At 46.5% G+C, this 57,482-nt stretch carries 58 protein-coding genes (1 of these 58 running past the window's edge); 48 read left to right on the forward strand and 10 right to left on the reverse strand.

From position 1 onward, the window contains the following. The first annotated feature begins 244 nt into the window (after positions 1 to 244). The 9 genes from BUC22_RS18025 to BUC22_RS18065 all read left to right on the forward strand — a co-directional run bounded on the left by BUC22_RS18025 (position 245) and on the right by BUC22_RS18065 (position 10,363). A complete protein-coding gene (locus tag BUC22_RS18025; protein ID WP_024379006.1) occupies positions 245 to 817 on the forward strand; it encodes a TetR/AcrR family transcriptional regulator in 573 nt (190 codons plus the stop codon). A 137-nt stretch (positions 818 to 954) separates the two neighbouring features. Beyond that, entirely contained in the window at positions 955 to 2,694 is a 1,740-nt protein-coding gene (locus tag BUC22_RS18030) for an ABC transporter ATP-binding protein (protein WP_073383341.1), read from the forward strand. Continuing rightward, positions 2,687 to 4,396 (forward strand): ABC transporter ATP-binding protein, encoded by a 1,710-nt coding sequence (locus BUC22_RS18035; protein ID WP_073383343.1) that lies wholly within the window; start codon positions 2,687 to 2,689, stop codon positions 4,394 to 4,396. Before BUC22_RS18030 ends, BUC22_RS18035 begins: the two co-directional genes overlap by 8 nt. 2 nt (positions 4,397 to 4,398) lie before the next feature. After that, complete coding sequence (locus BUC22_RS18040; RefSeq protein WP_024379003.1) at positions 4,399 to 5,868, forward strand: ABC transporter ATP-binding protein; 1,470 nt, start codon at positions 4,399 to 4,401, stop codon at positions 5,866 to 5,868. A gap of 5 nt (positions 5,869 to 5,873) precedes the next feature. After that, positions 5,874 to 6,575, forward strand: a complete 702-nt coding sequence (locus BUC22_RS18045; protein WP_073383346.1) for an energy-coupling factor transporter transmembrane component T — start codon at positions 5,874 to 5,876, stop codon at positions 6,573 to 6,575. Positions 6,576 to 6,599: 24 nt separating this feature from the next. Further along, positions 6,600 to 7,208, forward strand: coding sequence for an MptD family putative ECF transporter S component (locus BUC22_RS18050; RefSeq protein WP_024379001.1), 609 nt, complete (start codon positions 6,600 to 6,602; stop codon positions 7,206 to 7,208). Positions 7,209 to 7,466: 258 nt separating this feature from the next. Beyond that, positions 7,467 to 7,877: a sigma-70 RNA polymerase sigma factor region 4 domain-containing protein gene (locus BUC22_RS18055; protein ID WP_024379000.1), complete on the forward strand. Its 411-nt coding sequence runs from the start codon at positions 7,467 to 7,469 to the stop codon at positions 7,875 to 7,877. Between the two features lie 466 nt (positions 7,878 to 8,343). Next, positions 8,344 to 8,490, forward strand: coding sequence for an SHOCT domain-containing protein (locus tag BUC22_RS21595; protein WP_105135276.1), 147 nt, complete (start codon positions 8,344 to 8,346; stop codon positions 8,488 to 8,490). Between the two features lie 61 nt (positions 8,491 to 8,551). Further along, positions 8,552 to 10,363 carry a recombinase family protein gene (locus BUC22_RS18065; protein ID WP_073383349.1) on the forward strand — a complete coding sequence of 604 codons (1,812 nt, stop codon included), beginning with the start codon at positions 8,552 to 8,554 and terminating at the stop codon, positions 10,361 to 10,363. Between the two features lie 271 nt (positions 10,364 to 10,634). On the opposite strand, the gene BUC22_RS18070 is transcribed toward BUC22_RS18065, so the two are convergent. Then, positions 10,635 to 11,027 (reverse strand): helix-turn-helix domain-containing protein, encoded by a 393-nt coding sequence (locus BUC22_RS18070; protein ID WP_013382754.1) that lies wholly within the window; start codon positions 11,025 to 11,027, stop codon positions 10,635 to 10,637. 261 nt (positions 11,028 to 11,288) lie between these two features. Between BUC22_RS18070 and BUC22_RS18075 the strand changes: the two genes are divergently transcribed. The 7 genes from BUC22_RS18075 (at position 11,289) to BUC22_RS18105 (ending at position 18,513) form a co-directional block, all read left to right on the forward strand. Beyond that, positions 11,289 to 11,591, forward strand: coding sequence for a helix-turn-helix domain-containing protein (locus tag BUC22_RS18075; RefSeq protein ID WP_013382753.1), 303 nt, complete (start codon positions 11,289 to 11,291; stop codon positions 11,589 to 11,591). A gap of 166 nt (positions 11,592 to 11,757) precedes the next feature. After that, positions 11,758 to 15,483, forward strand: a complete 3,726-nt coding sequence (locus BUC22_RS18080) for a hypothetical protein (protein WP_013382751.1) — start codon at positions 11,758 to 11,760, stop codon at positions 15,481 to 15,483. Positions 15,484 to 15,497: 14 nt separating this feature from the next. Beyond that, complete coding sequence (locus BUC22_RS18085; protein ID WP_013382750.1) at positions 15,498 to 15,782, forward strand: hypothetical protein; 285 nt, start codon at positions 15,498 to 15,500, stop codon at positions 15,780 to 15,782. Next, positions 15,779 to 16,324, forward strand: a complete 546-nt coding sequence (locus tag BUC22_RS18090; protein WP_013382749.1) for a hypothetical protein — start codon at positions 15,779 to 15,781, stop codon at positions 16,322 to 16,324. The genes BUC22_RS18085 and BUC22_RS18090 overlap by 4 nt, the downstream gene beginning before the upstream one ends. Positions 16,325 to 16,660: 336 nt before the next feature. After that, positions 16,661 to 17,176, forward strand: a complete 516-nt coding sequence (locus BUC22_RS18095; RefSeq protein ID WP_013382747.1) for a hypothetical protein — start codon at positions 16,661 to 16,663, stop codon at positions 17,174 to 17,176. 16 nt (positions 17,177 to 17,192) lie between these two features. Beyond that, positions 17,193 to 17,966, forward strand: coding sequence for a hypothetical protein (locus BUC22_RS18100; protein WP_013382746.1), 774 nt, complete (start codon positions 17,193 to 17,195; stop codon positions 17,964 to 17,966). A 67-nt stretch (positions 17,967 to 18,033) separates the two neighbouring features. Beyond that, positions 18,034 to 18,513, forward strand: coding sequence for a hypothetical protein (locus BUC22_RS18105; RefSeq protein ID WP_041689958.1), 480 nt, complete (start codon positions 18,034 to 18,036; stop codon positions 18,511 to 18,513). Between the two features lie 68 nt (positions 18,514 to 18,581). Here the strand turns inward: BUC22_RS18105 and BUC22_RS18110 are convergent, their stop codons facing one another. After that, on the reverse strand, positions 18,582 to 19,523 hold the full coding sequence (locus tag BUC22_RS18110) for a sugar-binding transcriptional regulator (RefSeq protein WP_013382743.1): 942 nt from the start codon (positions 19,521 to 19,523) through the stop codon (positions 18,582 to 18,584). A gap of 257 nt (positions 19,524 to 19,780) precedes the next feature. Between BUC22_RS18110 and BUC22_RS18115 the strand changes: the two genes are divergently transcribed. The 12 genes from BUC22_RS18115 to BUC22_RS18170 all read left to right on the forward strand — a co-directional run bounded on the left by BUC22_RS18115 (position 19,781) and on the right by BUC22_RS18170 (position 30,707). Continuing rightward, positions 19,781 to 21,322, forward strand: coding sequence for an FGGY-family carbohydrate kinase (locus BUC22_RS18115; protein ID WP_013382742.1), 1,542 nt, complete (start codon positions 19,781 to 19,783; stop codon positions 21,320 to 21,322). A gap of 27 nt (positions 21,323 to 21,349) precedes the next feature. Next, positions 21,350 to 21,997: a ribulose-phosphate 3-epimerase gene (locus BUC22_RS18120; protein ID WP_013382741.1), complete on the forward strand. Its 648-nt coding sequence runs from the start codon at positions 21,350 to 21,352 to the stop codon at positions 21,995 to 21,997. A 15-nt stretch (positions 21,998 to 22,012) separates the two neighbouring features. Continuing rightward, positions 22,013 to 22,852, forward strand: coding sequence for a class II fructose-bisphosphate aldolase (locus BUC22_RS18125; RefSeq protein WP_013382740.1), 840 nt, complete (start codon positions 22,013 to 22,015; stop codon positions 22,850 to 22,852). 22 nt (positions 22,853 to 22,874) lie between these two features. Next, positions 22,875 to 23,396, forward strand: coding sequence for a YjbQ family protein (locus tag BUC22_RS18130; RefSeq protein WP_013382739.1), 522 nt, complete (start codon positions 22,875 to 22,877; stop codon positions 23,394 to 23,396). 2 nt (positions 23,397 to 23,398) lie between these two features. Then, the gene (locus BUC22_RS18135) at positions 23,399 to 24,097 is read left to right on the forward strand and encodes a triose-phosphate isomerase (RefSeq protein WP_013382738.1); all 699 of its coding nucleotides are present in this window, start codon (positions 23,399 to 23,401) and stop codon (positions 24,095 to 24,097) included. A gap of 157 nt (positions 24,098 to 24,254) precedes the next feature. Beyond that, entirely contained in the window at positions 24,255 to 24,740 is a 486-nt protein-coding gene (locus BUC22_RS18140) for a GNAT family N-acetyltransferase (protein WP_013382737.1), read from the forward strand. A 160-nt stretch (positions 24,741 to 24,900) separates the two neighbouring features. Beyond that, entirely contained in the window at positions 24,901 to 26,256 is a 1,356-nt protein-coding gene (locus BUC22_RS18145; RefSeq protein WP_013382736.1) for a sensor histidine kinase, read from the forward strand. Then, a complete protein-coding gene (locus BUC22_RS18150; protein WP_013382735.1) occupies positions 26,247 to 26,777 on the forward strand; it encodes a DUF6933 domain-containing protein in 531 nt (176 codons plus the stop codon). The genes BUC22_RS18145 and BUC22_RS18150 overlap by 10 nt, the downstream gene beginning before the upstream one ends. Positions 26,778 to 26,889: 112 nt before the next feature. After that, positions 26,890 to 27,741 (forward strand): AraC family transcriptional regulator, encoded by an 852-nt coding sequence (locus tag BUC22_RS18155; protein ID WP_013382734.1) that lies wholly within the window; start codon positions 26,890 to 26,892, stop codon positions 27,739 to 27,741. 15 nt (positions 27,742 to 27,756) lie between these two features. Beyond that, the gene (locus BUC22_RS18160) at positions 27,757 to 28,212 is read left to right on the forward strand and encodes a hypothetical protein (RefSeq protein WP_013382733.1); all 456 of its coding nucleotides are present in this window, start codon (positions 27,757 to 27,759) and stop codon (positions 28,210 to 28,212) included. A 19-nt stretch (positions 28,213 to 28,231) separates the two neighbouring features. After that, complete coding sequence (locus tag BUC22_RS18165; protein ID WP_013382732.1) at positions 28,232 to 28,735, forward strand: YbhB/YbcL family Raf kinase inhibitor-like protein; 504 nt, start codon at positions 28,232 to 28,234, stop codon at positions 28,733 to 28,735. Positions 28,736 to 28,889: 154 nt separating this feature from the next. Next, entirely contained in the window at positions 28,890 to 30,707 is a 1,818-nt protein-coding gene (locus tag BUC22_RS18170) for a penicillin-binding transpeptidase domain-containing protein (RefSeq protein WP_013382731.1), read from the forward strand. Positions 30,708 to 30,728: 21 nt separating this feature from the next. Here BUC22_RS18170 and BUC22_RS18175 read toward each other — a convergent pair whose 3' ends face one another. From BUC22_RS18175 to brnQ, 4 genes are all read right to left on the reverse strand, one after another. Then, the gene (locus BUC22_RS18175; RefSeq protein WP_013382730.1) at positions 30,729 to 31,445 is read right to left on the reverse strand and encodes an ABC transporter permease; all 717 of its coding nucleotides are present in this window, start codon (positions 31,443 to 31,445) and stop codon (positions 30,729 to 30,731) included. After that, complete coding sequence (locus tag BUC22_RS18180; protein WP_013382729.1) at positions 31,442 to 32,257, reverse strand: ABC transporter ATP-binding protein; 816 nt, start codon at positions 32,255 to 32,257, stop codon at positions 31,442 to 31,444. The genes BUC22_RS18175 and BUC22_RS18180 overlap by 4 nt, the downstream gene beginning before the upstream one ends. Beyond that, positions 32,254 to 33,054, reverse strand: coding sequence for a MerR family transcriptional regulator (locus tag BUC22_RS18185; RefSeq protein ID WP_013382728.1), 801 nt, complete (start codon positions 33,052 to 33,054; stop codon positions 32,254 to 32,256). Before BUC22_RS18185 ends, BUC22_RS18180 begins: the two co-directional genes overlap by 4 nt. Before the next feature lie 148 nt (positions 33,055 to 33,202). Next, positions 33,203 to 34,531, reverse strand: coding sequence for a branched-chain amino acid transport system II carrier protein (gene brnQ, locus BUC22_RS18190; protein WP_013382727.1), 1,329 nt, complete (start codon positions 34,529 to 34,531; stop codon positions 33,203 to 33,205). A 94-nt stretch (positions 34,532 to 34,625) separates the two neighbouring features. On the opposite strand from brnQ, the gene BUC22_RS18195 reads away from it, so the two are divergent. Then, the gene (locus tag BUC22_RS18195; protein ID WP_013382726.1) at positions 34,626 to 35,099 is read left to right on the forward strand and encodes an LURP-one-related/scramblase family protein; all 474 of its coding nucleotides are present in this window, start codon (positions 34,626 to 34,628) and stop codon (positions 35,097 to 35,099) included. Here BUC22_RS18195 and BUC22_RS18200 read toward each other — a convergent pair whose 3' ends face one another. Continuing rightward, positions 35,100 to 35,450, reverse strand: coding sequence for a MerR family transcriptional regulator (locus tag BUC22_RS18200; protein ID WP_013382725.1), 351 nt, complete (start codon positions 35,448 to 35,450; stop codon positions 35,100 to 35,102). It lies immediately after the preceding gene. A gap of 87 nt (positions 35,451 to 35,537) precedes the next feature. On the opposite strand from BUC22_RS18200, the gene BUC22_RS18205 reads away from it, so the two are divergent. From BUC22_RS18205 to BUC22_RS18270, 14 genes are all read left to right on the forward strand, one after another. Further along, on the forward strand, positions 35,538 to 35,921 hold the full coding sequence (locus tag BUC22_RS18205) for a carboxymuconolactone decarboxylase family protein (RefSeq protein ID WP_013382724.1): 384 nt from the start codon (positions 35,538 to 35,540) through the stop codon (positions 35,919 to 35,921). 81 nt (positions 35,922 to 36,002) lie between these two features. Continuing rightward, positions 36,003 to 36,722: a response regulator transcription factor gene (locus tag BUC22_RS18210; RefSeq protein WP_013382723.1), complete on the forward strand. Its 720-nt coding sequence runs from the start codon at positions 36,003 to 36,005 to the stop codon at positions 36,720 to 36,722. Then, the gene (locus tag BUC22_RS18215; protein WP_013382722.1) at positions 36,719 to 38,116 is read left to right on the forward strand and encodes a sensor histidine kinase; all 1,398 of its coding nucleotides are present in this window, start codon (positions 36,719 to 36,721) and stop codon (positions 38,114 to 38,116) included. The genes BUC22_RS18210 and BUC22_RS18215 overlap by 4 nt, the downstream gene beginning before the upstream one ends. A 105-nt stretch (positions 38,117 to 38,221) precedes the next feature. Next, the gene (locus BUC22_RS18220; RefSeq protein ID WP_013382721.1) at positions 38,222 to 40,720 is read left to right on the forward strand and encodes an FtsX-like permease family protein; all 2,499 of its coding nucleotides are present in this window, start codon (positions 38,222 to 38,224) and stop codon (positions 40,718 to 40,720) included. Positions 40,721 to 40,730: 10 nt separating this feature from the next. Further along, positions 40,731 to 41,414, forward strand: a complete 684-nt coding sequence (locus tag BUC22_RS18225; protein ID WP_013382720.1) for an ABC transporter ATP-binding protein — start codon at positions 40,731 to 40,733, stop codon at positions 41,412 to 41,414. Positions 41,415 to 41,468: 54 nt separating this feature from the next. Next, positions 41,469 to 43,508, forward strand: coding sequence for a copper-translocating P-type ATPase (locus BUC22_RS18230; RefSeq protein ID WP_013382719.1), 2,040 nt, complete (start codon positions 41,469 to 41,471; stop codon positions 43,506 to 43,508). 117 nt (positions 43,509 to 43,625) lie between these two features. After that, the gene (locus BUC22_RS18235; protein ID WP_073383354.1) at positions 43,626 to 44,489 is read left to right on the forward strand and encodes a S66 family peptidase; all 864 of its coding nucleotides are present in this window, start codon (positions 43,626 to 43,628) and stop codon (positions 44,487 to 44,489) included. A 69-nt stretch (positions 44,490 to 44,558) separates the two neighbouring features. Next, positions 44,559 to 45,473 carry a helix-turn-helix transcriptional regulator gene (locus BUC22_RS18240; RefSeq protein ID WP_013382717.1) on the forward strand — a complete coding sequence of 305 codons (915 nt, stop codon included), beginning with the start codon at positions 44,559 to 44,561 and terminating at the stop codon, positions 45,471 to 45,473. Between the two features lie 172 nt (positions 45,474 to 45,645). Beyond that, positions 45,646 to 46,374: an ABC transporter ATP-binding protein gene (locus tag BUC22_RS18245; RefSeq protein ID WP_013382716.1), complete on the forward strand. Its 729-nt coding sequence runs from the start codon at positions 45,646 to 45,648 to the stop codon at positions 46,372 to 46,374. Further along, positions 46,361 to 47,104, forward strand: a complete 744-nt coding sequence (locus BUC22_RS18250; protein WP_041690498.1) for an ABC transporter permease — start codon at positions 46,361 to 46,363, stop codon at positions 47,102 to 47,104. The genes BUC22_RS18245 and BUC22_RS18250 overlap by 14 nt, the downstream gene beginning before the upstream one ends. Positions 47,105 to 47,192: 88 nt before the next feature. Continuing rightward, positions 47,193 to 47,831 carry a TetR/AcrR family transcriptional regulator gene (locus BUC22_RS18255; protein ID WP_013382714.1) on the forward strand — a complete coding sequence of 213 codons (639 nt, stop codon included), beginning with the start codon at positions 47,193 to 47,195 and terminating at the stop codon, positions 47,829 to 47,831. After that, positions 47,818 to 48,903 carry a radical SAM/SPASM domain-containing protein gene (locus BUC22_RS18260; RefSeq protein ID WP_013382713.1) on the forward strand — a complete coding sequence of 362 codons (1,086 nt, stop codon included), beginning with the start codon at positions 47,818 to 47,820 and terminating at the stop codon, positions 48,901 to 48,903. The genes BUC22_RS18255 and BUC22_RS18260 overlap by 14 nt, the downstream gene beginning before the upstream one ends. Before the next feature lie 167 nt (positions 48,904 to 49,070). Beyond that, positions 49,071 to 51,410 carry a hybrid sensor histidine kinase/response regulator gene (locus tag BUC22_RS18265; protein WP_050814087.1) on the forward strand — a complete coding sequence of 780 codons (2,340 nt, stop codon included), beginning with the start codon at positions 49,071 to 49,073 and terminating at the stop codon, positions 51,408 to 51,410. Positions 51,411 to 51,547: 137 nt separating this feature from the next. Further along, the gene (locus BUC22_RS18270) at positions 51,548 to 52,291 is read left to right on the forward strand and encodes a putative ABC transporter permease (protein WP_013382710.1); all 744 of its coding nucleotides are present in this window, start codon (positions 51,548 to 51,550) and stop codon (positions 52,289 to 52,291) included. Here the strand turns inward: BUC22_RS18270 and BUC22_RS18275 are convergent. Beyond that, the gene (locus BUC22_RS18275; protein ID WP_013382709.1) at positions 52,252 to 52,875 is read right to left on the reverse strand and encodes a GTP-binding protein; all 624 of its coding nucleotides are present in this window, start codon (positions 52,873 to 52,875) and stop codon (positions 52,252 to 52,254) included. The genes BUC22_RS18270 and BUC22_RS18275 overlap by 40 nt on opposite strands. A 275-nt stretch (positions 52,876 to 53,150) precedes the next feature. Here BUC22_RS18275 and BUC22_RS18280 point away from each other — a divergent pair, with 275 nt between their 5' ends. The 3 genes from BUC22_RS18280 to BUC22_RS18285 all read left to right on the forward strand — a co-directional run bounded on the left by BUC22_RS18280 (position 53,151) and on the right by BUC22_RS18285 (position 54,929). Further along, a complete protein-coding gene (locus BUC22_RS18280) occupies positions 53,151 to 54,191 on the forward strand; it encodes a uroporphyrinogen decarboxylase family protein (RefSeq protein WP_013382707.1) in 1,041 nt (346 codons plus the stop codon). Between the two features lie 149 nt (positions 54,192 to 54,340). Continuing rightward, positions 54,341 to 54,499, forward strand: coding sequence for a hypothetical protein (locus tag BUC22_RS22230; RefSeq protein ID WP_013382706.1), 159 nt, complete (start codon positions 54,341 to 54,343; stop codon positions 54,497 to 54,499). Between the two features lie 91 nt (positions 54,500 to 54,590). Continuing rightward, positions 54,591 to 54,929: a helix-turn-helix domain-containing protein gene (locus BUC22_RS18285; protein WP_013382705.1), complete on the forward strand. Its 339-nt coding sequence runs from the start codon at positions 54,591 to 54,593 to the stop codon at positions 54,927 to 54,929. Positions 54,930 to 54,966: 37 nt separating this feature from the next. Here BUC22_RS18285 and BUC22_RS18290 read toward each other — a convergent pair whose 3' ends face one another. Together BUC22_RS18290 and BUC22_RS18295 are read right to left on the reverse strand one after the other, a co-directional pair. Beyond that, a complete protein-coding gene (locus tag BUC22_RS18290) occupies positions 54,967 to 55,551 on the reverse strand; it encodes a class I SAM-dependent methyltransferase (RefSeq protein ID WP_013382704.1) in 585 nt (194 codons plus the stop codon). A 7-nt stretch (positions 55,552 to 55,558) separates the two neighbouring features. Further along, positions 55,559 to 56,095, reverse strand: coding sequence for an ECF transporter S component (locus tag BUC22_RS18295; protein WP_013382703.1), 537 nt, complete (start codon positions 56,093 to 56,095; stop codon positions 55,559 to 55,561). A gap of 361 nt (positions 56,096 to 56,456) precedes the next feature. Between BUC22_RS18295 and BUC22_RS18300 the strand changes: the two genes are divergently transcribed. Together BUC22_RS18300 and BUC22_RS18305 are read left to right on the forward strand one after the other, a co-directional pair. Further along, a complete protein-coding gene (locus BUC22_RS18300) occupies positions 56,457 to 56,981 on the forward strand; it encodes an FmdE family protein (protein ID WP_013382701.1) in 525 nt (174 codons plus the stop codon). Between the two features lie 14 nt (positions 56,982 to 56,995). After that, positions 56,996 to 57,482 carry the 5' portion of an iron ABC transporter substrate-binding protein gene (locus BUC22_RS18305; protein ID WP_013382700.1) on the forward strand. 611 nt of this gene lie beyond the right edge of the window, so only the first 487 of its 1,098 coding nucleotides appear in the window; the start codon lies at positions 56,996 to 56,998; its stop codon lies off the right edge, out of view.

Raw genomic sequence — 57,482 nt, forward strand, 5'->3', positions numbered from 1 at the left:
TTTGCTATGCACATTTTTAAGTTTTGTGACTTAAAAATTTTTTAAAAAATTTTTAAAAATAACTATTGACTTCCTTAGTTGGTCTACAAAAGAATAATTAAGATAGCAAGCATTAAGCGTGTATTGAATTTGTTAAAATTATTATAGCATAAATCGGCTGTTTTGGATAGAGGGTACTTGACAAATATTGAATTAAGGTTTATTATTAAATATAAATTCAATATTGAATAGAAAGAGGTGCATTATGGCACAAGTATTAAAAGAAGAGGTTAGAAATAGGATACTCGTTGCGGCGGAAAAAGTGTTTTATGAAAAGGATTACAGAGGAGCAAAATTGACAGATATAGCAGATGAAGCAAATATTCCTGTTGCTCTAATCTATACATATTTTAAAAATAAGGAGGTTTTGTTTGATGCGGTAATTGGCTCGGTATACATTAATTTTGAGTCTGCTTTTAATGATGAAGAATCCTTAGAAAAAGGGTCTGCTTCTGAGAGATTTGATGAAGTGGGCGAGAACTATATCCATGAACTGTTAAAGGAGCGTAAGAAGCTGATTATTTTAATGGATAAAAGTTCAGGCACAAAACACGAAAAAGCGAAACAGAAACTTATTTCACAAATGCAGGTTCATATTGAAGTGAGCTTGAAAAGACAATCGGAAAGGCAATATGATCCGATGCTTGCCCATATTTTAGCAAATAATTTTACAGAGGGTCTGCTCGAGATAGCGAGACATTATCAAAATGAAAAATGGGCGAAAGAAATGCTGAAACTGATAGCGAAATGTTATTACAAAGGAGTAGAATCCTTATAACATAATGAGAGAATCCATTCTATAACTTATAGATAGTTGACTCAAAAAATAGACTTTGCGTAATAGCGAAGTCTTACTTTAAACTTTAATAATGAATTAAAATTCATTATTATTCAATTTTGAAAGGAGCGTTGTTTATGACAGAAAAAGAGTTAAGGGGAAAAGCGGTAGGTAATAATTTGAAGTCAAATATATTACTTACTTTGAAAATACTGTTTGATTTAATACCGCAGGTATTGCTTGTTTATTTAATCAGTTCCTTGATTACACAGGATATAGAAACGGGAAAACTGAAGTATATTTTTCTCGCCATGCTTACATCATTTGTTCTAAAGGGAGTGTTCTATTATTTTTCTACCAAGATTGCTCATGAAAAGGCTTATGAAAAACTGACAGAACTCAGACTCTCTATCGTAGAACACCTAAAAAAATTAAGTTTAGGTTTTTTCAAAGAACACAATACAGGAGAACTTACCAATATTATGCAGCATGATGTAGAGCAAGTGGAGGTATATCTTGCTCATGGCTTGCCTGAAATAATGGCGGTTACACTTCTTCCGACTATCATTTTGATTGCAATGTTTTTTGTAGATTGGCGTCTTGCACTTGGAATGATTGCAGGTGTTCCGCTTATGTATTTGGTAAAAGTTCTTTCTCAAAAAACGATGAATAAAAACTTTGCTATTTATTTTAACCATGAAAGCAGGATGAGAGAAGAACTGATGGAGTATGTAAAAAATATTTCTGTTGTTAAGGCTTTTGCGAAAGAAGAGGAGATTAGTGAAAGAACATTAAAGACAGCAAGAGAATATATTTATTGGGTGAAAAAAAGCATGGGAGCAATCACTATTCCAATGGGACTGATTGATATATTCATGGAAATAGGTGTAGTCATTGTTATGATTTTAGGAAGTGTATTCCTCTATCAAGGAAATATTACAGCACCTAATTTTATTCTTGCTATTATTTTGTCCTCCGCATTTACTGCATCCATCAGCAAGACAGCAACCTTGCAACATTTTTCTATTGTGTTTAAGGAAGCCTTAAAGGGAATAGGAAAAGTTCTAACCGTTCCGCTTTCGACTAAGAAAACAGAACAAGGGTTAGAATTTGGAGATATAGAATTTACAAATGTAAACTTTGCGTACGGGAAAGACAGTTTCAGATTAAAAGACATCAATCTTACTTTCAAACAAAACAGTTTGAATGCCTTTGTCGGAGCAAGCGGCTGCGGAAAGAGTACGGTATCTAATCTGCTTATGGGATTTTGGGATACAGACAGCGGACAAATAAAAATAAAAGGAAAAGACATAAAAGAATATAGTCAGGAAAATATTTCGGAGCTTATCGGCAGCGTTCAGCAAGAAGTTATCCTTTTTGATTTAAGTATTTTTGAAAATATAGCCATCGGTAAGGTCGGTGCAACCAAAGAAGAAGTGATAGAAGCTGCAAAGAAAGCAAGGTGTCATGACTTTATTTCCGCTTTGCCGAATGGATACGATACAAGAGTCGGTGAAATGGGTGTCAAACTGTCAGGTGGCGAGAAACAGCGAATTTCCATTGCGAGAATGATACTGAAAAATGCACCGATTTTGATATTGGATGAAGCGATGGCGGCGGTTGACAGTGAGAATGAAAAGCTCATCAGTGAAGCGATAGATGATTTAAGTAAGGACAAGACAGTTATTACAATCGCCCATCACTTAAATACAATTAGAAATTCGGATCAAATTATTGTTATGGATAAGGGGCTTGTTCTTGATACAGGAAGCCATGAAGAACTGATGAACAGATGTGATTTTTATCGTGATATGGTGGAAGCACAGAACAAGGTTGACAGATGGAATTTGAAAGAGGTGGTAACAGAAAATGTTTAGGGAAATGTTAAAACTGCTCACAAAAACCGGCAAAAGAGATTTAGCTATATCAAGTACATTCTTTGCTCTTTATGGACTAAGTTCCATAGCTATGATTGTTATTGTCTTTTCTATACTGTTTCAGATATTTGACGGAACAAGTATAGAGAGTCTATATAAATATTTTATTGCGATTGCACTCCTTGTTGTATTCAAAGGCATCTGTAATATGGTTGCAGATATGAAAAAACATAGTGCAGGTTTTGATATTGTTCAGCAAATCAGAGAGCGAATGATTATTAAGTTGAAAAAATTCAGTTTAGGGTTTTATACCGATGAAAGACTTGGTGAGATAAACACAATACTTCATAAGGATGTTGATAATATGTCCCTTGTTGTAGGGCATATGTGGTCGAGGATGTTTGGTGATTTTTTAATAGCAACAGTGGTATTTATCGGTCTTGCGAGCATTGATATAAAGTTGGCACTGGTAATGGCGGTATCCGTTCCTATTGCACTTGTATTCTTGGTTATGACTATTAAAAGGTCGAAGACCATTGAAAATCAGAACAACTCCGCTCTTTTAGATATGGTCAGTTTATTTGTTGAATATGTCAGAGGCATACCGGTATTAAAGAGCTTTTCCAATAATAAAAGTTTGGATAGTGAACTGACAGCAAGGACAAAGAAATTTGGAGAAACAAGTAAGGCTGCTTCAAGATTTAAGGCAAAACAATTATCCGTATTCGCATTTTTACTTGATATAGGGTATTTACTACTTCTTATATCAGGAGTTGTACTTGTAATAAACGGCAATTTGAAAGTATTTGATTTTATTATCTTTGCCGTTATCTCAAAGGAGTTCTATAAGCCGTTTGCCTCTATGGAACAACATTATATGTATTATGTTTCGGCGGTGGACAGCTATGAAAGACTTTCAAGAATTTTATATGCAGATGTAATACCAGATAAGGTAGACGGCATTGTTCCGAAACAAAATAATATTGCCTTTGAAAATATTGAATTCTCTTATCAGCAAGATGAGTTCAAAATGGAAAATTTAAGTTTTGATATTGATGAAAAAACAATGACTGCACTGGTTGGCGAATCCGGTTCCGGTAAGACTACTATAACTAACCTGCTTTTAAGATTTTATGATGTGCATAAAGGGAAAATTACACTTGGCGGTGTGGATATTAGAGAGATTCCTTATGATGAACTTTTGGATCGTATCAGCATCGTTATGCAAAATGTTCAGCTATTTGATAATACCATTGAAGAAAACATCAAGGTAGGCAAAAAAGGAGCGACAAAAGAAGAAATCATCGAAGCGGCAAAGAAGGCAAGAATCCATGATTTTATTATGAGTTTGCCCAATGGTTATGAAACGGATATTGGTGAAAACGGCGGAATATTGTCAGGTGGACAAAGACAGAGAATATCTATTGCAAGAGCGTTTTTGAAAGATGCACCGATTTTAATTCTTGATGAGATGACAAGTAATGTTGACCCTGTCAATGAGTCGCTGATACAAGATGCCATTACAGAGCTTGCAAAGAACAGAACTGTACTTGTAGTGGCTCATCATTTAAAAACAATTCAAAAAGCAGACCAAATTCTTGTATTCCAAAAAGGAACACTGCTTGAAAAAGGAAGGCACAGAGAACTTCTTGATAAAAATGGTTACTACACAAAATTATGGAAAGCTCAGTATGGGGTGTAGTGATGATAACACTTAAGAATATTTCGTATACTACAAATTCCAATGAAAAAATTCTTGATGACATAAACTTAAACATAAAAAAGGGGGAGTTTGTTGTCATTACAGGAAAAAGCGGAAGCGGTAAAACTACACTTGCTTCTGTAATCAATGGGCTTATCTCACATACCTATGAGGGAACTTTAACAGGTGAAGCGTATATCAACGGAGAGAACATCAATGATTTGGAGCTTTCTCAGATAAGTAATAAGGTAGGAACTGTATTTCAAGATCCAAGAAGTCAGTTTTTTATGACGGATCCATTTAATGAAGTTGCCTTTGGTTTAAGTAATATGCGATTGAATAAAGATGAGATAAAAAGGCGTGTTGAAAACAGTCTAAAAGTATTTGGGATTGAACACTTAAAAGAAAAAAGTATTTTTAAGCTGTCCAGTGGAGAAAAACAAAAAGTGGCAATAGCATCGTGTTACGCTATGGAACCGGATATTTATTTGTTTGATGAACCAACAGCTAATTTAGACATTCAATCTATCTTTGATTTAAGAGATATTTTGAAAGAATTAAAAAAATTCGGAAAAACAATAGTGGTTTTAGAGCATAGATTATTTTATCTTCCGAATTTGTTAGACCGCATGATAGTAATTCGTGATGGAAAAATAGAAAGAGAATTTTCAAAGAAAACTCTCCTTGATGTACAGAATAACTGTCAGGATATTAGAAGTTTATACTTGAATGATTTGACGGCAGTTAATTATACCAAGCCTAATGTAAAAGAAAATCCCATATTGGAAGTAAAAAAAATATCGTATTCTCATTCAAAAGAAGAAAAAAATGATGTCTTGAAAGATATATCAATTACAGCTTTTGGAAATGAAATTATAGGTATTATAGGGGAAAACGGAGTCGGTAAAACAACCTTTGCAAGAGTTTGTTCAGGATTATTAAAAGAAAAAGATGGAAATATTTTTGTAGAGGGTAAAAAGTACACTCATAAAAAGAGGTTGGGGAAAGTATATTTCGTTATGCAGGATTCCGATTTTCAACTTTTTACAGGTAGTGTAGAGGAAGAACTCAGCATTGGGAAATCCGGTGCAATGCTTACAGATGAAGAAAAAAACACCATTATGTCGAGGTTTGAAATTCTTAATTTTAAGGATAGGCATCCTATGACATTATCGAGAGGTCAGAAGCAAAGATTGACAATTGCAGTTGCAACTACGAGTGAAAGCAAAATTATATTTTTTGATGAGCCGACAAGCGGATTGGATAAAAATTCAATGGATTTAGTATCTCAAAGTATATTAGAGATTTCCGATAAGAACAAAGTCTTATTTGTAATATCCCATGATTATGAATTTTTACTTTCTGTTTGCAATCGAATAATTTATTTGAAGAATGGTAGCGTGAATCTTGATTTCAAATTAAACAGTGATACCGAAAGTAAACTTTGGGAACTTCTAAGCAAAGGCAGGTGATGGAAATGAATGTGAAAAAAGAGTTGGATCCAAGAACGGTTCTTGGAATTGTATTTATTTTCGTCATGCTGGGACTTGCTGTAAACAAACCTTTTCCATCACATATTTTACTGGTTATTTGCAATATATATTTGCTGACTGTAAAAGCCTATCGTGAAAGCATTTTGTATAGCATGATTTATATATTGGTTGCCGGATTGATGTTCTGTATCCGATATATTCCAAATAATACAGTAGCTTTGACGATTGTTTCACTCAGTTATTTTGTGCAGAAATTTTCAATTGCAATGATGATGATTGTATTTTTGCAGAGGAAAACTTCAATGTCATATATTATATCAGCAATGCAAACAATGAGGTTTCCAAATGCTGTTGCAATCCCGTTTATTGTTATATTGAGATATATGCCGACTTTAAGAGAGGATTATGGTTACTTAAAGGATAGTTTGAAAATCAGAGGGATTAGAACTTCCGGAATTCAATTTTTTGTTCATCCTATTCAATCGTTAGAATTTATGATTGTTCCTATTTTGTTTAGAAGTGTTCGAGTGGCGGAAGAATTATCAACTTCGGTACTCTTAAGAGGAATGGAAAACTATAAAGATAGAACAAATATTTATCCATTAAAATTCACAAAGATTGATGCGGTATACACTTTATTTACGGTTATTGCTGTTGGTACATTGTGGTACTTACAGTTTCAATAATGAATGATTTTTAGGAGGAAAATTATGGAAACAAACAAAAAGACAAACAAACTGAATGCCAAAGATTTTATTTTTATCGGAATTTTTGGTGCAGTGGCACTTCTCATCTTCTTTGTTACAGGAGCATTAGCGGCACTAACTCTTTTCGGGACAGTTGCTAACATACCGATTACATTATTTTTCGTTTCGATAGCATTTATGCTTTTAGTATCGAAAGTAAGAAAAACCGGTGTGTTTCTTATCATGGGAACAATTATTGTCTTACCGGGGTTTATGGCAGCCAACGGAATTGGTGTAGGACTTTCAATTTTAGGATGGCTTATTGCGGAAATAGTAGCTTCAAAGATGAAGTATAAGAATAAAAAGGCGATTGTCATACCGTATGTAATCGGTTCAACACTACAATCTGCTCTATTTACACTACCGATGTATATTTCTCATGGAGAATACTTTATACAAAGAAAAGAGATTCTACATTTAACAGATGAGGCATTACAACAATATTTGAAGTTCATGGGTTCATGGGGAATGTATGGTTCAATGGTGGCTCTAACAGTTTTAACAAGTCTTATAGGAGCGTTGATTTCTATGAGAATATTAAAAAAACATTTTGAAAAAGCGGGAGTGATTTAATGTGTATTTTTAGAAGTGAGGGAAAAGAAGAATGGATTAAGTAGTTGGAGGTAATTGCTATGTGTTATTTAAGGTCTGTCATTCATGTAGAAAAAACTTGTAGACCTTTTTGATACTGGTAATTATCATAGAAAATTAAATCTTAAATACAAAGAAAGAATCAATTTCTTTCATTTCAGAGGACTTATTATGCCCATGTGCAGAAGTCCTCCTTTTTTGTCTAAAAACGCAGACAAAAAAAGAAATGGAGGAAATAAAATGCAAAAAGAATATTACCTTTATGTCAACGGACAAAAGGTCAAAGTCAGCGAGCAGATATATAAAGTCTACTGGCGAGAAAAAGAACACGAAAAGTATTTAGAGCAGGTGGACAAGAAAAACCACTTGCTCTTTTTTTCATCATTGGATCATGACGGACATTTTGTAGATAATATTATTGATGAAAGTGTTGATGTAGAAAAGATTGTTGAAACACAGATGATGATTGAAGCATTAAGAAATGCTATATCAAAACTCAATGCAGAAGAAAGAGATATTATTGAACGCTTGTATTTCAATGATGAAACGGTTCGTTCAGTGGCAAAGCTCAAAAGTATTACACATCCGGCTTTAATCAAAAGAAGAAACAAAATTCTTGAAAAGCTGAAAAAATTCATCGAAGAACTTTAGAAGTTCGGTAACCAAAGGGGTCAAATTTTCCTTATGTAAAGTGAAGGGGAGTTTGACCTCCTTTACTTTCTTGAATAAGAGATAGCCTGCTTATGGCAAATAGGAAAATGTAAAGAAAATAATCCCTTTCAAATATTGCTCTTTGACAACTGAATAGACCATGACGGGACTTTTAATTACTTAGTGAGCGTAAGAAATTTACGCCAAGACTTTCCTGCTGAAGAAATTCGGTTTAAATGAATACTGTCAAAGATAAGGATATAAGGAAACGAGCGATAAATAAATTTTCTTAAAGCAAAGGACAAGGATAACTTTGTGAGCTATGACCTGAGTAATGATAATGATACTTCTTTAGTGAAAGCCGGCTCATCTTAACAGGGGCGGTGGTGAGATTCCAATGTTGCTGATCCAAAGCACCCGTCAATGTCGTGAAACTTTAGATAAAATTAAATGAGGAGGATTTAGAATGAATAATGAACTATTAAGATATAGCCTCCAATTATCTATGCTGTCTATGTTACTTTCTAAGCACTTACTCAGCGATATTGAATATAAGAAGATAAAAATCAAGTTGATGAAAAAATATAACATTTCCACAGAATTATATTTATAATGTTTTGCAAGTGTGGTATAATAGAACTGCATAGAAAGATACAAATAAGGAGGCGGATGCAGTGAAGAAAGATGTAAAAGTTATTAAAGGTGATACCACACTGAAAAGAACTGCATCAGGCTGTGTTGAACGCTCAATAAAGCGAGTGGCAGCTTATTGCAGAGTTAGTACAGATACTGAAGATCAGATTAACAGCTATAATTCTCAAGTAGAACACTACACAGAATTTATAAAAAAAAATAAAGAGTGGACTCTTGCTGGAATATATGCTGATGAAGCAATAACAGGAACACAGGTTGATCGAAGAATTGATTTTCAAAGGCTTATAAATGACTGTATGAATGGCGATATAGATATGATAATTACAAAGTCTATATCAAGATTTGCGAGAAACACATTAGACACTTTAAAGTATGTAAGAAAGTTAAAAGAGTTTAATGTTGCGGTATTTTTTGAAGAAGAAAACATAAATACTCTAACAATGGATGGCGAATTGCTTTTGACTATTTTAAGTTCGGTTGCTCAACAGGAAGTAGAGAACATTTCAGCTAATGTTAAAAAAGGCTTGAGAATGAAAATGGAAAGAGGAGAAATGGTCGGCTTTCAAGGATGTTTAGGTTATGACTATAATCCAGAGACAAAAAGCATTTCTGTAAACGAAAAAGAAGCTGAAATTGTAAGATATATTTTCAGAAGATATATTGAAGGCGTCGGTGGGATGGTAATCTCAAGAGAGTTGGAAGAACAGGGATATTTATCACCAAGAGGAAATAAAAGGTGGACTGAAACAACAGTTTTAGGAATTATAAAAAATGAGAAATATAAAGGGGATCTCATGATGGGAAAGACCTATACGGTTGATCCTATTTCAAAGAGAAGATTGGATAATTTTGGAGAACAGGATAAGTTTTATATAGAAAACCATCACGAGCCAATTATTTCGAAAGAAGATTTTGAAAAAGCTCAAGGCATTAGATTAAGAAGGTCAAAAAATAGAAATACCGTTGCTAACAATGGTGGTAAAAGAGAAAAATATTCAAGAAAATATGCTTTTAGCAGCATGCTTGAATGTGGATTTTGCGGTCATAATCTTTCAAGAAGAAATTGGCATTCAAGTTCAGAATATACAAAAGTGATATGGCAGTGTGTCAATGCTACTAAAAATGGGAAAAAGTATTGTCCGCATAGCAAAGGAATTGAAGAAGCAGCTATAGAAAAAGCATTTATGGAAAGTTATCGTCAAGTATGCCACAATAATGTAGAAATTACCAACGAATTCCTTAAAACTGTTGAAGAAGAATTGAAAGACAACAGTTTAGCTAAAGACTTGAAGAAGATAAGCAATCAACTTGATAAAATAATAAAGAAAGAAAAAGATCTTGTTGAATTAAGGCTGAATGAGTCAATCAGCATGGATATATATCAGGACAAGTATAATGAAATAGCCATTAGCAAAGAGAAATTACTTGCAGAAAAAAGGACTTTAGAAGTAACACTTACTGATGAAAAAGCATTGAAGAAAAGACTTGAGGGTTTTAAAAAATTACTTGAATCCAATAAATACCTTGAGGAATTTGATAGAGCTGTATTTGAAAGTATAGTAGATAAAATCATTATTGGGGGAACTAACGATGAAGGCGAAATTGATCCTGCAATGATTACTATCATATACAAGACCGGGAAAAAAGATTCTCAGGACGGGAGATTATTTAAGAGCAGAAGAAAAAATGCCAAGGAAGTTAATGAGGAAACTGGCGGCAAATTGTATCCTCAATCAAGCGACGAGGTTAATAATTTGTATTCCTATCCTATTGACAACACATGTGGAGACAGTGGTCAAGCTTTCCAGGTGAATCGTGTTTTAGCGCTGTAGATTAATAAAAAACAGGCCTGAGCCCCGCCATTTTGTCCACCCCAATTTAACGGGTGGACAGACGGCGGGCTCAGGCCCACAGCGCAGTAAATTCTTTTTTCTCCGAATTTATTAAGCACAGCAAACACGCCTTATCCAAATAGGAAAGGGTTTTGCCTGCTGATAACCAGCCACAGATTTCAACAACGGATAATCCATATAAATCACGCCAGCCCCAATTTTGAGTTTTTTACAAGCCTCTCGGCAGCTTCTTTCTGGCGGCGTATGACCATTACCTGCGTTTTTTAGGGATGTAATTTTTATTTAAAGCCTTTACGATTCTTTCCTGTTGTTCTATGTCCTGAAGCAGCAGCTCTATTGTCGCGGGGTTCATGGCTTCGCCATCAAACACCCAGTCTGTTTCGTTCGCAAGCTGCTTTTTCATTTTATCCATTATTTTTGCTATGTCTTTTTCATCTTCTTCGTTTAATGAATGATCCCTGCCTAACAAATAATCAATAGAAACGTTAAAATAATCGGCAACTTTAACCAAATTTTCCGTGTTGGGTGCGCTTTTGTTCCACTTATAAATGGTGCCGCGTCCAATGCCCAGCTTTTCTTCTAAAAAACCAACGCTTATCCCCTTTTCTTTGCCCAGTTTTTGAATTCTCTCTAATACATTCACAATCTCAATCTCCTTTTTGAATTAAATCTAAAAATCTGAAAAAAATCAAAAAGAATATGTTGACAATTAGAGTTAAATCGAATATAATGAAAATAAAGCTGAGGTAAATCAAATAATCTTTTTGATTAAGAGCTATTTTTAGATAATACTCTAATTATTTGTGTGTTTTAGTTAAGTCTATAATAGATTATTTTCAGCGATCTGTCAAGGGAATGTTTAGATTTGTTTCGAAAATAGTAAATTGAGAGGTAAAATATTCTGTTGATTTATAAAAAAATAAACGAGCTGTCTGTCCAAAAAGGAATTTCGGTAAAAGCGCTGGAGAAAGAGCTGAATTTTGGCAATGGTACGATTTCCCGGTGGAAAACGGCAGAGCCCGGGGCAGACAAGCTAAGAAAAGTGGCAAATTACCTGGGTGTGAGCGTGGACTACTTATTATCGAACAATCCAACAGAGTTATCACCAAAAGCTTATCTCGTCGCAAAACACTACGACCAGCTGGATGAGAAACAGAAAGAAATCGTCAATGTTGTTTTGAACGGATTTGAAGGTCATTCGGAATAAAATGAAGACGGATGTGTAGATGGAAAATAGAGAATAAAAAGGATGATATTTAAAATTTTGCTGGTTTTTTTATAAAACTCAGCATCTTTTTTATATGATGTGGGATAAATGCAGTATTTACCTCGTTTTAGTTCTCTAACTGCCGTTGTTATTGGATTCATACCAGATGTCTCCTTTAGATATTGCATTAATTGCAGCAGGATTTGGGAGGCAGAAGGGCGATTCTTTAGAGAGCGAGGCGAAAATATTGCAGAATAAGCAGAAAAACTATAAAATGATCTCTTTGTGTGTCGTGTTTGTAATGCTGTCCCTTACAGTGTTCACTGTGATTTCACCGACATCGATTATAGCGGCAAATACAAAGAACAGCGGATACGAATTTAATGTAGAGAAGAGCGAAGACGGTACAGAGGCGGACATTGTAGGACAGGCGTCAAAGGGCGCTGCCCCAGGGGAGGTAGAAGAAATTATCGGCCCGGATGGGGAAACATTTAATCCGGATAAGGTGTCCTATCATGTAACGGAAAACGGTGTGTATGATTTCAAAGTGAATTACGCATCCGAAACCGGAAAAAAGCAAGAGAAAATTTCAGTAAGCGTAGACAACCTGCTGCCGCCGCAAAACCAGATAATGGTCAGGGATCTGAAGGCAATGCAGGGCAGAGCGGCAAAACCGATTAATATTCCCATGTATATTGATGGGGAAGTAAATCCAAGGGATACGTACTCCTTTGGGGGTGGAGATATTACGGGAATCCCGGATCAGATATGGAATAATCTCCCCTATAGGTTTGACCACGCGGAAATCCGGATTACGGATGGCGCGGCAGTGGAAACCTATCCCATCAGCTATTACGATGAAATTGGCGGAATATTTTATTACGCGGTAGCGAAAGACAAAGAGCCGGCCCAGGATTTTGATGTGGCCTACGAGGCGCCAAAGGATTCCCAGGCGGTCTTTGTGTTTACCCTGAACACGAAGGAATACCCTGTAACCATTGAGAACGGTAAAGCGACCGAAGGCTTTAGTGTGGATGTGATCAGCGGTATGAAAAAAGGCAAGGATGGAAATTATTACGCTAACTCAACAGCGCCGGTAAAAGTACAGCTGACCTACCCTGTGGGGTACTACGTAAAGAATCCGCCGGAAGGCAAGGCCGCGGTTGGCATCAGCTTTAATTTTAATGATCCGGCGCTGGAACCAGAGGTGACAAGTGACCCCAAGGAGCGCACCGTCACCTACGCTTTCAACTATCCGGACCAGCCAGTGACCATGACCGTTGTGGGAGACAAGGACACCGGCAGCCTGACTTATGGTCTCTATGACGGAAGCTCCAGCTTACAGAGATATGACGATGTAGGTAAAACCACGTGGGCAGTAACGGATGCAGCAGGAGATTATACAGCAGGAGACGCCCGCTACGGGGCATATAATAACAACGTCGATGGATTTATGTTGGATATGCAGGTTCTTGACGGTACTTCAACGCCAGTCGCCATAAAAGCAGGTGCCTCGAAAGATATAGCCACTGGTACGTTTAACAGTGGCCAGGCATTAGATTTTGAATACGTGAGCGGCCGTTATAAGATAAATCAGGGGGCTTACTTTATGTGGCCTGCGCCGACGTTGAATCTCTGCTATTTTCCAAATGGCGAAGATTATTCTACCGGCACCCCGATTGTCGAAGCAATTCAACTTTGGGATCCGGGCTGGACAGTGGACCCGGATAATCCGAGCGCCTATCCACCCATGACACTAAAACCGTATACGGCAGCCAATGGCGCTAAGATCACAATAACCGTTAAGGAATCTGTAGTTACTACTAAGCCTCTAAAGGTGGGATTTAATCCAACAACTTCATATCCTAGTTATAAAGTACATGTGAAGATCGAAAATATGAAAAACAGCTTTTACCTGAAAACCCAATCATCGAGCAGTGTGCAGGGGCCGCATTACTTCCGTAACCTCGAAAATATTTCGCTTGATTCAGTAAATGGACTGTATGATTCTTACTATGTGGACTCTGATACACAGAACAACAATGGAGATGGCGGGGAGGACGGTAAAATAAGCCCAAAGAGCATTGAAGCTGGCGGTATATTTTTAGATAAGCTGGCAGTGTTTAACAAAAATATGCCGGATGGCAACAAGGTGCCGTGGGAAGCTGATACGAAGGCGTTTTTTAAATTTGAAATTGCCCCAAAATGGGGGTATACAAACCCCAGAATAGAAAGTTATGGAGCGGATCCGACGCCGATTATGACAAATGTACCAATTGAAATTCAAAATAAGAGCGACAAGCATAATGCCAGTATTCCATTGGGAAGTTATTCGTGGTTTAATCCAAATCAGAATCGAAAAGATGTCAGCTCATTCCAATACACAATGTTCATGCCGGTTGACAGTTTGACAGACCGCCATGAGCTGCGGGCCATTGATGTGAAGACAGATAAGATCACCGTGGATATAACAAATAACGGAGCAGCACCCAACAATATTGTAGAGCCAGGAAGTAATGGAACAACCTTTGACCTGCTGGAGAATGATAAAATCATATTCAACAAGGATTACCAGGCGCCGAAACAGGCCAACAAAACCTTTGTCGGGTTTACCGGAGAGATCACAGCGCCGGATAATGAATTGTTACCTTCGGACTACAAACTGGTTTTGGCGAAATCGCTTGATAACACGGTATATTTCAGACCAGGCGATGTCATCAGTCTTTCGGATTATTTCCGCCGAGACGCGGGCGTCTTACTGGATTCCTGGAATAACAACAAGACATTAAGCCCGGAAGAAGAGGATCGCTTAAATCTGCTGATGTATTCTGGAAACCTCAAGGTAAAATTCAACCTGATCTATAAGGATGGAACAAGCAGCGAGGGAGAGATGTTAACCGGCAAAGTGAACAAATACCTGCAGGATGTGAGCGCCGCCGATAATACCGCTGCACAGTATAACACAACCGCCTTTGACAGGAAAGCAGTAGAGGTTATTACGGGTTCCCATATCACCTTTACTAACTTCGCGGAAACCTATGACAATCCGGCGGATGGTTATATGTACTACCATAATGCTGCGACATCGGTCATCAAGCATGAAATCACCCAGCCGGATGAGGAACTGGCATCGGTAAAGTATGACCGGGGGCTGGAGGTCCTTTACCAAAAGGACAAAAATGTGCCGTTTGATGGTATCAGCGATACAAGGGTCTACCGGACCTATGATGGCAGCAATCAGGCAGTCATAAAATTCCCGACCGTGGACCAGTATCCGGCGGGTAAGGCCTTTGACCACTGGACTGTGGAGGAGCTTGATGACAGCGGTCAATGGAACCAGAAGCCGGGTCTGGAGCTTTCAGAAGAACAAACCCCAACAGTGTATTCGTTCTCCTCTGGCCCAGACGCCAATAATAAAAGTATCCGCTTAACCGCGGTATGGAAGGATATTGCGCCGGAATATTTTGTTTCCATTCCCATGAATATTGTCCTGACAGAAAACAACTCAAACCTGAACGACCCGGATCAGAAACATGCTGGCTCAGGCGTGACGGTTTCGTACCAGCAGGTTTATGGCAATGATAAAGCCATAAATGTGGATGTGTTAAAATCCTTTGACCTGACGTCTGTGAATGACCCCGGTAAGACAGTTGAGGTTACAGCGTGTGACAAAAATGGAAATCCTCTGCAGAACAGCACCACGGCGGACAGCCGGTATGTGAGCGTGGCTCTGCTTGGTTCGTCAACCGCTCCTGGCGCTGTCCAGACTGAAAAGCTTTGGTTTAATACGGTATCGCAGAGTGGAAATGAGATTTACAAGGGAACCTTTAACGCAGGCTCTAGTTTGGAGTCTGGGGAGACGCCGCTCTTCTATATCTCCCCAGGGTCATAAGGAGGTGCGGAAAAGTGAAAAAAATATTTTATATTTTCTTGCTAGTGTTGCTTATGGCGTGCTTTTGCAGTCCCGTTTTCGCGGAAGAGGATGTCCATCAGGGCAATATGGTAATTCATTATACGGCGGAGAAGGAAACGCCGGCGCAGGAAGTCTCAAAAGGAGATGGAAACCGGGTAACCACGCCTGCTACAGGCAATACCGGTTTGTCAAACCTGCTCACGATATTGGTAATTGCATCAGCAGGAGACACACTGATGTTGATTATATTAAAAATAAAAAGGAGGAAAGCACAATGAAGTGTACAATGAAAAAGATTGCGGGTGTTATCGCTTTAACCGCAATGCTCAGCACCGTGGCGTTACCAGTTTTCGCCGCAGAAAGCGCAACCGGAGGAATCAACGTTACGTATAAAGCGAATTCGGCAACGACGGATAAGGCTGACTGGCTGGTTTCCTATCCGAAAACAGTTACGGTATCCGACTATAATGACACCATTGCAAATGGTGTATCACTGGATTTTAAGTTGTTGAATAAAAATTCCGGTGATACTGGTGAGAATCCTTATACAGGAGCAAGGACAGTTGCCGTGACCATTGACACCTACGACAGCACGACCGGTATCCCTATGGCTCCGGGCAGCGGAGCAACCGGAAACGCGGCTCTGGGTATGGCTGTTGGCAGCACTGAATTAACCACCGTGAACAAGAAAATTGCGGATTTAAAACAAGGCGGTACTACAGGCACAGCGACGGCATTCTTAAAGACTAGCGATAAGGCAGAAGGCACGTTCAATGCTAATGTGGGCTTCACTTTCACAGACGACAGCGCAGGCATCTAATTAAACACTTAGAACACCATGGAGTCAGTCCTTTCATACGGCTGGCTCTCTTTTCAAGTTAGGGTAAGGGAGGAATGACTTATCAGGTATCAAGCGTGTTCCGGCTCTGCCGCAGGGCGTGAGTATAAGGATAAAAGCGGCGCTGTATGGCCCTATATCAGTGAGAAGGAGCTGCAGGCGCTGTTCCCCAATGGGGGCTTTAATATTTTTTCTGATCTGGATCAAGAAAATGGCCGGACAGCAGGAGACCTGCTGGAGGCCCAAGAGAGCCGGGCTTGTCTGAGTCCGTATAAAACAAGGCGCTCCTGGCTTAAAACCGTGGTCGGATATGTGCCCGTGGTAGATGAGGCTGGGGAAGAGGGCTTTGTCCGCATCATCGGCCGGGCGTGGTACAAACTGTTATTTATTGTGTTAGCGGTGCTTGTCTGTATTACAGTCTTTGTGGCAGGCATCTGGTTCGCCAGACAGGATGAAGTGCCGGGATTGGACAAGACGGCGGTTTCCTATCATATTGATGGTGTAAAAAATACCGACAGCGAGTCCATCCTGCTGCCGGGGATGGATGCGCTGAAGGCTCAAGCGGGGGATCCCCATGTGAAGGAGGCGCTTATCAATCCAGATGGGAATGAATGTTACTTTACCTACAGCATTAAGCTTGCGGATACGGGTGAGGAGCTGTACCGCTCTGGCCTGATCCCCCCGGGAAAGGCGGTTATGGAGTTTGACTTAAACCGTGCCCTGAGTGCCGGGGAGTATCCCGTTGAGGTCACTGTCAGAACGCGGGACCTAAAGGATGTGAATATTGAGTATAATGCCGGGAATATTGACACGCATTTAGAAGTAGCGGAGTAGGAAAAAGGAGAGGTCTATGGAATATGAGTATAAAAAAATAAAAGGTATGTCCAGTACGCTGAAATCCCAGGACGGCGGCATCTGGAATTATCTGCCGCATAAAGTATTCCTTGAGAAAGGGATGGAGAAGAAGCGTGTCATTTTTGGTGACGTCACAGGAAAAAGCGGCAGTGAGGCCACGGAGCGGATATGTATGCAGCAGAAGGGCAGCACAAAAACCATGCGGATGTATCCTTATAGCGGGCGTTTGTCTTTTTTTGATAAAGTTCTCGGCTACATGGCAGCCGCTTCGCCAACGGGCAAAGTGGGATTTGTGAGGATTCGAAAAAAGAACCCCCTGAAGCTGGCTCTTGTCATCGGGCTTTTGCTTGTGCTGCTGGTTGGGGGAATTACCTTCGCGTTCTGGAACAGGGGGCCGTCTCTGGATAAAAACGCCATTGCGTATCAATTACCAGGCCAGGTAAAAAATACAGACCCTAACTCGATTCTGCTGCCGGGGTATGATGTGCTGGAAATGAACGAGGCAACCCAAACTGTAGATGCGGCGCTTTTAAACCCTGATGGAAATGAGTGTTACTTTAAATATATCATTACACTCAAGGAGAATGGGGAGGAGCTTTACAGGACAGGGCTTATCAAACCCGGCACGGCTGTGGTGGGCTTTAAGTCTGTGAAGAAACTGGAAAAAGGGTCATATCCTATTGTTATCAAGATAGAGGCTGCGGATTTAAAGGATACGGAGCACTTATATAACGGAGGCGCCATTGAAGCTGATTTAGAGGTGAAATAAAGCGATGAAAAAATTATTGTGTTTGTGTTTGTTCTTGCTCGTACTCATGCTGGTGGGAGGCTGTGGTATGAAAGTGACAGCGGATCATGAATCAAAGGCAGGGGCGGGCATGAAACTGCAGATGAACGCAATTACCTTTACGGCGGATAAAGCTGAGAAGCTTAAGGAGGTAAAGCCCGCGAACCCGAATGGATACTATAACTATTATGAGGAACAGGAAGGGTATACGTACTTTGTGGTGACGGGAAAGGCTGAAAACGAGGGCTCAATGGCGCTCGATACAGATAATATCCTTGTGCGCGGCACGCGTGGTAATATAGAATATAAAGGAAAGCTTTTATTCTCAAATACGGAAGAGAGTGATCTGGTCAATAAAATGGAAAAAGATGCGGAGCAGACATTTTATTTTATTCTACTGATAAAGGATGGACAGGAGCCGCCGGATACGATAGAAGTTTTTTATAATGATGACTTTGGAAAGTCACAAAAGGCAGAGCATTATGATTATTCTGTACGCTGGCCATTGGACAGTCTGGATTTAGAATAATATTTAAAAAAGCAGGCGTTTCCCAGAGAAACGCCTGCTTTTTTTCATATCCTTTTTCATATCCTTTTTCATATCCCCAACAGCGCCAGCGCAGTCTCCTCATCGGTAAACAGCGCGTTCACCAGCTTTAATGAGAGCACAGCGTGGATAATATCCTTTTTATAAACGCCCTCGGCAATGCCAATGCTGGTCCGCGCGTTGGCGCTGGCTTTGAAGATATTTGCCCGGATCAGCCTTCTTGTGAAATCTGTATCAATGGGGTTTCCGTTGACATCGAGGTATTGAAGGGCAATATCGCCCATGACCTGTCTGGCCTTCAGCTCAGCGATGTCGCCGGGTTTAAAAATTCCGAACTGCGGCTGGGAAGAAATTTCAAAGGTACCCATGCCCAGAAGCAGGATATCGGCGTGCTCTCCCATGTACAGGAGCTTTTGCGTCTGGCCGTTGTTCATCAGGGCTTCATATTCCTCCTGCGAGCTGCACACAGCTGGAGCGTGGATAACTTCAGCGACGCCGTTGATGGTCTTGGCCAGGCGGATGCTGCTCAGGTTGGGGAAAAGGTCCATGGTATTGCCAAAGCTGCCGGCCAGAGGAACAACCTTTACCTTTGGAAAACACAGGGACTCGGTGGCGGAGATAAGCCTTGAGACGCTGGTGCCCCAGCCGACGCCAACGACGTCTTCTGGCCGCAGCTCTGAAATAAAATAGTTGGCGGCGGCGAGGGCCAGGTCGTCTCTGGTGGCATTCTCGCTTTTGATGACGCCGACATGCTTGATGTAATACTTGTGCATGAGCGCGCTTTCCAAGGCTGCGTTTTCGGTAAAGGGCGTCATGACTTCAATTTTTACAATACCGCTTTCCTCTGCGCGGGCCAGGAGTTTTGAAACCCATGGTCTTGAAATATTCAGCTTTTTTGCAATTTCCTGCTGTGACAGTTTTTCTTTATAGTACAGATTTGCGATGAGGATCATTTTATTAAACATGGAATCCGATGATTCGATTTTATTCATTTTTGTCTTCCTTTTCTCAGTGGCTTAGGGCTCTATCATAACAGAAGCACATTTGTTACTAAACCTAGTTTGATTATACGTTAAGCATTGTTAAAAAGTCAAGAAATATAAAGGTTTCGGTTTAAAAAACAAAAAAATATTGACACACATATGTTATTGTTGTATGATGTTGGTATCAAAAGTTACAGTCGGGAACGAATGTATCTCATGGGGGAGAATACAGTCCTGGCTGTACAAAAATTTAAGGGGGTAATACAATGAAACAGTTGGATTGCGTATTAGGGATTGATATGGGCACCGGTGGTGCGCGTGTAGGTATCTTTGATTTAAAGGGGACGCCAATCGTATTCTGTGAGGAGCCTTATCCGCTGTATACGCCAGCATCCGGGCGCGCGGAGCAGAACCCGGATGAATGGTGGGCGGCAATCTGTAAGGCGTCACGCAGGGCCATCAAGGAAAGTGGCATTGATCCATCCTGTATCAAGGGGATGAGCGTGGACACCACCTGCTGTACGGTGCTGCTGTCTGGAGATGATATGGTGCCCTTAAGGCCTGCGATTATGTGGATGGATATCCGTGCTTCAGAGCAGGCGAAGCGCATGTACGAAACCGGTCATGATGCGCTGAAATACAATGGATACGGCATGGTTTCGGCAGAGTGCCTGCCGGCAAAAGCCCTCTGGCTGAAGGAAAACGAGCCGGAGCTGTACCACAAGGCCACACGCTTCTATGAATGTACAGACTGGCTCACCTACCGTTTAACAGGCGAGTATACTGCCAGTATCAACTGTGCTTCCAGCCGTTGGTATTACAATTCGGAGGAGGGCGGCTATCCGGTTGATTTTTATAACACGATTGGACTGGAGGATCTGGTTGAAAAGCTGCCGCCGCGTGTTCTCGCAATGGGTGATCTGGTCGGCGGGCTGACTGCCGCCGCAGCTGAGGAGCTTGGCCTGGTGGCCGGCATTCCGGTGGGTGAAGGCGGTGCGGATGCCTTCGTCGGCGTCATCGGCCTCAATGCGGTTCAGCCTGGAAAGCTTACGCTCATCACAGGCTCGTCGCACCTGCACATTGCCCAGGTGAAGGAAGCCATCCACAGCAAGGGTGTCTGGGGCTCCTATCCGGATGCCATCGTCAAGGGGCTGCAGATGGTCGAAGGGGGACAGACCTCGACCGGTTCCATTGTCAACTGGCTTAAGGAGCAGCTCTGCGGCAATCTGAAGGTACAGGCGGCCGAGGAAGGGTGCAGCGTCTATGATATTCTGAACCGTGAGGCGGAAGCCCTGCCCATCGGCGCGGATGGTATCATCGCGTTGGATTTCTTCCAGGGGAACCGCACACCACATGTTGATCCGGATGTCCGCGGCATGTTTTACGGACTCTCTCTGGGGCACACGCCAGCGCATATGTACCGCGCGGTCATTGAGAGCATCTGCTATGGTACGGAAACCATCATTGATTCTTTCCGTCAGGCAGGCTTTTCACCGGACGGCATTGTGGTTTCCGGCGGCGCGGTCAAAAGCCGGTTCTGGCTCCAGACCCACGCGGATGTCTGCAATGTGCCGATTATTGTTACAAAGGTAACAGAAGGCCCATGCCTTGGCTCAGCGATTCTCGGCGCTGTTGCCGGCGGCGTTTATCCGGATATCCAGACGGCTGCCGAGTCCATGACGACGGTTGATTATACCGTAGAGCCAGATCAGCAGCGCCATGACGCTTATATGTTCTACTATGAAAAATATAAGGAATTTTACGCACTGGCCAAAGACTGGATGCACTCAGTCACCACACACAAATAAGATAATTGACAGAAAAAGGAGGATACTATGGCATTAGTATCAGCTTCAATCCTGGCCTGTGACCAGACAAGAATTGGAGAACAGATCATCAAGGCTGAGGCGGCTGGCATTGACTATATACACGTCGACATTATGGACGGCGTGTATGTGGAGAATATGACCTATGGCCCCCAGCTGGTCAGGGATTTAAAAAAGATCAGCGGGCTGCCTGTATCTGTGCATTTTGAGGTCTGCCATCCGGAAACTTTTTTTCCAATCTTCGCGGACTGCGGAGCAGATATCGTGACCTTTCAGCTGGACGCCTGCGCTAACCCGCTGCATCTGATCCAGGAGATCAGGAAAAGAGGGATAAAAGCCGGTATCGGAATTGGGCCAACCTACGGCACAGAGCGGCTTGCCTATCTTTTGCCCTGTATTGACTGGCTGATTATGATGAGCGCGGAGCCAGGCTATGGCGGGCAGCCGCTGAACCCATGTATCTATGAAAAGCTGCGGGAGGCTCAGGAAATCATGGCAAAAACAGGAAGCCGCGTCCCGGTGAGTGTGGACGGCGGTGTCAACGGCAGCAACGGCCAGGGACTGGTCGAGGCTGGCGCCGACGTACTGATTGCCGGCAGCTATGTATTCCAGGATGACGCGGTGGAAGAGCGGGTGCAAAACCTGAAAAATTTATAACAGCAGGAGGATGCAATGTTAGTCACATCAAAAGAAATGTTTAAAAAAGCGCAGGAGGGCGGATACGCCATTCCAGCTCCGAATTTTATTGATCTGGAATCTCTGCGCTGGCATGTGGAGACAGCTGAAAAGCTGAATGTTCCGTTGATTCTGCCGCTGGCGGAGGCGCATATCGGGGAGAATATCACCCTTGAGGATGCAGCGCTTGTGGGAAAAAAATACGCGGCGGAGGCAAAGGTGCCGGTTGCGCTGCATCTGGACCATGGGACGAATCCCGAAATCATTAAAAAGGCTGTGGACCTTGGATTCACCTCAGTAATGATCGATGCGTCCATGGAATCCTTTGAGGAAAATGTCCGCAGAACAAAGGAAATTATCGCCTATGCCCACGCGCGGGGCGCGGTGGTTGAGGCGGAGATCGGACATGTAGGCGCTGGTGAGAATTACGAAAATCACGATGAGTCCGATTCACAGTACACCACTGTGGAGGAAGCCAGACGCTTTGTTGAGGAAACCGGCGTGGATTCCCTGGCCATCTCCATCGGGACAGCGCACGGTATGTACAAGGGCATCCCGGAAATCAATTTTGACCGTTTAAAAGAAATTGCCAGGGCCATCGACACACCGCTGGTGCTGCACGGAGGCTCCTCCTCAGGAGATGAAAACTTGGCCAGATGTGCGGTAAATGGTATTTCCAAGATCAATATTTTTTCGGATCTGCTGGCTGCAGCTATGAAAGCACTGGAAGAAGCCCCGCCGAAAACCTACCTTGATGTGAAGGCATTGTCAAAGAAGGGCATGCAGGAATGCCTGGAGCACTACTATTCTGTCTTTGAGACTAAAACAATTGACTGACAGACCAATCTGGAGGATAAAAATGACTGTATATAAAGAACAAATTAGCGTAGAATCCCATGGAAATACCCCAACCTATATTAACATTACGCCGCAGGTCCGCGAAGCCATTGCTAAAAGCGGCATTAAAAACGGCACCTGTAGCGTGATCTCACCCCACACCACCTGTGCGGTTTTCTTTGAAGAGTTTGTGCACGATTATACCGAGGATGGAGATGAGTATCTTCAGGCTGATCTCAATGATGTTCTGGAAAAAATTATTCCAAATCAGGTAAGCTGGGACCAGTACCGCTACCCCGGTGAAAAGCATTTTGAAGAAGTTGAAAAATGGCCGAACATCGAGTCCTACCTCCCGGGGGGTGACCGGACTGCCATCTGGAACTGTGACGCCCACATTAAAGCCACTTTGATCGGCGCAAGCGAGGTGTTTGACGTGGACGACGGAGCGCTGGGCGTTGGAAAAACAGGCTATATCTATTTTGCGGATTTTGACCGTGCCCGCCCGCGGGTGCGTCAGTGTAAAATTGTGGTGATGGGGGAATAAAAATGAAAAGAAAAGTACGCGCGCCCTTTTTAATTGTTAATCCCAAGGCATACATTTACGGAGAAGAATCTGTGGCGCTGGCAAAGGTCTGCGATCAGCTTTCTGAAGAGTATGATCTGGACATTCTCTTTACCGCCCAGCATGTGGATATTCAGAAAGTCGCCGACGCCACAGAGCATATCGTCGTGACCGCCCAGCACATGGACGGCATTGTACCAGGCCGGGGGATGGGCCACATTTTACCCGAAGGGCTTAAGGCTGCTGGCGCTCAGGCCGTTGTTTTAAATCATGCGGAGCACCCTGTAACCACCACGCAGCTTGACAAAATCATCAGGCGCGCCGATGCGCTCGACATCGTGACCATCGTGTGCGCTGATTCACCAGAAGAATCAAAAGCTGTCGCACAGTTAAAACCAGATATGATGATCTGCGAACCCACCAGCCTGATCGGGACAGGCAGCACGAGCAGCGAGGATTATATTAAAGCGACAAATGACGCGGTGAAGTCCATTGACGATACAATTCTGATCGTTCAGGCTGCCGGAGTCAGCACTGGTGATGATGTTTACCGGGTAGTCATGGAAGGTGCCCATGGAAGTGGCGGCACCAGCGGTATTCTAAACGCGCCAAGCCGAAAAGGAAAGATCGTTGAGATGCTGGACGCTTTGAAAAAGGCACAGAGCGAACTGAATAAAAAATAACCAGGCTTTTTACCGCCGGCACATCAGTGTCCGGCGGTTTTTTATATATGTGTTGGGATTAAGAGAAGTTGAAAGCAGCTCAGGATAATGTTAACATAAGGAAAAGACAGATTATCAGAAAGATAATTTGATGAAAGAACAAAAGGAGAACGGTTTGATGAAAGCTAAAGAAACGCCACTTCGGCTGAAAAAATTTACAGATCAGGACATTCCGCTGTTGACTGAATGGCTGGGTGCGGAGCATATAAAGCCCTGGTTCACTGATCCGCAGGCATGGCTTGACGAGGTGAGAGAGCGGGAGGGAGAGTATAGCTGGATACACCACTATATCATCTGTGGAGACCGCGGGTCCATTGGCTTTTGCCAGTACTATCCCTATTGGAAAAGCGGAGAGGACTGGCATGGGAATATTCCGGTGGAGGGCACTTACAGCATTGATTATCTTATTGGAGAAGTGGAAAATCTGAAAAAAGGCTATGCCAGTGCGGCTGTGCGGCTACTGGGGGAGCTTATCGCGGAGGAAAGGGACGCTAAAAGAATAATCGTCCAGCCCGAGACAGACAACCATGCCTCCCGAAATACGCTGCTGTCCGCCGGATACAGCTATGACACGGCGAATGGGCTGTTTTTACTGGAAATATAGCAACAGATTAAAATAAGGGAGATGATTTTTATTTTTTAGTGATTAACATCGAAAAATACATCAAAACAAAAATGCTGCTATAAAAGAAGAAAAAAATATATTATAATGAAGACAGATGAGAGGACAATAAAAATCAGATTTTGGAAAAGAGAGGGAACGTATGCTCATTGATATTATAAGCACGACGCTCCGGGTTGTCGTCTGTTGTATTGTCTTCGCCTACTGCCTGTTTACGCCCTTCAAAAGCCGGTTTCGTTACAATAATCTTGTGACGGCAGTTTTAGCCGGGCTATTGACAGCCATTACGGTCGTGGTCATTGTTTTGTTTTTAACCTCTGGGAAGTTTTTAGTAAAGTACAGCAGCTTTGGGATCGTGCTGTGGATTCTCACAGCAGTGGCAATTTTCCGCATCGCTATTAAGGGCAGTTTTTTTGAGATATTGTTCATTGTTTTGATGGTTTTAAACCTGTATGTCAATATTGTCGCCATTGCCAAGGTGATTGTCAATTCCCTGAGTCTGAATTTGCCGTTTTCGATGGTCTATGCTCTCGTGGTGATCGGTGTGCTCATCGTGTGTATCCCGCTGCTCTGGATTTTGATGGTGCGGCTGTATAAGCAGGTGGTTGAGTTTGAGGGGAATTTCAGTTTTTGGAAGTATATCTGGGTGATTCCGGCGCTGATTTATATGATTTTCTTTGTGAAAATTGTTGGAGATTACTGGAAAGCCCATGTGCCAACCAATGGTGTGGATATTACATTCACGGTTCTCTGGGCTGTTACCACCTACACATTCTTTCTGGTGACCCTCCTGATGCTGATTCAGACCTACAGGGGAATAACGGCCGCGCAGCAGACAAAGCTTATTTCATCCCAGCTGCGGATGCAGGAGGACCAGTATCAGCGGATGATTGAAAATGTGGAAAATAACGCCAGGCTCCGGCATGACTGGCGGCATCACCTGCTGTCCATTGACAGCTTTCTGGACAATAAGGATATGGAGGGGCTGCGGAATTATATGAAGGCCCTTGCTCCGGAATACTTAGCCGGAGAGGATATTTCCTTTTGCCAGAATCCAGTGGTCAACGCGATACTGATGCACTATTATACTGTGGCCAGTGCAGAAGGAATCGTGGTGACGGTAAAAGCCAACGTGCGGGAGTCCCTCGATATCCAAGATACGGATTTGTGTATTGTCTTTGGAAATCTTGTGGAGAACGCTGTGGAGGCCTGCGCCACCCGTGAAAAAAATCCCAGGACAATTGAGATCAAGGCGGACGTGGAGGGCAGACAGCTGGTGCTGGCCATTCGGAACACCTATCAGAGGGCAGTGATTTTCAGAGACAAGCAGTATTATTCCACAAAGCACGAGGGCGAGGGTATGGGCATTGCCTCGGTAAAAAGGATTGTGGAAAAAAATAAGGGAGTGATGGAAATCCACTATGATGAAGATAACTTTACGGTACAGGTCATGCTGAAGATGATTCAGGGAGATAATGAGGTGCGCAAATGCAGATAGGCGTCACCATTCCGCTTCAGAAATTTTTAAAAGCGTCCAGCCCGCCCTATGGACCGCCAGAGGATCTTTTTTACTGCTGGGAGGCCCATGTCATATTTTTTCAGGGAAAGGAGACGTTGGTCGCCGTGAATGCGAGCAGTCGTTTTGCCGTTGTCCTCTGGGGAATGGCCGCTGCGGACTGGGCCGGTTATCCTGAGCTGCTGAAGGAAGGGATTGCCCTTGGGCTCAGCGGCGAAGGTTATACGGACGAGCAGGTTCAGGCTTATTTTAAGAGGGCAGGCAGACTCAGTGTCACAAAGACCCACGGCCGCCGTCCGGTAGCCGGACTCAACCGGGCAGTAGAGCGCTTGTTTGGCCTGACGGCTGATGCGGATAAAACACGAAAATATCAGGCGCTGCACAGCCGCTTTGCCAATGAGGAGCGGTGCAGCGCGGCGGGTTTTTCGGATAAGGGCTGCCCGCGGGATTTTTTAGAGGAAGATATGAAGCGGACTGGTATCTTAAAGCAGAAAGAAATCTGAAGGGCGGAGTTTCCGCCCTTTTTTAATAAAGTCTTTAGCCTGCTTTTTGCAGCGCAAAAAGAGAGGAAGGCTTTAAGAAAGTGTGCTATGATACAACAGAAAGGAAATGAGGATGGACTGGACAGAACGTTTGAACAAAATCATTGAGTATATTGAGAGCAGTCTGCAGCTGGGCCATGAGGAGATTGACAGGCAAAGGATCGAGCAGCTGGCCGGGTGTTCTTATTCGCTGTTTCAGCGGATTTTCAGCTATATGAACAGTGTCACTCTTGCGGAATATATCCGTAACCGCAAGCTTACCCTGGCAGGGTATGATTTTAAAAGCACAGAGATCAGGGTGTTGGACGCCAGCGTAAAATACGGCTATGATTCACCGACAGCCTTTACCCGGGCATTTCAGGCCTTTCACGGCATAACGCCCACAGAGGCCAAAAAAGAGATGGCTGTTTTAAAGGTGTATCCACGGATGAATTTTGCCAAAGCGAATGATATTAAATGGCGGGTCGAGCACAGGGAAGGCTTTCGTCTTCTGGGCGTTAAGCGCTCCATCAGCTGCCTGAATGGCGAAAATTTCAGGGCGATTCCGGCTTTCTGGAATGAGGTTATGCAAAATGGCAGGCTGGCGCAGATTATTTCGTATACTGAGGGTCATAAACCTTCTGGTACCTTTGGCGTGTTTGGAAATTACCGGGATGGAATGATGGATTACTATATCGCCGGGATCTCTGACAGGCCTGCGGGAAGAGGGCTTGAGGCCATTGAGATTCCGCCGGCAGCCTGGGCTGTTTTTGAGTGTGTCGGCCCGGTGCCGGGCGCAGTCCAGGAGGGATGGAAATTCTTGAATGAGGAGTGGGTCATCAAGTATCCCTTCGACCACGCAGACTGCCCGGAAATGGAGTGGTATTCGGCGGGCAACAGCTTTGCGGAGGATTATAAAAGTGAAATATGGATACCAATTTTATAGAAACAGGAGGCAGCAATGGAGCATTTAGTTTATTGCGATGACAAAGAAAAGGTATTGGAAAAAATTATGGACGGAACAAAGACCATGGTCGTGAGAGGCGCGGCGGGCAGGAAGATTCCCCACAGTCGGGTCTTTGAGGGTGAAAAGCTTTATTTCATGAAAAAGGGCAGCAAGGCCATTTCGGCCAGGGCGGTGGTAAAAAGTGTCCAGAATTATGTCAAGCTTTCAGATGAAGCCATTGATGAAGCCCTTGAGTCGAATCAGGACAGGCTAAATTTATCCGAAAAACAGAAAAAACGCTGGCATAAAAAATGTCTCTGTCTGGTAGAATTTGAAAATGTGGAGGCTATTGAGCCATTGGCCTTCGACCATCAGGGCAATATGGATGACTGGCTGATCGTTGAAAAGATTGAGGACGTGGTGGTGGGGAGCAGCATTCCCTACAACTATGAGAAATCAAAATTCAAATAAAAATTCAGGAGGTAAAAAAATGATTGTAACAAGCACTGGAATTGTCAACGGCATAATTGAGGACAAGTATGGAAAGCACGGCAGCCAGTTCAACGAAAATGGTATGCCGACATACTCTTTACCGCTGAAAATTGAGGACGCTCCAGAGGGTACGAAATCCTTCGCGCTGGTTCTGGAGGATAAGGACGCGTTCCCGGTTACAGGCGGCTTTTCATGGATTCACTGGACAGCGGCAAACATTACGCGTAATGAGCTTCTGGAAAACGAGAGCCAGACCGCCACAGATTTTGTCCAGGGTGCGAACAGCTGTATGAGCATCCAGGGAGGAAGGCAGAGCCGGGCGCTGTCGTCCTTTTACGGCGGTATGGCGCCGCCAAATGCGCCGCATATCTACGAAATGCATGTTTATGCCCTGAATACACTGCTGGAATTGGATAACGGCTTTTATTACAACGAGCTGTACCGCCAGATGGAAGGCCATATCTTAGATCAGGTCACCATCAAGGGAGCGTACAGAGATTGAAAAACCACAGGAACAGCCAGCCTTATGTGATGACCGGCTGGTAACAATTAAGATGCTTCAGTATGAAGCATCTTTTTTAATGTGCCCGCTTAAAACTTCTTTACGTCAAGGTACAATCATCCTATAATAAGCTTAAGGAAGTGGGGGTGAAACTATGAAAGCAGACGGTAAAAAAATGAAGATAGCGGTTGGTGCAGTGGCGTTGACAATGCTCATCACAGCGCTGGCCCTTGCGGCTTATCGTTCAGTCAACACGCCGGAACGGTCTCTTGAGCGCTATTTTGACGCAGTGAGTGGGCGGGATTACGATAAAATGTATCTGCTCATCAGTGATGATTCCAAAAAGACCATCAGCCGGGAGGATTTTATCACGCGGAACAAAAACATTTATGAGGGAATTGAAGCTAGAGACCTGAAGCTGGAGATCATGAGCGTTGAAAAAATTGATTCAAACCAGCGGCAGGCCTATTATAACCTGAGGATGGAAACAGTGGCCGGTGCGCTCGGCAACCCTGGCAATGTGAGGCTGCGGAAGGACAGCTTTTTCGGAGAATACCGGCTTGTCTGGAATTCTGCGGTCATTTTGCCCGGACTCAGCGAAACCGCCAAAGTCAGTGTCACCACAACTGCGGCAGATCGGGGAAGCATTCTGGACAAGGACGGCAATATGCTGGCAGGACCAGGTGCGGCCCCCTCGGTCGGCTTTGTCCCGGGAAAAATAAACGCGGATACCCGGGCTGCCGACCTGGCCGCAGCAGCCGGGCTTTTGGGGATTACCACCGAAGAGATCGAAGACGCACTGTCCGCCTCCTGGGTGACAGCGGAGACTTATGTCCCAGTCAAAACACTGCCCGAAATTGACGCAGGGCTGGAAGCTGCGCTTTTGCAGATACCGGGTGTGATGATCGGAGAAGCAGAGGTGCGCAGCTACCCTTATGGAGAAAAAGCCGCGCACCTGACTGGCTATATTGGTGCCATCACGGCTGAGGAGCTGGAAGCGCTTAAGAATGAAGGCGATTACCGGGAGACGAGTATCGTGGGAAAAGGCGGCCTGGAAAAGGTTTTTGACCGTCAGCTGAGAGGAAAGGACGGAGGCACTATCACCGTCAGTGATACCAGCAGTGACGGGATTAAAACAAGCCGTGTTCTGTGTGAAAGCTCACCGGTGAGAGGTTTTGATGTCCAGACGACCATTGACACCGGGCTTCAGACAGCCCTTTATGATCAGCTTGCCGGGGATAAAAGCGCCGCGGCAGCCGTTAATCCGAAAACCGGCGCGGTGCTGGCTCTGGTCAGCACGCCGTCCTACAATCCCAACACCTTTATTCTGGGCATGAGTGACGCCGAGAGGGACAGCCTGAACAGAAATCCGGACAATCCCCTGCTTAACCGGTTCGAGAAAGCCTATGCGCCCGGCGAGCTCATTCAGCCTGTAACCCTTGGCGCTGGTGTGAAAACCAGCGAGGCGTATGCCGAACAGCTTAAAAAGCTTGGCTTTGGGGAGTCGCTGCCCTTTGATTTCAGCATGGAGGCCTCTAAAATTTCAGAGAGCGGTACAGTGGACAGTGACCTGGCGGCAGCGGGCAGCGGCACGACGGGCATGGCCGCCAGCCCTCTGCATCTGGCGTTGATTTATTCCGCCCTTGTGAATGGCGGTAATATGGTGGAACCTTATATCAAATATGATGCCAACCCCATGGTGAAGTATTGGAAAAAGGATGTGATTTCCCAGGAAAAGGCCGCAGAAATCAGTGAAAGCCTTTTACAGGAGGCAAAGAGCCCAAAAGGAAGGGCTCTTGCGGTAAAAACAGGGACAGCGGTCCAGAAAAACTCAGTGGATACAGCCCTGTGCGTCCTGTTTTATGCGGACCAGACAGAGGAAAGCCCTCTGCTGGTGGCTGCCGTGGCAGAGGGTACTGGGGAAAGGGGCGGCGCCGGCTATCTGGAAGAGAAGATACGCGCGGTTTTCTGAAAAGCCCTGGAAAAGGAATGTTTATTCGGATTTGAGCTTTTTCAGCATTAAAATACAGATCAGGACCGCTGTTGCGAGGATGGCTGCCAGGGGCAGCAGGTTCTCAGTCTTGAAGCCGTTATTGAGCAGCAGCTTGTATCCCCAGGCGGCCGGGAATACTTTTCCGGCTGCCGCCAGTGGACCGGGAAGGAGATCGGCAGAGAACATAATCCCAGAGAGCATAATGGACGGCAGAAAGATAAGCTGGGAAATCATGGTGAGCTTTGCCTGGTTTTTGAGGGAAAGCCCCAGAACGCAGCCCACAGAAAGGGAGACTATGATAAAAATTGTGAGTGCGCCAGAGTATAGGGTCGGGTTTGGCGGGACAGACGCGCCAAAAATAACCGGAGCGGCGAAAAAAATGATGGCAGACATGATCGACAGATGTATAAAAGCGGACAAAAATATGGAAACCATACCCAGGTACAGAGGTACGCCGTTGGCCCTGTAGACCTTTTTTATATCGCTTCCGTATATTTCCAACAGAGATGGCGGCAGACCTATGAGGGCGCCCGTTGATACGCCCATGACAGTCATGGACGGTATCAGGGTTTCCCGGGACTCGGGAATAATGGCAGTAAAGATGCCACCCATGACCATAAAGAACAAAAGCGGCACAATATAGCAGGTGATCAGCAGTGAGCGGCTGCGGATATCCAGTTTCCACTGCAAAACTACGCCGTATAAAAAAGCACTCATTTGATATTCCCCCTTGCGATGTTCATAAAATGCTGCTCAAGGCTTCCCTGATCTATTTTAATATCCAGCACCTCAATGTTTCTCAGCCTGAAATCCTCGAGCAGAGCCAGCATGGTTTCAGCGATGTTGTTCGACGCGAAGCTTTCCTCGCCCTGGGCAGTTTTGATGTGAATCGTGTAGCGTTTTCCAAGCCTGGCGGACAATTCCGCAACGCTCCCCAGAAAGAAGACAGTCCCGTTGTTTAAAATCGCGATGCGGTCGCACAGGCTTTCCACCTCAGCCATGTCATGGCTGGCCAAAATAATGGTTTTGCCCTGGGCTTTCAGCTGGCGGATCTGACCGTGGAGCGATACCCGGCCCTCCACGTCAAGGCCGGCGGTCGGCTCGTCTAAAAATATAATGTCCGGATCGCTGATCAGGGCAAGAGCGAGGTGCAGACGTCGCTTCTGGCCTGTTGACAGCGCAGCGTACTGTTTCTCCGAGAACTCCCTGATCCCAAGAGAAGCAAGCATGGCGGGATTGGCCTGGGTTTTGTTCCATTTAGCAAAGAGCCGTACAGCCTCCAAAGGCCTGATGTTGGCTGGCAGAGAGGAGGATTGAAGCTGAATGCCCATTTTTCCATTTACCACGATGCTGCCGCTGTCATATTTTCTGAGGCCTTCAATGCACTCAAGAGCAGTGGTTTTTCCCGCGCCGTTTACGCCAAGCAGCGCAAAGATTTCGCCTTTTAGAACGTTGAAGCTCAGGCCCTTAAGGACAGTATGGCGGCCATAGCTTTTCTTTAATCCCTTTACCTCGATGGCGGTGCTCATTCGGTCGCCGCCTCAAAGGGATTAAATCCCAGATTTGTAAGATAAATGTCCAGAGCAGGTCCGATAAAAGCATTGGCAGCCGTCTGACTTTGTTTCCATTCATCGCTGGGTCCGTCAATGTCGGCTATTTCCATGAGCTGGGGCAGCATGCTCATGTCGCCGTCTGTAAAATCCATGACCATATTCCAAAAGGATTCCGCCAGCTTCTGCCCCTCCTCGCTTTCGGGCAGGACGCCGGTTTTTTGAAAGCGCACAGCCTGACTGTTCAGCCGCGTGAAGGTGTCCAGCATTGCAAGACCGCGGTCTTTATCGAAGCGGTTTCTGAAATGTTCGAGGGTTTTATCGTCGAAATGCTTGATCAGCCAGTAAAATTCATTTTTCATCTGGAGGTTTATGATAATATCCGCGTATTTTTTAAAATCGACAGACTGCATCTGCAGGATTTCTTCCTTCAATGCCTCGACCGCTGTCAAAGCCTCTGACAGGCTGTTGATCTTTTCGCGGATGGCAGCAGCCTGCTCAGTGAGCACGCCCGCGATGGCCTCGGGGTTTTCGAGGGAAATCAGACGGTTTTTAATGTCATCCAGTGAAAATCCCAGGGACTTTAAGGTTAAAATCTGATGCAATTTAACCATATCCTTGTCGGTATAGAGCCTGCGGCCGCCCTCACTTTCCGATGACGGCGAAAGCAGGCCCTCTTTGTCGTAATATTGCAGGGTACGAACCGTAGTGCCCATCTTTTTGGCAAGATCGCCGACGGTCATGTAGCCCTTTGGAATTGCTCTGTTTTTGCTCATGCCAGATACCTCCTGTATATGCTTGTATTATAGCATGCTACGTTACGTCACAAGCAAGCCCATGTCCTAAAAAGATAAAACGCCATGTGAAAGCAGATGCTTCACATGGCGTTAATATTATGGGCGGTTACAGTCCCGGCAAAACAGACTACTCATTGGTCGGCGCTGCTTTCTTTTTAAAGGGGAGGGAGAGCAAAATTCCAAGGGCAATGCCGATGACCGAGGGAATCAGCCATCCCAGGCCAATGCTGTAAAGCGGAATTTTGGACGTCAGGCTGGTCAGCCAGGGGATGGTCAGGCTTTTTTGATCCAGAGCGTAGATAACGCTGACCACGCCGGTAAACAGGATGGCCGTGGGGTAGACGCGGGAAAAGCCGCCGACCCATTTTTGCAGAAAAGCCAGCAGAATCAACACGATGGCCACTGGATAAAGACAGTTAAGCACTGGAATGGAGATTTCCAGAATTTTGTTCAGCCCCGCGTTTGAGATAACCATACTGATAAAGGCAAAAAAGACAGCCCATTTCTTATAAGAGAACCGCGGAAAAATTCCGCTGAAATATTCGCTGCAGCAGCTGATCAGTCCAACGCAGGTGTTCAGGCAGGCAATCAGGAAGATCAAAGCCAGGATGATGAGCCCGGCCTGCCCGAAAAGGTGCATGACAATCTGGGTCAGCGTCTGCGCGCCGTTGGCGGCAGCGCCAAAGCTGCCGCCGGATAAAGCGCCTACATGGGTCAAAGCCGCATAGACTGCCAGCAAAAGCCCGCCGGCAATCCAGCCAGCCTTGATGGTTTCACGCACGACCAGCCTGTCCTCAGCAATACCGAAAGCCCTTATGTTTAAAGCGATAATAATACCAAAGTTAAGCGCTGCGATAGTATCCATTGTCTGATAGCCGTCCAGAAAGCCCTGGACAAAGGCGTTGGAGGTGTAGCTGCCAGTGGCAGCGCCATAACTGCCCGGCGGAAAAACAATGCAGGCAGCAAAGATAATGAAAATCAAGGCAAGCAGACAGGGCGTCAGCTTTTTGCCGAGCCGGTCTGTGAGCTTGTCAGGCTTGAGGGCCAGCAGCAGTGCCACAGCAAAGAAGACAATGGAGTAGAGCAGCAGTGTGAGACTGCCGTCGCTGCCCCCGGGTAAAAACGGCAGCACTGCCATTTCAAAGGAAGTGCTGGCCGTACGCGGAATGGCGAGGCAGGGGCCGATGGACAGGTAAATTAAAAAGGTGAATGCTGCCGCGAAAGCAGGGTGCACACGTCCCGCCAGTGCGTCCAGGCCGCCGGATTTCGCCACAGCGGCTACCCCCAGTATGGGCAGGCCTATGGCACTGATGGCAAAGCCCGCAAAAGCGATCCAGGCCAGGCTTCCGGCCTGTTCCCCCAGAAAGGGCGGAAAAATTAAATTTCCCGCGCCAAAAAACATCGAGAAAAGCGTAATCCCGATGAGAAAAGTGTTTTTTCGTGATAATTTCTGCATAATATCTCCTGTAAATACAATCAATAGGTGCATTATAGCATAAAATTAAAGGAAATAGTTGTATTATGGCAAGTATACATTGAAGGAGGAAAAGATGAAATTACTATTCAAGCAGCGGCTGTTCTCTTGGTTTGACAGCTACGATATTTATGATGAGGCGGGAGAAACGGTTTTTACGGTGAAAGGCCGTCTGTCCTGGGGACACTGCCTTGAAATTTATGACCGCTTTGGCGAGCATGTGGGGACTGTAAAAGAGGAGGTGCTCACCCTGCTGCCGCGGTTCGCTCTGTATCAGAATGGCCGGGAAATTGGAGAGATTCAGAAAAAATTTACTTTTTTCAGACCAGCCTTCACGCTGAACTGCAACGACTGGAGCGTGGAGGGGGATCTCTTTGAGTGGGAGTACGAGGTGGTGGACGGCCAGGGACGCATGGTCATGCAGGCGTCCAAGCAGCTGTTTAATTTTACCGACACCTATGTGATCGACATTGCAGATCCACAGGACATGCTCCTGTCCCTGATGATTGTTCTGGCCATTGACGCAGCCAAATGCTCGCAGAGAGATTGATTATTTTATCATTTCCTCATAAATACCGATCTTGGCATCAAGGTTTTCGAGATATTCATCCCATTTGCGGCGCTGTTCCTCGACGTATTCACGGTGTTTTCTGAGAATGTCCAGGCGCCTGGCGGCAGTATGGTTACCCTCATAACGGAGGTCGGCGTAAATTTTTATATCCTTTAGCAGCATGCCGGTATCCTTCAGGCGTTTGATGAAGCGCACCCACTCAATATCCTTTTCCGTGTAAAAACGGCGGCCTTGTCCATCCCGCAGGACCCGGATAAGGCCCTTTTTTTCGTAGAAACGCAGGGTATGTTCGCCGATGCCTGTTCTTTTAGTAAGTTCACCAATGGTCATTTTTAAGACTCCTTAATCTTTCGCTTGACTTTGACTATAGTCTAAGGACTACACTTTTATTATAAAAGAAACAGGAGGTAAGATCAAATGGATGACAAAAAGTTTGACAAAGGGCTGGAAATGCTGCGCCGGATTGACGGCGGTGCGGGTGAGGGTGTGATCGCGTCGCTGGAGGACATCGCGCCGGATCTGGGAAGGTATATCGTGGAGTTTGCCTTTGGGGATATTTACCCCAGGGCCGGGCTTACACTGGAGGAGCGGGAGATCATCACCATTGCCAGTCTGCTGACCTCAGGCGGCTGTGAGGCCCAGCTGAAGGTTCACATTAACGGCTCCTTAAATGTGGGGCTTTCCCCGGAAAAAATTATCGAGGTTTTCATCCAGTGTATTCCATACGTGGGGTTCCCAAGAGTTTTAAACGGGGTGGCTGTGGCAAAGGCCGTTTTTGAGGAGCGCGGATTGCAAGACTGAGCACTGCCCGCGCTTGACAGGATGCTCCAGATGGCATATAGTGGATGAAAACAAAAGCGAAGCCATAAAAAGGAGGCGGCCATGGAAAGCGTTTATGACAAAAGAATTTTACTGGTCGATGATGAGCCAGACATCACCAGTCTGGTGGAGACAGCCCTCAGGAAGGAGGGCTTCCGTTGTGTTGACATGGCGTTCACAGGAAAGGAAGCCCTCGCGGCCTGTAAGGAAAATGCGCCGGATGTAGTGATTCTTGACATCATGCTGCCAGATATGGACGGAATCGAGGTTTGCCGGGCGATCCGTGAATTTTCCTACTGTCCGGTGCTTTTTTTGTCGGCGAGGAATGATGATGTGGATAAAATTCTCGGGCTCAGCAGCGGTGGGGATGACTATATCACCAAACCCTTCAGCCCAAAGGAACTGGTTTTTCGCGTCAAGGCCCAGCTCCGGCGGCTGGAATACAATAAAACGGCAGAGGCTGCTGCCGGCCGGCGCATAAGGGTCGGCGGGCTGGAAATTGATGTGGATGGCAGCCGGGTTTATCAGGATGGGCGGGAGCTTGGGCTGACTGCCCGGGAGTTTGGTATTCTTTTGTATCTGGCCGAAAACGCAGGGAAGATCATCAGCAAGGACAGGCTTTATGAACAGGTCTGGGGAGAGCTGAGCGCAGTGTGTGACAATACCATCATGGTTCATATCCGCCACCTCCGGGAGAAGATAGAGAAGGACCCCTCAAGGCCAGCGCTTATCCTGACCGTTAAGGGACTGGGCTATCGGATGGCTGCGGGGACAGGGAAATGAAGCAGTCCGGCTATAAATCTGCTTTTCACATCTATGGGTTATTTTTAATCCTCATGATGCTTATCCTGGCAGCCGGAGCAGGTATGGCGGTCTACGCCGTGACCGTCCAGAAGCCTAATGGGGAGATTGTCCGGAGTGACTGGCCCGCTGAGTTTACCGGGGCTTTTTCAAAGGAAATCATTTTTCAGGAGGGGGAGCCGGTGATCACCCAGAAGGGTTTTGAAATGCTGGAGGATAATGGTCTCTGGCTCCAGATTCTGGACAGTGCCGGCCATGCGGTTAAAGGCGTCTCTGTGCCGGAGGGACAGCCAGAGGAGTATTCGCCGGACAGGCTGCTCAGTACGCTGGACAGCAGTGGAGACAAAGCTGTTTTTTCGGGTGTGTCAGAGGATAACGGCCGGAGCTGGACCTATCTCATCGGTTTTCCCATGGATATTGCCAAGATCACGATGAATGTGAACGCCGGTCATTTTCCCTCGGGCAAGTCATATGTGCTGCTTGGCGCAGGCGCAGTGCTTTTTCTGACAGCAGGCCTCGGGCTGGCCTATGGCTTTGCGGTTACCCGCAGGCTTTCAAAAATGACCAGGGCAGTGGATGAGATCGCTGGCCGCCGTTATATGAAGACTCACGAAGGAGGTGCTTTTCAGGATGTCTATGCCAGCCTGAACACACTGGATCAAACCCTTCGGGAGGCAGAGGAAGTCCGAAGGAAAGACGAGCGGCTGAGGGAGGAATGGATCGCCAATATCACGCACGACCTTAAAACGCCGCTGTCGCCCATACGGGGATATGCCGAGCTGCTGGCCAGTTCAGAGGATACGCCGGACGCTGAGGAGCTTCAAAAATACAGCGCTGTGATTCTGAAGAATACCGCCTGTGCCGAGACGCTTATCAATGACTTGAAGCTTACCTACCAGCTGGAAAATGGCATGGTGCCCCTTAAGCTGCAAGCTTTGGATATCATACGGTTTGTTCGGGAGCTGGTCATCGACTGTCTGAACGACCCCCAGTATGCCGGACGTGCTATAGAATTTGAGGCAGAGGGCAGCCAGATTTTGAACTTTGATCCGGGACTCATGAAGCGTGCCTTAAATAACCTGCTCATCAATACACTTCTGCACAGCGGGAGCGGCGCGAGAACCGGGGTGGAAATTATTTCAGGGATTCCCTGCCAAATCCGGATCTGGGACGAGGGAGTGGGAATGTCTGAAAAACAGTTAAACCGGCTTTTTGACCGTTACTACCGGGGCGCTCCGGCTGCCACAGACAGCGGAGGTACCGGCCTTGGCATGGCCATTGCCCGCGAAATCATCTCGCTGCACGGCGGAAAAATATCGGCGGACAGCTGTCCAGGGCGTGGGACTGTGTTTAGGATCACGCTTCCTCAAAATTAAGATTAAAATAAGATTTGTTGAAAGCAGGCGTAAGGCCGGCGGTTTATTCTTAGCGTAAGCCGCCGGTTTTTTCGTGCGGCAAAATTCAGGAAAGCAGGTGAGCTTTTGAAAATTATATTCAGGTATATTTTAAACAATATCCGTGAGCGGAAGCTGCGGACAGCAGTTATGCTGCTGTCCATTGTGCTCTCAGCAGTGCTGCTCTTTGTCTCGTTGTGCATTGGCGATTCCTACGAGGCCGCTCAGCGCAAAATGGCAAAGGGGATGGCCGGGAGCGCGGCTGTGGCTGTAGCAGCCCGGACAGGTGAGGGTGGCAGCCCGGTAAAGATAAGGGAGGAAGCGGTTCCCGATTTACCGGCGATCGGCAGGACTGTGGGGATACTTGAGACCAAAGGACTTTACAGCGAGGAGGGCTACTATGAGAATTTTGATCTGCTGGCCGCAGATCTGGAGGATTTGTCTGCCATCAATGAGCCGCGTCTGCTAAGTGGCGAAAAGCTCAGTCCACTTAAGGAAGATGAAATTGTTTTGCCGGAAAAATTCACCTCAAAATATCCGATGAAGGCTGGCGATACCTTAAGCCTTGAGATTGGCGGGGAAAAAAGAACATTTCACGTCGCGGCTGTTGCGGCCTATGACACGGTGTTTTTAAGAAATACACGGGGCTTTAATGCCCTCGTCTCTGAGGAATTTCTGAGAGAGCTGGACGGAGTGGCAGCAGGTTACAGCCGGATACTGGTGGCCCCTGCAGAGGGTGTGTCAGCAGAACAGCTAACGGATTCGCTCTCTGCGGCTCTGCCCGGTGCACAGTACACAGTTGAAAAAACCTATGATGAAGCCCAGGTACAGGCCGACGCCCGGCAAAAATCCATGCCGTTTTTCCTGATCAGCTTTTTTTCCCTGGTTATGAGCGTGTTTATTATTTTCAGCAGTTACCAGGTGATTACCCTGGAGCGGCTTCCAGTCATTGGAACTTTCAGGAGTATCGGCGCCACCAGGCGGGCAGTCACAGGGATATTGCTGATGGAAAGCCTGGTCTATGGCATTTTGAGTATTGTCATTGCGATTCCAGTGGGAGCGGCGGTATTGGGAGTGCTGCTCCAGGGCCTGGGGGATTCCCTTTCCCAAGGGATCACCATACCCATGGTGGTGCCGCCGCTCAATGTGCTGTTGTCCTCTGCTGTGGCAGTGCTGGTGTCCCTGTTCAGCGCATACATCCCTGTACGCCGCGCCAGCAGGCTGCCGGTCAAGGAGGTCGTGCTCGGAAACGTGGAACAGAAGCGGGTCTCAACAAGGGCACGTCTGGCGGCGGGTACGATGCTGCTGGTGATTTCCATCGCCGCGCCGCAGATGCTGCTCCTTGGGGATAAAGCGATGTTTCTGGCCGGTGGACTCTCGCTGCTGGGCATTCTTGCCGCAGCGATTTTGATGATCCCGCCAGTGGCGGACGGGGCCGCCTGGGTTATGGAGAGGATATATGGCTGCTGCTTTGGAAATGAGGGAATGCTGGCAGCCCGAAACCTTCGGAATAACCGCAATGTCCATCAGAATATTACCCTGCTGTTCATCAGCCTTTCGGCCGTCATCGCTATCAGTGTGGTGGGGAGCTTTGTAAACCAGTATATCGGCGATGTGTTTAACGGTGCAGCGCTTGACGGCTTTGCCGACGCGCGGATGACACCAGAGTTTGTTAAAGAGGTACAGGAGATTGACGGCGTCCGGGAGGTTATGCCCATGTATGTTATGAATGGAGCGGTCGAAAGCAGCGGTGTTCTCTTTGACCGCCTGGAGGCTGTGGAGGATCTGGAGCAGTATAATACCATGCTTGCTGTCAAATATCCTGACGCGGCGGCGGAGAATTCCGCTTTGTCTGAATTTGGACTGGCCAGAGTGGTTCTTTTAAATAGAGAAACCATGAAGCAGCGCGGCCTCGGGATTGGCGATACCATTGAGCTGTCGATGAATGGACAGGCCTTTGATTACAGGGTGATTGGCAGCATGGAGTCCCGGGCGGACGACGCTCAGGCAGTGATTCCGGCGGCCTGCGCCGTGGTGGATTTCGGCCAGTCAGAATATGGCTTTCTGGCTTACACCGCCGACGATCCCGAAGCGGCGATGATCCGTATCCGCAGCCTTTTCGGCGAAAAGGAAAACTGGAGCCGGACGGTTGAGGAGTTTAACCAGGACGCTATGAGTGTGGTCAGCGCTTTTCTCTCACCTATGCACAAGCTGACCTATTTTATTTTGTTTCTTGCAGGCACAGGGGTGATCAATAATCTGCTCATCAATTATCTGCAGAGGCGGCGCACCATTGCCATGTATAAATCTGTGGGGATGAGTAATGGACAGAATGTTAAAATGACGCTTCTGGAAGGTTTTTCCTCAGGCATTATCGGAGCGGTTATCGGAGTGCTGGTGTCATGGCTGTTGATCCAAACCATCTTTCTGGTGGCGGGGCCACAGATTGCCATGACGCCAACTCTGGATATAAAGGTATTCCTGGCGGCCGGACTGGCGGGAGTCCTCATCAATTTGGCCGGGGCAGTGGTTCCGGTGATTAAAGGGTCAAAGATGGAACTGGTTAAAGAAATTAAATGTGAGTAAAGGAGAAAAAATGAAGCATATGATGAAAACAGCAGTGGAAGCCCGCAATATCATTAAGGATTACCAAATGGGTGAAGTGACGGCTTCGGTTCTGAAAAATATTTCCCTGGAAATATATCGGGGCGAATTTGTATCCATCATGGGCCCGTCAGGCTCTGGAAAAAGCACGCTGCTCTATATTTTGGGAGGGCTTGATGAGCCCACAGACGGCAGTGTTATCCTGCAGGGGCAGGATATCTCACAGTGGGATGACAAGCGGAAAAGCCTGATGCGCCGCAGAGATATTGGTTTTGTCTTTCAGTTTTATAACCTGATACCCAATCTGACGGTTGAGGAAAATATTCTGCTGCCTGTGCTTTTGGACGGTAAGAGCCGCCGGGCCTTACAGCCCCGGCTTGACGAGCTCCTGGAAATCGTGGGGCTTACGGACCGCAGAAAGCACACACCGCGTGAGCTTTCCGGCGGTCAGCAGCAGCGTGTCGCCATTGCCCGTGCGCTGGTCAACGACCCGGAAATTCTGTTCGCCGATGAGCCTACCGGCAACCTTGACAGCAAGACCGGCTGGGAGATCATGACGCTTTTGCAGCGCATCAACCGAGAAAGGGGCGTGACGATCCTTATGGTCACGCACTCTGCCGATTCGGCAGAGTGCGGCAGCCGGACAGTGGTGGTAAGGGACGGGCGAATTGTGTGAAATGATGTGAAACCAAAATTCAGGGTATATACCTTCTAAAAAAGGAGCGGTACCATGAACGATACACATCATACAATGGAGCATAACCACATCATGGAGGGAATGGGCGAAATGGATCACTCGTCTGTGCAAATGGGCGGCATGGATCACCACGCCATGATGGTTCAGGATTTCAAGAGACGGTTCTGGGTGTCTCTGACTGTGATGATTCCCATTATGATTCTTTCACCTATGATACAGATGTTTTTAGGCGTTGACTGGCGTTTTCCAGGGGATTCTTATGTCCTGCTGGTCCTGTCAACGTTTTTGTTTTTTTACGGCGGCTGGCCTTTTCTCAAGGGTGCCAAGGATGAACTGAAACGAAGATCTCCAGCCATGATGACTTTGATTGCCCTGGCGATCATTGTCGCCTATGTCTACAGTGCGGCAACGGTATTTGGTGTGCAGGGCTCAGACTTTTTCTGGGAGCTGGCGAGCCTGATTGTCATTATGCTGCTCGGCCACTGGATTGAGATGCGCTCAGTGATGGGTGCGTCTAAGGCTTTGGAGGAGCTTGCCAGGCTCATGCCTGAAAACGCCCATATGATTATGGATAACGGCGAGACCATGGATATGCCGGTCAGCAGCCTGAAAACCGGACAGACAGTCCTTGTGAAGCCCGGGGAAAAAATCCCTATTGACGGTGTTGTGTATGAAGGAGGCTCAGAGGTCAATGAGGCCATGATCACAGGAGAAGCTGTACCCGTTGAAAAAGGGAAGGGTGATGAGGTGATCGGCGGCTCTGTCAACGGCGACGGGATTTTAAAATTTAAGGTGAGCCATGTCGGGGATGAAACCTTTTTATCCCAGGTGATCCGTTTGGTTCGGGATGCCCAGGCCTCCAAATCCAATACCCAGCGGCTGGCGGACAGGGCGGCCAAATGGCTCTTCTATATCGCGCTGGTCACTGGCATTATTACCTTTGTTTCATGGATGGCCATTGAGGGAAACCTGAATTTTGCTGTTACCCGGGCAGTGACGGTCATTATCATCTGCTGTCCGCACGCCCTTGGTCTTGCCATGCCGCTGGTAACCTCAGTATCGACCAGCCTCGCGGCAAAAAACGGACTGCTGATCCGCAACCGTGCCGCCTTTGAAAATGCCCGAAATCTGGATACGGTGGTGTTCGACAAAACCGGTACACTGACAGAAGGCAGTTTTGGCGTAACTGATATACAGGCCGACTGTGTTTCACAGGATGAGCTTCTGGCCATTGCCGCCTCGGTAGAGGCAAATTCGGAGCACCCCATTGCCAGAGGAATTGTGGAAGCAGGAAAGGGCAGGAAGCTGGCGGCGCTCAGGGTCACAGATTATCAGAACCTGACTGGCGAAGGGCTGCGGGCTAGCGTGGATGGACGGCCTGTCAAGATTGTCAGCCCAGGCTATCTGAAGCGTGAGGGTATTGCGTTTGATGAGAAAACCTACAGCCATCTTGCCAAAGAAGGAAAAACCGTTGTGTTTATTCTTCGCGGCAGCAAGCTGCTGGGCTTTATCGCTTTATCCGACGTGGTGCGCCCCACAGCGAAGGAAGCAGTGGATGAGCTGAAGCAGATGGGTGTGACTTCCATTATGCTTACTGGAGACAACCAGCGGGCAGCAGACTACGCGGCTCGGCAGCTGGACATCAGTAAAGTGTTTGCGGAGGTGCTTCCGGGGGATAAGGCGTCGAAGATTGATGCGCTTCACCGCGACGGGCGCAGGGTTGCCATGACTGGTGACGGGGTCAATGACGCGCCTTCTCTGGCGAAGGCAGATCTCGGTATTGCCATCGGTGCCGGAACCAGCGTGGCCATTGAAACCGCTGATGTTATTCTGGTCAAGAGTAATCCTCTGGATGTGGTCAGCATTCTGAGGCTTTCGCGTGCGACTTTTAAGAAAATGGTGCAGAATCTGATCTGGGCCACAGCCTATAATGTGGTCGCTCTGCCGCTGGCCGCGGGTGTGCTCTATTACCAGGGCGTGGTCATCAGCCCGGCGGCAGGGGCAGTGCTGATGTCGCTGAGCACCATCATTGTTGCCATTAACGCGCGTCTGCTGAAATTGCCGGAAAAATAAGTCAAAAACTTAACAATAGACAAAGAACAGGGTTCATACTATAATGGAAATAAGATGTCCTCGTAAAGGCACAGCGCCAGGCGGCGGACAAATTTTCTGACGAAGGGAGCAATACAAATGAAACTGAAAGATGGAGATAAAGTTGGCATTGTGGCCTGTTCTAACGCGCAGCCCGCAGCTAACCGGACCCATGTGGAAAAACTACTTGAAACCCTGAGACAGGCAGGCCTGGACCCCGTCTGCAGTCCTTATATTTTTGAAAAATCACGTTTTTTCAGTGGAACGGCTCAGGAAAAGGCCAGAGCGCTGATGGATTTTTACAGTGACAATGGGATTAAAGCGATTTTTGATCTCTCGGGCGGAGATCTGGCCAATGAGGTACTGGAATATCTGGACTACCAGGTGCTTAAGGATAATGCCAAGCCCTTCTTTGGCTACAGCGATGTGACGGCTGTGATCAACGCCATCTATAAGGAGACCGGCCATCCCGGTTATCTCTACCAGATCAGAAACCTGATCTATGACTTCCGGATCGAACAGCTCAGCCGCTTTAAGGACTCCCTTTTCCAGGACGGGCGGGCCCTGTTCGACTTTGACTATGCGTTTCTGCAGGGCAGCCGTATGGAGGGCGTGGTGGTCGGCGGCAATATCCGCTGCTTCCTGAAGCTTGCAGGAACGCCCTATCTGCCGGATTTTTCAGAAAAACTGCTTTTCCTGGAGAGCTACAGCGGCGGCGCAGACCGGATGGTTTCACTGCTCAATCAGTATCGCCAGATGGGCGTTTTTGACAAGATAAACGGAATTATTTTAGGAAGTTTCACAAAGATGGAGGAGGCAGAAGAAAAACCTGAGATCGGAGACCTTGTGAAAGAGGTTGTCCGAAACGAGGCGATGCCCATTGTCAAAACCAGAGAAATTGGTCATGGGCCAGATTCCAGAGCCATTGTGATCGGTATGCCGCTGACGCTTGAAGCAAATTAAAGATTTTCGCAAATGCGGTCAAGAATCTCCTGAGAAACAGGGCTATACTGGTAAAACGGAGGTGAGCTGATGAAACGGGAAGAAAAAGTAATGGCAGTCCAGAGAATGCAGGATTACATCAAAAATCATATGACAGAGGCCATCACACTGAAAGCGCTGGCGGACTGTGCGGGCTATTCACCCTTCCACTGCTCCAGGATTTTTAAAGAGCTGACGGGTAAATCCCCCTTCGACTACATCCGGGCCCTGCGTCTGAGCCAGGCAGCCCTTAAGCTGCGGGACGAAGAAAAGGTGAAGGTGGTGGATGTGGCTCTGGATTTTGTCTTTGACAGCCATGAAGGGTTTACCCGGGCCTTTTCAAAGGCCTTTGGCATTACACCCCGCCGCTACAGCAAGAATCCTCCGCCGATCAAGCTGTTTATGCCAGATCCGGTGAAGGACTGGTATCTCACCATGAAGGAGGGAGAAGAACGCATGAAAATTTATGAAAAACAGATCGACACAGTTTTTGTCCAGGTTATTGAAAGGCCTGCCCGTAAGCTGATGGTTAAGTGGGCAAAATCGGCCGGAGAGTACTTTGCCTATTGCGAGGAGGTTGGCTGCGATATCTGGGGCGTGCTGTGCAGTGTCAAGGAGGCCTTGTACGAGCCGGTGGGACTGTGGATGCCTGAATGCTTCCGCCCCGCGGATACCGGGCGTTATGCACAGGGGGTGGAGCTTCCTGTGGATTATGACGGGCCGGTGGCTGAGGGCTTTGACTTGATAGAGCTGCCCCCCTGTAAAATGATGGTCTTTCAGGGAGAGCCTTTTGAGGATGAAAAGTTTTATCAGGCGGTCAAGGATATTGAGGCAGTAATCGACAGTTATGAGCCTGAGCTCTACGGCTTCGAGTGGGCAGATAATGATGGTCCGCGTTTTCAGCTGGAGCCCCAGGGATACCGTGGATATATTGAGGCCCGTCCGGTAAGGGCGATGGATAATTGAGAAGATGATCAGATTAAGCGGCGTTGGCCGCTTTTTTTATTGGGAAAGGCTGTGGATATGTGGAGGGTTTTCAGCACTTTTGTGGATAAGTCTGCTTTTCGCAAGCGCGGTCAAGCCTTTTCATTGCCTGTAATGTATAATTTCCTGGCAGAGATAAAAAGGAGGTGCAGGAATGGAAAAGGTTTTACAGGTGCAGAACCTGAGTAAAAGCTACGGCAGTGTGGCGGCAGTAAGCGGCCTGAGCCTGAGCGTAGCCCGGGGAGAGGTCTTTGGACTCCTCGGCCCAAACGGCGCGGGGAAGAGCACCAGTATTGAGTGTATGCTGGGCGTGAAGAAAGCAAGCGCCGGAACTGTGGAAATTTTGGGAATAAACCCGTCTGAGGGGAGAAAAACACTTTTTGAACGGGTTGGCGTTCAGTTTCAGGAGACAGGCTATCAGGATAAAATTCGGGTGGAAGAGGTCTGCCGGATGACAGCCGCTCTTTACAGAAAACCCGCAGACTGGCAGAGACTGCTCGCGGTATTTGACATACAGGGGCTTGAAAAGCAGGAGGTAAGCCAGCTGTCCGGCGGAGAGCGCCAGCGTCTCTCCGTACTGCTGGCCCTGATCCCCAACCCTGAGCTGGTATTTCTGGATGAACTGACAACCGGGCTGGACACCCGGGCACGCCGGGAGGTCTGGCAGTATCTGAAGGAATTGAAAAAGGGCGGTCTGACCATTGTGCTGACCTCTCATTTTATGGATGAAGTGGAGGTTTTGTGTGACCGGGCATTAATTCTGAAAAAGGGAGAGCCCCAGATCTGCGGAACCATCGAAGAGATAACAGAGGGAAGCCCCTGCAGCTGCTTTGAGGAGGCTTATCTCTGGTATACGGGAGGTGACGATGATGCGTGCGTTTAAAAGTTTATTCTGGATTGAGTTCAAGCTTTCCGTCAGGGCTATGAACCTGGTGCTTTTCGGCCTTTTTTCGCCGGCTGTTGTGGCTGTGATTATCGGTGTCATCTACGGAGCAAAGCCCGCATTTGACGGAGCAGGTTATTCGTTTATGGCTCAATCCTTCGGGGCACTCTCCGGCATTGGTATCTGCGCCACAGGTCTGATGGGGCTGCCTCTGGCTTTGGCAGATTACCGGCATCGAAAAATACTTAAGCGCTTTGAGGTAACGCCCGTCAGTCCGGGAATGCTGCTCTTTGTGCAGGTGGCTGTCAATTTTGTTTACGCCCTCGCGGCCATGGCAATGGTCTATGGAATTTGCCGGATGTTTGGCGGCGGATGGGAGGGAGGCTCCTTCCTTTATTTTGGTTTGTCCTTTCTGCTCGTCACAGTCTCCATCTACAGCCTGGGAATGCTGGTGGCAAGCGTGGCTGGAAATATCAAGACAGCTAACCTTCTGTGCACGGTTCTTTATTTTCCGATGCTGATTTTTTCCGGCGCAACGCTGCCCTATGAGGTTATGCCCCCGGCTCTGCAGCATGTGGCGGACATCATGCCTCTGACCCAGGGGGTGAAGCTCATGAAAAACGCCGCGCTGGGGCTGCCCATCGAAAACGCCGCGGTGCCGGTTGCGGTGATGGTTATCCTGGCAGTCATCTGCGTTGTTGTATCCATCCGTTTTTTCAGATGGGAATAAAATTCCTTAAGGTTTATTGACAAACTAACGATCGTTCGCGTATAATAAAAAACGAACGATCGTTAGTTTTTTATTGAGGAGAAGGATTATGAACACCAAGGAAAGGATTGCCTGCGAAGCGCTGACACTGTTCAGCTCAAAGGGCTACAGCGCCGTCTCGGTCCGGGACATTGCCAGGGCCGCCGGCATCAAGGAAAGCTCCATCTACAATCATTATAAGGGGAAGCAGGCCATTTTTGACGCGCTTGTGGAGACCTATGATACCCGGTCAGATGCTTTTTTCAGCCAGTTTGCTTCGCCGAAGCATCTTGAGGGAAACATCATTGAGAACATGGCCTACATAAAAACTATTGACAGTCTGGTCGAGATGGTGCTGGCATCAGTAGAGCGTTATCTCTCGGATGATTACTTTTTTAAATTTTTCAGGATGCTGTCCATTGAGCGTTTTAACAATGAGAAGGTTCAGGCCATTTACCAGAAAATGTTTATTGACGGCGCCCTCGACTATCAGGCGCAGCTCTTTGGCTGGATGATCGACAACGGTTATTTTGTCAGGTCAGATCCCAAAATGGCCGCGCTGCAGTTCTACAGCCCCATTTACATGCTTTTCAACCAGTTTGAGCCTGGGGTTACAGATATGAAAGCAGTGCTTCAGATACTGGAGAGGCATGTCCGGCAGTTTGCAGCACTCTATGATGTGCGGGTGAAGCGTCATGAAGCAGAATAGTGAGCTTACCCGGTATATGAACCGTGCCATTGAGAATCTGGCCGCCAGTGTTGTGAGAGGAACCCTTAAAAATCCGAGGGAGACAGCTTTTATTTTAAAGCTTCGGGACAGGCTTGTGCGGGCCATGAAGAAACGCGAAACTGCTGAAAAACAGGGGCGCCATATTCCGCCGTTTTTGATCTCCAGCATTGCCACAGAGTGTAATCTTCACTGTAAGGGCTGTTATGCCCGGGCAAACGGTATCTGCAGCGCCGGCGAAGAAAAAGCGCTGACCGCTGAGGAATGGCAGAAAATATTTGAGGAAGCCGCCGGGATCGGTGTTTCTTTTAATCTGCTGGCAGGAGGGGAGCCGCTTATGCGGCGGGATGTACTGGAGGCGGCTGCCTGTGTAAAGGAGATGGTCTTTCCTGTTTTTACCAATGGCCTGTTGATTGATGAAAAAACAGCGGATTTTTTTGAAAAGAACCGGCATCTGATACCAGTTATCAGTATTGAGGGCGGCAAGGCACAGACCGATGACCGCCGCGGTGAGGGAACATACAGGGCGGTTCAGGAGGTTATGGAGCGTCTTAGAGAAAGAGGCCTCCTCTTTGGCGTGTCCATCACGGTCACCACTGAAAATTTCCATACAGTTACTGGTGACGCTTTTATTAAAAAGCTCGACAGCCATGGCTGCAGGCTCGCTTTCTTTGTGGAATATGTACCAGTGGAGGAGAGCAGCGAGCTGTTGGCTCCTTCGGAAGCTGAGCGGGTCATTTTAGAGCGGCGGCAGGCAGCGCTGAGGGAAGCCTTCCCGGAGATGATCTTTCTGTCGTTTCCTGGTGATGAAAAGCATATGGGCGGCTGTCTGGCAGCCGGACGGGGATTTTTTCATATCAACGCTTATGGCGCGGCAGAGGCCTGCCCATTTTCGCCCTATTCGGACAGAAGCCTGAGAGAGCACACACTGCTGGAGGTGCTGGACTCACCGTTTTTTGCCCGTCTGCAGCAGGAATCGCTGGTGGGCGGCGAGCACGACGGCGGGTGCGCGCTTTTCCAGAAGCGGGCGCAGGTGCAGGCTCTTTTAAAGTGAGCTTAAAAGAAAGCAGCGGTTTCATGGAGCTTCGCTGTTTTCTTTATTTTTTGTCATGTTAAGAAAGCGCTGAATGCTTGTCAATTCTTGATAATATGCGTATAATAAATCATAATAAGTATAAAATTTTCAGAAAAGACAGTGCCGTTAAAAAGGAGGGGAGCAGTATGACACAAAATACCATTGAATCCATTCTTAATAACCTGAGTGGAACAGCGATCTATGTGATTCGTCAGGATGATCATCGAATATTATATTTTAATGACCGGGTAAAGGAAGTCACACCAGACGCCAGAATTGGATCAGTCTGCCATGAGCTGTGGGCTGGTACCTGCGCAAACTGTCCGCTCCCGGGTCTTGAAGACAAGGATCAGAACAGCACCATCAATTACAATGACCCCTTTGGCGAGGTGGTGGACATCTCTGCTTCAAAAATGATGTGGGAGGATAAAATACCGGCTGTATTGATCTCTGTAACACCGCATATTTTAACTGAAACAGAACGAAGGGCAGAGGAGAGAAGAGATTATCTTGCAGCGGCGGCGCTCAAGGTTTATGGACTGATTATTTCTGTGGATTTATGCCGGAATACCTATGAGATCATCGGCTGTGATGAGAGCAACTGGTTTCCCGAGGGCGAGTACGGATGTTATGATGATCTGCTGGAGCAGGGAATCCGATCTACCCACCCTTCCTACAGCAGCGCTTTGAGAGAAACCTTTGGCCGTCAAAATGTCCTTAAAGCTTTTGAAAATGGAAAACGGGAACTGCAGCTTGATTTCAGGCAGAAGGACGAGGACGGTACATACCACTGGATGAATACATTGCTGCTTCGTGTCGGCAGTGCTGCAGAAAAAGGGAAGGCGATTTTGATGCTTTCCCAGATAGACAGCCGGAAACGCCTGGAGCAGGAATGGGAAGCTTTTAACGCCGGCGTCACCACGCTTTTTGGGGAGTGTATGCTTCTCAATCTGGAGGACGGCACCTACACAACCGCTAAGTTTGACAATTCTTTTCCAGAGTTTCCGGTGCAGGGCGATTTTGATTCCCAGAATATTGAGTATTGCAATGCTCTGATACATCCCGATGACCGTGAAATGTTCCGGAAGGCTTTTTCGCTCGAAAGTATTAGAGAAAGTGTAGCGGCCGGGGAAACGGTGATTGTCCGGGAATTGCGGAGACTGGCGCCGGACGGGGTTTACCGCTGGACTGAAATGATTGGTATTTTGGTAATAAGCGCGGCTGTGGGAGAAAGAACTGTGGTGCTGACCTTCCGGGATGTAGATGATATCCGAAAGGAGGAGGAACGGAAACGCGCCGCTCTTCTGGATGCGTTAAATCTGGCGGAGCAGGCAAACAATGCAAAATCGGATTTTCTGTCCAGAATGTCCCATGATATCCGGACACCAATGAACGCTATTATCGGTATGGCGTCCATTGCGGAGGCCAATATTCGCGACACTGTAAAAACAGAAGACTGTATTCATAAAATTCAGGCTTCGGCCCATTTCCTGCTGGCTCTGATCAATGATATCCTGGATATGTCGAAGATTGAAAGCGGAAAAATGAGCATCATCCGTGAGCCCTTTGACCTGTGCGCCCTTCTGCGGGAGCTGGAAGTCATTATTGACGCACAGGCCAGAGAAAAAGGGCAGCAGTTCAGTGTGCTCATGCCCGCGCATATGGAGGCAGAGTACTATGGCGACAGCCTGCGCCTTAATCAGATTTTGATGAATCTGCTCAGCAACGCAGTAAAGTATACGCCTGACGGTGGTAAGATTACCCTCCGGGTTAATGAAGACCGCAAAAAGGGCAAGAAGAGCGTGATGCGGTTTGAGGTAGAGGATAATGGTATCGGTATGTCCGAAGCGTTTCTGAAGCACATATATGAGCCCTTCAGGCAGGATGAAAGAAAAGAGGAAAAAAGGCAGGAGGGAACAGGTCTGGGGCTTTCCATTACCCGGAACCTTGTGCACCTGATGGGCGGGAGTATTTCCATCTCCAGTGAACTGGGTAAAGGAACCTGCTTTACAGTTGAGCTGCCCTTTGTCCAGGAAGAAGGGAACTGGCCAGAGGCTTCCTCCGAAAACAAGAAGACTGCGGATCCGGAAAAAACAAAAGGCGGGTTTGAAGGCAAACGGCTTTTGATTGTAGAGGATAATCCGCTGAATCTGGAAATTGCTGAAATCCTTTTTGGCATGGAGGGCTTTGATATTGAGACTGAGGAGGATGGAGAGAGCGCGGTCTGCCGTTTTTCAAATTCTCCTGAGGGCTATTATGATATGATCCTGATGGATGTGCGGATGCCGGTGATGGACGGCCTGGAGGCTACCAAAGCGATCCGGAAGCTTGAACGGCCGGATGCTGCCACAATCCCAATTTTAGCTATGACAGCCAATGCCTTTACGGAAGACGTTAAGGCGACCCGGGAAGCAGGAATGAACAGTCATCTGGCAAAGCCTCTGGAAATGGAAGTCGTGCTAAGGGAAATACGAAAATTCATATAAGTTTTTAAAAAACCGCTGCTTTTCAGGCAGCGGTTTTTTTGCTTAAACATTAATTTAATAATTCTTAAGAAATTGAGTAGGTCTTTCTTTATTTTTTGAGCGTACAATAAAGCTATAAAACAAGGGAGGCCAAGACAATGATCCAGACACTAAAAAGAACCTTTAAATATTGGACAGCTTCGGAAGAAACGGATGAAAGCGGCTTTGCGCGGGGACTGTGTTTTTACAAGCTGTTTTGGATTTTTCTGCTGGGCTGTGTTCTGGGGGTGGTGGTGGAAACCCTCTGGTGTTACTGGACACGCTCCTGTATCGAGAGCCGCAGCGGCGTTCTGTATGGGCCTTTCAACCCTGTATATGGCTTTGGGGCTGTGGCGCTGACACTTGGACTTCAGCGGATTTCTAAAAAAGGGCCCCTATGGATATTTTTGGGCAGTATGCTGCTGGGCGGCAGTGTTGAATATCTCTGCAGCCTGGTGCAGGAGGTGAGCTTTGGCACATTGTCATGGGAATACAGCGGTACTTTTATGAACCTTAACGGGAGAACAAATCTTATGTTCGCCTTTTTCTGGGGGGCCCTTGGGCTTCTGTGGATACAGGTTTTTTATCCCCTGCTGTCAAGAGGGGTTGAACGAATCCCCAAAAAGACAGGTATCCGCCTGACCTGGATACTGGTAATCTTTATGATCGTTAACATGGCGGTTTCCGGCCTGGCTGTGGCGAGATGGTCCGAAAGGACAAGAGGAGTCCCTGCGTCAAATACCGCAGCAGTTCTGATTGATCAGAAATATCCTGATGGGCTCATGAAGCGGGTTTATCCCAATATGACTTTTCCGGCAGGTTTTCAGGAGGATGCCTCCGCAGAAAACACACTATCCAGATAGCCGCAATAAGTATCAGAAAGCCCTTCCAGTAAATTCATGCGGTATACCGGAGCGGCCCTGTTAAAGCGGTTTCGGATTTCATCGGAAAAACGCAGCATCTCGGGAGTTGCTGCGTCGATTTTATTTTGGACGATGCCTTCCGCCAGAGGAAGGGATTCTTCAAGGAGCGGCTCCAGTACGGAGAGAAACATTTCAGTCCGCAGAGGATCGAGAATAGAAATGTGGTGGATGGAATCTCCTGTATAGCCGGCCTGACACAGCGGTTTATAAAGGGCTTTTGGGCTGGCGGTGCCAGAGGGCTCCATGAGGATGGCTTTAAGGCTGTAATGTTCACTTAAATCCAGAACCATTTCCTTAAGGTTTTGGGCCAGTGTACAGCAGATGCAGCCGCCAAAGAGCTCCTTGACCGTATAGCCTTTTTTCTTCATATACAGGTTATCAACGCCGGTTTCTCCAGCCTCGTTGATGATCATGGCAATTTTGTACCCTTTTTCAGTCAGATAACGGGCCGTAAGGTTGAGCAGGGTCGTTTTCCCTGAGCCCAGAAAGCCTGAAAAAAGGAAAAGCTTCGGTAAAGTATTCATGATATTCTCCTTTTCTTTGTGTTTAGAATAGCATATTTTGAAAATGAATAAAAGCTTTAAGTAAAATCAGCTAAAAGAGTGCAAAAAAGCATAAAAGATTACCAAAAATGTGTTTTTTCTGAAAAAAGTATGCTGAGGCAGCGCTTGAAATCGCTTGCTTTTTTACAAAAATACCGGTTTAAAAACAATACTTAAAAAAACGCCGGGCTTATAATAGTCTCATAAGGACTAGAGTTTTTATTTCTAAAACAAAAAGAACAAGGAGAAATGTGAGAATGAATTCGAGAGAAAGAATGACGCTGACTCTTCAGCACAAGGAAGCAGACCATGTGCCGGTATACCCGCTTATCAACAGCGCGTCGCGGCAGACCATTGGCTGTAACTATGAAGAATGGACAAAGGATGCAGATAAGTGCGCCGAATCCATTATCAAAGCGACTGATCTGCTGGATGTGGACTGCATCTGTACGCTGGTAGACCTGTCTGTGGAGGCAGCAGACTGGGGTATGAAGATGATCTATTACGAAGATCAGGCAGCCTGCCCGGACCACAATGATTTCTTTTTGAAATCAGAAAATGATTATGAAACACTGCCAGTGATCAACCCCAGGGAGACGCCGCGCATGAGTGAAATGATCCGAATGACTAAAAAGCTTGTGGATGCCAGGGGAGAAACCAAGCCGATTGTGGCCTTTGTTTTTGGCCCGCTGGGGATTCTCGGCATGCTCCGGGGACATGACTATATGTTTATGGATTTGATTATGTATCCCGAAAAAGTGCACAAAGCCCTCAGAACCATTACCGACACGCTCAAAGAATATTGCAGGGCATTAATCGAAGCCGGAGCAGACGCGATTATGTTTGATACCCTTTTTTCATCTAAAACCATCATGCGCAAGGAAATGTGGGATGATTTTGAAGGGCCGTATATCGAAGAACTGGCAGAGCTGGTGCACGATGCGGGAAAGATGGTCATGATCCACAATTGCGGCGATGGCATTTATTTCGACGTTCAGATCAAACGGATGCACCCTGAACTGATCTCCTTCCTGTATCTGCCGGATGACTGTGAAAGCATGGAAGAGCTCAAGGAAAAATATGGTCACCAGACTACCCTGCTGGGACATATTGATCCCGGAGAGCTGATGGTCACCAGCAAGGAAGATCTGATTAAACAGTGCAGGGAACAGATTGATGTTTATAAGAAGGATGGTGGCTTTGTACTGGCAACCGGCTGTGAATATCCAGCGCAGATGGATTTTGAGCACGCGAAAACCATGGTTGAGGTCGCCAAGACATATGGCAGATATGAATAAACTAAAAGCAGGCGTTATGCCTGCTTTTTTATGTTTATTGTGAATAGTCAAACAAAGCAACAGAGTGGCATAATGAAAATCAAATTTTTTGAATATAATATTGAACTTTTCAAAAAAATGTTTATAATATAAAAAAAGAAGTAAGTAAAATGATGTATAAATCAACAAAGTGGGTTGAAATGGGTACCTGGTGGAGCAGATGTACTCTTTTTGATAGAGAGATTGGATATCTAATAAAAAGCGGCGGCCGAGGGGGCAGCCGCTTTTTATTTTCTGAAAATAAAAAAGAAAAACCCTGCATTAAATAAAAGTATAATAAATAATAAACGCTTGCAAACGATCCGGTGAGAGTATATAATGATTTATAGGGAAAATTAAAAATTAAGGGAGAGGAATCATATGAATGAAATCAATCATAAAGAGATCGGCCAACGGATTCGGAAGCAGCGTACTTTTTTAAACATGTCACGTGATGAGCTGGCCCGTAAAATTGGAATTACACCGACCTTTCTGGCGGATATTGAACTCGGAACAAAGGGATTTTCGCTGAAAAGTCTGAACCGCTTCTGTAATGTTTTAAAAATGTCTTCGGACGCTATTTTGTACGGTCCCAAAGAATATAAAGGTGTCAAATATACAGAGCTTCTGGAGCTTCTGGAATGTTGCTCGCCTGAAAAGGCCAAGTTTGCTCAGGAAATTTTAACGATATACCTTTTAAGCCACGACCCGGTTGAATAAAACCGCGCCGGCGCAGTTGATCACGCCGGCGCTTTTTTTATTTTTTGGTTCCTGAAAGAATATAAAACGCTGCAGTATCGACGGCAATGTCCATATTGAAAGCAGAAGAAAAAATCTGGCTTTCGGACTGCGCATCTCTGAGACCGGTCGAAACCTTGCGGACCTCCTGACCGGAATGCCGGCCGTTGATGGTTTCCCGGCTCTCGCTGTGGGCGATCATAAAACGTCCGCCGGGTTTCAGGCAGGCTGAAAGCCGGTCGCAGAAAAGCGATTTATTCTCAAAGTGGGGATAAGCGCTGTAGGCCACTGCAAAATCAAAGCTGTCATCCTCAAAGCAATAGAAATCTTCAGACTGGAAGTGAACCCGCGGGTCGGGGTGTTTTTTCCGGGCTACGGCAAGCATCTGGCTTGAGAGATCAATGGCGACGATTTCCTGTGGGTTTGCATCCAGCAGGCGGGGAATCAATACCCCTGTTCCTGTGGCGATATCCAGAATCCGGCTGTTCTCGGGCAGTTGGGCAAGGCTGACAATTGTATCAATCTTTTTCGCGTCATGATGGCACAGGTCATCCCAGTTTTCAGCAAGGTTGTCAAAATAGATTTTTGTCGTTTCAATATTCATGGCAGACCTACACTTTCGAAATTGTGGGTTTGGATATGACCATAGCTTTTTCCAGCCCGATAACAAGAATTGGAACGATCAGGATCTGCAAAATAATTCCAGGGAGTCCTGTGACAAAAGCACCAGTCAGAAAAATCTGAAAACCATAGGCCTTTCCCGCGACGCCGTAAAAAATTGCTGAGGCGAGACCGGCGACTACGCGGCCGCCAACCATGGCGGCGATGAGTGAAATGTAAATGTTTTTCCGGAGCTTCCGGTATAGAATTCCGGATAAGGCGCCATAGGCGGCCAGTTCAAAAACCATGGCGGTACCGGTGGGGAAAAGAGGGGGCATACCGGTCATAACAGAGGACAGAAGCGGTGTGACAGCGCCGCAGACCAGGCCAAAGGGCCAGCCGAAGCACAGGCCGCAAAGCAGCACAGGGATGTGCATGGGGAGAAAGACAGGCCCTGCACCAATGAGGTGGAAAACCTGAGGAAGTATAAGCCCAAGTGCGATGCAGAGGGCTGTGCCGACAAGATTTTTGGTTTGTGAGTGGTTCATAATATTACCTCCTGAAGAAACAAAAAAACCGGCAAAACAGAGATTTCCTTCAAGAAATCACCACCTTACCGGTTTGTTGTCCACTTTATTTGTTTTCATTCTATTATAAAAATGAAAAGAATGCAAGTAGAAAAATAAAAAACACGGCTTGACAATTAAGGGACAATCCTGTATGATTTAAGTAAATGGATTACATGTATATACAAGGCTGGATGAACCAGTCTGAACATAGCGGAAAGCTCTGTGAGTTTTCCGTTTTTTGTTTTTTGAAGCGGGCATTCTGGAGAATGATGTGATTCATAAGTCCATGGCAGCGTTTGACACGCGCATTTATACAGAATTATAAAAACTGGAGGAAGAAATGAATCAAGAATTGTGGGAAAAAGCAGTGGCGTTTCACGGGCATGCCTGTCCGGGACTGGCCATTGGCGTTAAAGCGAGTGAAGCGGCTGTTTTAAAGCTTGGGATCGGCCAGTCTGAGGATGAGGAAATTGTCTGTGTAACTGAGAATGACGCCTGCGGCGTCGATGGGGTTCAGGCGATTCTCAGCTGCACAATGGGAAAAGGGAATCTTTTGTACCGAGGAACTGGAAAGCAGGCCTTTTCGTTTTTTAACCGGACGACCGGGGAAAAGATACGGATGTGTATGAAGCCTAAAAACCATGAGATGGACAGGGAAACTTACATGCACTATCTTCTGGATGCGCCGGTAGAGGAAATCTTTGAGTTTTCGGTGCCGGATTTTGATTTGCCGGAGAAAGCACGCATTTTTAATACCATATACTGTGAGCTCTGCGGCGAGGGCGCGCCAGAGCACAAAATGCATTTGCAGGAAGGCAAAAAAGTCTGTGAGGACTGTTTTAAGCCCTATAACAGAGGCTGGTAGACAGGAGGAAAGCAATGAAAATGAAAAAGAGACTGGGTCAGGCGCTAACCGGCGTTTTACTGGCGGCACTGCTTTTAGCGGGATGCAGCGGTGGAAACACCGGGAGCGGCGCAGCAGAGGGCACGCGGGAAGTTACCGACGCCGCAGGGCGTGTGGTGATGATTCCCTCCGAGGTCAAAAAAGTGGCGCCTCTTGGGGTGGGCGCGCTGCGTTATATTTTGTATGACGGCGGCGTGGACCAGCTGGCCGGCGTGGAGCAGAATGATCTGGATGTGCCGGTAACCAAGGCGGCCAGCTACGCTTACCAGGAGGAGCTTAAAAAGCTGCCGGTCATTGGAGACAGCGGCACACCCTATGAGGAAGAGCTTATGAAAGCAGCGCCGGATGTGATCATCACCTCCAATGACGGCAAGTCTGCTGACGACCTTCAGAATAAAACAGGGATACCGGTTGTGACCATGCCGGTCACCGATAAGGTTTTTGACGATGAGATTTATAACG

It is taken from the genome of Eubacterium callanderi (assembly GCF_900142645.1).
Lineage (GTDB): Bacteria > Bacillota > Clostridia > Eubacteriales > Eubacteriaceae > Eubacterium > Eubacterium callanderi.

Coding starts and splice junctions, on each gene's coding strand:
- BUC22_RS18025 (WP_024379006.1), top strand. CDS start 245: ATGGCACAAGTATTAAAAGAAGAGGTTAGAAATAGGATACTCGTTGCG.
- BUC22_RS18030 (WP_073383341.1), top strand. CDS start 955: ATGACAGAAAAAGAGTTAAGGGGAAAAGCGGTAGGTAATAATTTGAAG.
- BUC22_RS18035 (WP_073383343.1), top strand. CDS start 2,687: ATGTTTAGGGAAATGTTAAAACTGCTCACAAAAACCGGCAAAAGAGAT.
- BUC22_RS18040 (WP_024379003.1), top strand. CDS start 4,399: ATGATAACACTTAAGAATATTTCGTATACTACAAATTCCAATGAAAAA.
- BUC22_RS18045 (WP_073383346.1), top strand. CDS start 5,874: ATGAATGTGAAAAAAGAGTTGGATCCAAGAACGGTTCTTGGAATTGTA.
- BUC22_RS18050 (WP_024379001.1), top strand. CDS start 6,600: ATGGAAACAAACAAAAAGACAAACAAACTGAATGCCAAAGATTTTATT.
- BUC22_RS18055 (WP_024379000.1), top strand. CDS start 7,467: ATGCAAAAAGAATATTACCTTTATGTCAACGGACAAAAGGTCAAAGTC.
- BUC22_RS21595 (WP_105135276.1), top strand. CDS start 8,344: ATGAATAATGAACTATTAAGATATAGCCTCCAATTATCTATGCTGTCT.
- BUC22_RS18080 (WP_013382751.1), top strand. CDS start 11,758: ATGTCTCCTTTAGATATTGCATTAATTGCAGCAGGATTTGGGAGGCAG.
- BUC22_RS18090 (WP_013382749.1), top strand. CDS start 15,779: ATGAAGTGTACAATGAAAAAGATTGCGGGTGTTATCGCTTTAACCGCA.
- BUC22_RS18100 (WP_013382746.1), top strand. CDS start 17,193: ATGGAATATGAGTATAAAAAAATAAAAGGTATGTCCAGTACGCTGAAA.
- BUC22_RS18105 (WP_041689958.1), top strand. CDS start 18,034: ATGAAAGTGACAGCGGATCATGAATCAAAGGCAGGGGCGGGCATGAAA.
- BUC22_RS18110 (WP_013382743.1), bottom strand. CDS start 19,523: ATGAATAAAATCGAATCATCGGATTCCATGTTTAATAAAATGATCCTC.
- BUC22_RS18115 (WP_013382742.1), top strand. CDS start 19,781: ATGAAACAGTTGGATTGCGTATTAGGGATTGATATGGGCACCGGTGGT.
- BUC22_RS18120 (WP_013382741.1), top strand. CDS start 21,350: ATGGCATTAGTATCAGCTTCAATCCTGGCCTGTGACCAGACAAGAATT.
- BUC22_RS18125 (WP_013382740.1), top strand. CDS start 22,013: ATGTTAGTCACATCAAAAGAAATGTTTAAAAAAGCGCAGGAGGGCGGA.
- BUC22_RS18130 (WP_013382739.1), top strand. CDS start 22,875: ATGACTGTATATAAAGAACAAATTAGCGTAGAATCCCATGGAAATACC.
- BUC22_RS18135 (WP_013382738.1), top strand. CDS start 23,399: ATGAAAAGAAAAGTACGCGCGCCCTTTTTAATTGTTAATCCCAAGGCA.
- BUC22_RS18140 (WP_013382737.1), top strand. CDS start 24,255: ATGAAAGCTAAAGAAACGCCACTTCGGCTGAAAAAATTTACAGATCAG.
- BUC22_RS18145 (WP_013382736.1), top strand. CDS start 24,901: ATGCTCATTGATATTATAAGCACGACGCTCCGGGTTGTCGTCTGTTGT.
- BUC22_RS18150 (WP_013382735.1), top strand. CDS start 26,247: ATGCAGATAGGCGTCACCATTCCGCTTCAGAAATTTTTAAAAGCGTCC.
- BUC22_RS18155 (WP_013382734.1), top strand. CDS start 26,890: ATGGACTGGACAGAACGTTTGAACAAAATCATTGAGTATATTGAGAGC.
- BUC22_RS18160 (WP_013382733.1), top strand. CDS start 27,757: ATGGAGCATTTAGTTTATTGCGATGACAAAGAAAAGGTATTGGAAAAA.
- BUC22_RS18165 (WP_013382732.1), top strand. CDS start 28,232: ATGATTGTAACAAGCACTGGAATTGTCAACGGCATAATTGAGGACAAG.
- BUC22_RS18170 (WP_013382731.1), top strand. CDS start 28,890: ATGAAAGCAGACGGTAAAAAAATGAAGATAGCGGTTGGTGCAGTGGCG.
- BUC22_RS18175 (WP_013382730.1), bottom strand. CDS start 31,445: ATGAGTGCTTTTTTATACGGCGTAGTTTTGCAGTGGAAACTGGATATC.
- BUC22_RS18180 (WP_013382729.1), bottom strand. CDS start 32,257: ATGAGCACCGCCATCGAGGTAAAGGGATTAAAGAAAAGCTATGGCCGC.
- BUC22_RS18185 (WP_013382728.1), bottom strand. CDS start 33,054: ATGAGCAAAAACAGAGCAATTCCAAAGGGCTACATGACCGTCGGCGAT.
- brnQ (WP_013382727.1), bottom strand. CDS start 34,531: ATGCAGAAATTATCACGAAAAAACACTTTTCTCATCGGGATTACGCTT.
- BUC22_RS18195 (WP_013382726.1), top strand. CDS start 34,626: ATGAAATTACTATTCAAGCAGCGGCTGTTCTCTTGGTTTGACAGCTAC.
- BUC22_RS18200 (WP_013382725.1), bottom strand. CDS start 35,450: ATGACCATTGGTGAACTTACTAAAAGAACAGGCATCGGCGAACATACC.
- BUC22_RS18205 (WP_013382724.1), top strand. CDS start 35,538: ATGGATGACAAAAAGTTTGACAAAGGGCTGGAAATGCTGCGCCGGATT.
- BUC22_RS18210 (WP_013382723.1), top strand. CDS start 36,003: ATGGAAAGCGTTTATGACAAAAGAATTTTACTGGTCGATGATGAGCCA.
- BUC22_RS18215 (WP_013382722.1), top strand. CDS start 36,719: ATGAAGCAGTCCGGCTATAAATCTGCTTTTCACATCTATGGGTTATTT.
- BUC22_RS18225 (WP_013382720.1), top strand. CDS start 40,731: ATGAAGCATATGATGAAAACAGCAGTGGAAGCCCGCAATATCATTAAG.
- BUC22_RS18230 (WP_013382719.1), top strand. CDS start 41,469: ATGAACGATACACATCATACAATGGAGCATAACCACATCATGGAGGGA.
- BUC22_RS18235 (WP_073383354.1), top strand. CDS start 43,626: ATGAAACTGAAAGATGGAGATAAAGTTGGCATTGTGGCCTGTTCTAAC.
- BUC22_RS18240 (WP_013382717.1), top strand. CDS start 44,559: ATGAAACGGGAAGAAAAAGTAATGGCAGTCCAGAGAATGCAGGATTAC.
- BUC22_RS18245 (WP_013382716.1), top strand. CDS start 45,646: ATGGAAAAGGTTTTACAGGTGCAGAACCTGAGTAAAAGCTACGGCAGT.
- BUC22_RS18250 (WP_041690498.1), top strand. CDS start 46,361: ATGCGTGCGTTTAAAAGTTTATTCTGGATTGAGTTCAAGCTTTCCGTC.
- BUC22_RS18255 (WP_013382714.1), top strand. CDS start 47,193: ATGAACACCAAGGAAAGGATTGCCTGCGAAGCGCTGACACTGTTCAGC.
- BUC22_RS18260 (WP_013382713.1), top strand. CDS start 47,818: ATGAAGCAGAATAGTGAGCTTACCCGGTATATGAACCGTGCCATTGAG.
- BUC22_RS18265 (WP_050814087.1), top strand. CDS start 49,071: ATGACACAAAATACCATTGAATCCATTCTTAATAACCTGAGTGGAACA.
- BUC22_RS18270 (WP_013382710.1), top strand. CDS start 51,548: ATGATCCAGACACTAAAAAGAACCTTTAAATATTGGACAGCTTCGGAA.
- BUC22_RS18275 (WP_013382709.1), bottom strand. CDS start 52,875: ATGAATACTTTACCGAAGCTTTTCCTTTTTTCAGGCTTTCTGGGCTCA.
- BUC22_RS18280 (WP_013382707.1), top strand. CDS start 53,151: ATGAATTCGAGAGAAAGAATGACGCTGACTCTTCAGCACAAGGAAGCA.
- BUC22_RS22230 (WP_013382706.1), top strand. CDS start 54,341: ATGATGTATAAATCAACAAAGTGGGTTGAAATGGGTACCTGGTGGAGC.
- BUC22_RS18285 (WP_013382705.1), top strand. CDS start 54,591: ATGAATGAAATCAATCATAAAGAGATCGGCCAACGGATTCGGAAGCAG.
- BUC22_RS18290 (WP_013382704.1), bottom strand. CDS start 55,551: ATGAATATTGAAACGACAAAAATCTATTTTGACAACCTTGCTGAAAAC.
- BUC22_RS18295 (WP_013382703.1), bottom strand. CDS start 56,095: ATGAACCACTCACAAACCAAAAATCTTGTCGGCACAGCCCTCTGCATC.
- BUC22_RS18300 (WP_013382701.1), top strand. CDS start 56,457: ATGAATCAAGAATTGTGGGAAAAAGCAGTGGCGTTTCACGGGCATGCC.